The organism is Bacillus sp. K2I17 (genome assembly GCF_002209985.1).
In the GTDB taxonomy this organism is placed as follows: domain Bacteria; phylum Bacillota; class Bacilli; order Bacillales; family Bacillaceae_G; genus Bacillus_A; species Bacillus_A wiedmannii.
This window is the reverse complement of the sequence record NZ_NJGF01000012.1, coordinates 1-57,671: the sequence shown is the minus strand read 5'-3', so window position 1 is coordinate 57,671 and position 57,671 is coordinate 1. Positions and strand designations below refer to the sequence as shown.

At 35.0% G+C, this 57,671-nt stretch carries 64 protein-coding genes, 3 pseudogenes and 1 other annotated feature (1 of these 68 running past the window's edge); of the genes and pseudogenes, 9 read left to right on the top strand and 58 right to left on the bottom strand.

Annotation, left to right across the window (positions count from 1 at the left end; all coding sequences use genetic code 11):
• The 7 genes from CER22_RS15820 to CER22_RS15790 form a co-directional block, all read right to left on the bottom strand.
• A protein-coding gene (locus CER22_RS15820; RefSeq protein WP_088609110.1) for a bacteriocin-processing peptidase family protein crosses the window boundary here: on the bottom strand, nt 1-3,663 show its 5' portion. The gene continues 540 nt to the left of window position 1, outside the view; only the first 3,663 of its 4,203 coding nucleotides appear in the window; its start codon is at nt 3,661-3,663; the stop codon falls past the left edge of the window.
• A gap of 338 nt (nt 3,664-4,001) precedes the next feature.
• On the bottom strand, nt 4,002-4,919 hold the full coding sequence (locus CER22_RS15815) for a class I SAM-dependent methyltransferase (RefSeq protein ID WP_088609109.1): 918 nt from the start codon (nt 4,917-4,919) through the stop codon (nt 4,002-4,004).
• 133 nt (nt 4,920-5,052) lie between these two features.
• Complete coding sequence (gene argS / locus CER22_RS15810) at nt 5,053-6,741, bottom strand: arginine--tRNA ligase (protein WP_088609108.1); 1,689 nt, start codon at nt 6,739-6,741, stop codon at nt 5,053-5,055.
• Between the two features lie 46 nt (nt 6,742-6,787).
• Nucleotides 6,788-7,002 (bottom strand) — a binding site (T-box leader).
• A 40-nt stretch (nt 7,003-7,042) separates the two neighbouring features.
• Entirely contained in the window at nt 7,043-7,819 is a 777-nt protein-coding gene (locus CER22_RS15805; protein ID WP_088609107.1) for a class I SAM-dependent methyltransferase, read from the bottom strand.
• Nucleotides 7,820-7,868: 49 nt separating this feature from the next.
• A complete protein-coding gene (locus tag CER22_RS15800; RefSeq protein ID WP_088609106.1) occupies nt 7,869-8,303 on the bottom strand; it encodes a BrxA/BrxB family bacilliredoxin in 435 nt (144 codons plus the stop codon).
• An 83-nt stretch (nt 8,304-8,386) separates the two neighbouring features.
• Complete coding sequence (locus tag CER22_RS15795; RefSeq protein ID WP_088063223.1) at nt 8,387-8,770, bottom strand: thiol-disulfide oxidoreductase DCC family protein; 384 nt, start codon at nt 8,768-8,770, stop codon at nt 8,387-8,389.
• Between the two features lie 3 nt (nt 8,771-8,773).
• A complete protein-coding gene (locus CER22_RS15790; protein ID WP_087982610.1) occupies nt 8,774-9,901 on the bottom strand; it encodes a conserved virulence factor C family protein in 1,128 nt (375 codons plus the stop codon).
• Nucleotides 9,902-10,159: 258 nt separating this feature from the next.
• On the opposite strand from CER22_RS15790, the pseudogene CER22_RS33665 reads away from it, so the two are divergent.
• Both CER22_RS33665 and CER22_RS15780 read left to right on the top strand, forming a co-directional pair.
• Nucleotides 10,160-11,287 (top strand): annotated as a pseudogene (locus CER22_RS33665) (FAD-dependent monooxygenase).
• A 122-nt stretch (nt 11,288-11,409) separates the two neighbouring features.
• A complete protein-coding gene (locus tag CER22_RS15780; protein ID WP_088609105.1) occupies nt 11,410-12,000 on the top strand; it encodes a TetR/AcrR family transcriptional regulator in 591 nt (196 codons plus the stop codon).
• 25 nt (nt 12,001-12,025) lie between these two features.
• Here CER22_RS15780 and CER22_RS15775 read toward each other — a convergent pair whose 3' ends face one another.
• The 5 genes from CER22_RS15775 to CER22_RS15755 all read right to left on the bottom strand — a co-directional run bounded on the left by CER22_RS15775 (nt 12,026) and on the right by CER22_RS15755 (nt 16,277).
• Nucleotides 12,026-12,364 carry a single-stranded DNA-binding protein gene (locus CER22_RS15775; RefSeq protein ID WP_048540931.1) on the bottom strand — a complete coding sequence of 113 codons (339 nt, stop codon included), beginning with the start codon at nt 12,362-12,364 and terminating at the stop codon, nt 12,026-12,028.
• 158 nt (nt 12,365-12,522) lie between these two features.
• On the bottom strand, nt 12,523-12,777 hold the full coding sequence (locus CER22_RS15770; RefSeq protein ID WP_000975142.1) for a DUF4318 domain-containing protein: 255 nt from the start codon (nt 12,775-12,777) through the stop codon (nt 12,523-12,525).
• A gap of 153 nt (nt 12,778-12,930) precedes the next feature.
• Nucleotides 12,931-13,662: a Bax inhibitor-1/YccA family protein gene (locus CER22_RS15765; RefSeq protein ID WP_001260655.1), complete on the bottom strand. Its 732-nt coding sequence runs from the start codon at nt 13,660-13,662 to the stop codon at nt 12,931-12,933.
• A gap of 75 nt (nt 13,663-13,737) precedes the next feature.
• Nucleotides 13,738-15,633 (bottom strand): ABC-F family ATP-binding cassette domain-containing protein, encoded by a 1,896-nt coding sequence (locus tag CER22_RS15760; RefSeq protein ID WP_087982620.1) that lies wholly within the window; start codon nt 15,631-15,633, stop codon nt 13,738-13,740.
• Nucleotides 15,630-16,277, bottom strand: a complete 648-nt coding sequence (locus CER22_RS15755; RefSeq protein WP_087982623.1) for an HD domain-containing protein — start codon at nt 16,275-16,277, stop codon at nt 15,630-15,632. Before CER22_RS15755 ends, CER22_RS15760 begins: the two co-directional genes overlap by 4 nt.
• Before the next feature lie 109 nt (nt 16,278-16,386).
• Between CER22_RS15755 and CER22_RS15750 the strand changes: the two genes are divergently transcribed.
• Nucleotides 16,387-17,157, top strand: coding sequence for a hypothetical protein (locus CER22_RS15750; RefSeq protein WP_088609104.1), 771 nt, complete (start codon nt 16,387-16,389; stop codon nt 17,155-17,157).
• Between the two features lie 422 nt (nt 17,158-17,579).
• Here CER22_RS15750 and CER22_RS15745 read toward each other — a convergent pair whose 3' ends face one another.
• Both CER22_RS15745 and CER22_RS15740 read right to left on the bottom strand, forming a co-directional pair.
• Nucleotides 17,580-17,795, bottom strand: a complete 216-nt coding sequence (locus tag CER22_RS15745; protein ID WP_000756629.1) for a hypothetical protein — start codon at nt 17,793-17,795, stop codon at nt 17,580-17,582.
• Complete coding sequence (locus CER22_RS15740) at nt 17,792-18,892, bottom strand: response regulator aspartate phosphatase (RefSeq protein WP_179211918.1); 1,101 nt, start codon at nt 18,890-18,892, stop codon at nt 17,792-17,794. Before CER22_RS15740 ends, CER22_RS15745 begins: the two co-directional genes overlap by 4 nt.
• Before the next feature lie 346 nt (nt 18,893-19,238).
• Here CER22_RS15740 and CER22_RS15735 point away from each other — a divergent pair, with 346 nt between their 5' ends.
• On the top strand, nt 19,239-19,847 hold the full coding sequence (locus tag CER22_RS15735; RefSeq protein ID WP_088609102.1) for a hypothetical protein: 609 nt from the start codon (nt 19,239-19,241) through the stop codon (nt 19,845-19,847).
• Nucleotides 19,848-19,866: 19 nt separating this feature from the next.
• On the opposite strand, the gene CER22_RS15730 is transcribed toward CER22_RS15735, so the two are convergent.
• The 35 genes and pseudogenes from CER22_RS15730 to CER22_RS15560 all read right to left on the bottom strand — a co-directional run bounded on the left by CER22_RS15730 (nt 19,867) and on the right by CER22_RS15560 (nt 49,685).
• Nucleotides 19,867-20,061: a hypothetical protein gene (locus CER22_RS15730; RefSeq protein ID WP_088609101.1), complete on the bottom strand. Its 195-nt coding sequence runs from the start codon at nt 20,059-20,061 to the stop codon at nt 19,867-19,869.
• 414 nt (nt 20,062-20,475) lie between these two features.
• Nucleotides 20,476-20,688: a DNA-binding protein gene (locus tag CER22_RS15725; RefSeq protein WP_088609100.1), complete on the bottom strand. Its 213-nt coding sequence runs from the start codon at nt 20,686-20,688 to the stop codon at nt 20,476-20,478.
• Nucleotides 20,689-20,925: 237 nt separating this feature from the next.
• Nucleotides 20,926-21,078 carry a hypothetical protein gene (locus CER22_RS33085; RefSeq protein ID WP_179211917.1) on the bottom strand — a complete coding sequence of 51 codons (153 nt, stop codon included), beginning with the start codon at nt 21,076-21,078 and terminating at the stop codon, nt 20,926-20,928.
• Nucleotides 21,079-21,227: 149 nt separating this feature from the next.
• A pseudogene (locus tag CER22_RS34205) lies at nt 21,228-21,305 on the bottom strand (N-acetylmuramoyl-L-alanine amidase); the annotation flags it as partial.
• 28 nt (nt 21,306-21,333) lie between these two features.
• Nucleotides 21,334-21,930 (bottom strand): hypothetical protein, encoded by a 597-nt coding sequence (locus tag CER22_RS15715; protein WP_088609098.1) that lies wholly within the window; start codon nt 21,928-21,930, stop codon nt 21,334-21,336.
• 367 nt (nt 21,931-22,297) lie between these two features.
• On the bottom strand, nt 22,298-23,356 hold the full coding sequence (locus CER22_RS15710; RefSeq protein WP_088609097.1) for an N-acetylmuramoyl-L-alanine amidase: 1,059 nt from the start codon (nt 23,354-23,356) through the stop codon (nt 22,298-22,300).
• A gap of 81 nt (nt 23,357-23,437) precedes the next feature.
• Nucleotides 23,438-23,935: a phage holin family protein gene (locus CER22_RS15705; protein ID WP_088609096.1), complete on the bottom strand. Its 498-nt coding sequence runs from the start codon at nt 23,933-23,935 to the stop codon at nt 23,438-23,440.
• A gap of 249 nt (nt 23,936-24,184) precedes the next feature.
• Complete coding sequence (locus CER22_RS15695; protein WP_088609095.1) at nt 24,185-25,129, bottom strand: hypothetical protein; 945 nt, start codon at nt 25,127-25,129, stop codon at nt 24,185-24,187.
• Between the two features lie 13 nt (nt 25,130-25,142).
• Nucleotides 25,143-25,523 carry a hypothetical protein gene (locus CER22_RS15690; protein ID WP_088063213.1) on the bottom strand — a complete coding sequence of 127 codons (381 nt, stop codon included), beginning with the start codon at nt 25,521-25,523 and terminating at the stop codon, nt 25,143-25,145.
• An 11-nt stretch (nt 25,524-25,534) separates the two neighbouring features.
• Nucleotides 25,535-27,061, bottom strand: coding sequence for a cell adhesion protein (locus CER22_RS15685; RefSeq protein ID WP_088609094.1), 1,527 nt, complete (start codon nt 27,059-27,061; stop codon nt 25,535-25,537).
• A 10-nt stretch (nt 27,062-27,071) separates the two neighbouring features.
• Nucleotides 27,072-29,306 carry a hypothetical protein gene (locus CER22_RS15680; RefSeq protein ID WP_088609093.1) on the bottom strand — a complete coding sequence of 745 codons (2,235 nt, stop codon included), beginning with the start codon at nt 29,304-29,306 and terminating at the stop codon, nt 27,072-27,074.
• Nucleotides 29,307-29,329: 23 nt separating this feature from the next.
• Nucleotides 29,330-31,057 (bottom strand): hypothetical protein, encoded by a 1,728-nt coding sequence (locus CER22_RS15675; RefSeq protein ID WP_088609092.1) that lies wholly within the window; start codon nt 31,055-31,057, stop codon nt 29,330-29,332.
• A gap of 16 nt (nt 31,058-31,073) precedes the next feature.
• Nucleotides 31,074-32,432: a hypothetical protein gene (locus tag CER22_RS15670; protein WP_088609091.1), complete on the bottom strand. Its 1,359-nt coding sequence runs from the start codon at nt 32,430-32,432 to the stop codon at nt 31,074-31,076.
• A 13-nt stretch (nt 32,433-32,445) separates the two neighbouring features.
• Nucleotides 32,446-32,823 (bottom strand): Low copy number virion structural protein, encoded by a 378-nt coding sequence (locus CER22_RS15665; RefSeq protein WP_088609090.1) that lies wholly within the window; start codon nt 32,821-32,823, stop codon nt 32,446-32,448.
• 12 nt (nt 32,824-32,835) lie between these two features.
• Entirely contained in the window at nt 32,836-33,210 is a 375-nt protein-coding gene (locus tag CER22_RS15660; RefSeq protein WP_088609089.1) for a Low copy number virion structural protein, read from the bottom strand.
• Between the two features lie 44 nt (nt 33,211-33,254).
• Nucleotides 33,255-33,638, bottom strand: coding sequence for a hypothetical protein (locus CER22_RS15655; RefSeq protein ID WP_088609088.1), 384 nt, complete (start codon nt 33,636-33,638; stop codon nt 33,255-33,257).
• Between the two features lie 10 nt (nt 33,639-33,648).
• Nucleotides 33,649-35,193: a hypothetical protein gene (locus tag CER22_RS15650; RefSeq protein WP_088609087.1), complete on the bottom strand. Its 1,545-nt coding sequence runs from the start codon at nt 35,191-35,193 to the stop codon at nt 33,649-33,651.
• A complete protein-coding gene (locus CER22_RS15645; protein ID WP_088609086.1) occupies nt 35,190-35,873 on the bottom strand; it encodes a hypothetical protein in 684 nt (227 codons plus the stop codon). Before CER22_RS15645 ends, CER22_RS15650 begins: the two co-directional genes overlap by 4 nt.
• Nucleotides 35,870-37,876: a hypothetical protein gene (locus tag CER22_RS15640; protein ID WP_088609085.1), complete on the bottom strand. Its 2,007-nt coding sequence runs from the start codon at nt 37,874-37,876 to the stop codon at nt 35,870-35,872. Before CER22_RS15640 ends, CER22_RS15645 begins: the two co-directional genes overlap by 4 nt.
• 225 nt (nt 37,877-38,101) lie before the next feature.
• Nucleotides 38,102-39,034: pseudogene (locus CER22_RS15635) on the bottom strand (phage tail tape measure protein); the annotation flags it as partial.
• Nucleotides 39,035-39,066: 32 nt separating this feature from the next.
• Nucleotides 39,067-39,501, bottom strand: coding sequence for a hypothetical protein (locus CER22_RS15630; protein WP_088609083.1), 435 nt, complete (start codon nt 39,499-39,501; stop codon nt 39,067-39,069).
• A complete protein-coding gene (locus CER22_RS15625; protein WP_088609082.1) occupies nt 39,453-39,983 on the bottom strand; it encodes a hypothetical protein in 531 nt (176 codons plus the stop codon). The genes CER22_RS15630 and CER22_RS15625 overlap by 49 nt, the downstream gene beginning before the upstream one ends.
• A gap of 57 nt (nt 39,984-40,040) precedes the next feature.
• Nucleotides 40,041-40,643, bottom strand: a complete 603-nt coding sequence (locus tag CER22_RS15620; protein ID WP_088609081.1) for a hypothetical protein — start codon at nt 40,641-40,643, stop codon at nt 40,041-40,043.
• Nucleotides 40,644-40,655: 12 nt separating this feature from the next.
• The gene (locus tag CER22_RS15615; protein ID WP_088609080.1) at nt 40,656-41,078 is read right to left on the bottom strand and encodes a hypothetical protein; all 423 of its coding nucleotides are present in this window, start codon (nt 41,076-41,078) and stop codon (nt 40,656-40,658) included.
• A gap of 4 nt (nt 41,079-41,082) precedes the next feature.
• Nucleotides 41,083-41,493, bottom strand: a complete 411-nt coding sequence (locus CER22_RS15610) for a hypothetical protein (protein WP_088119542.1) — start codon at nt 41,491-41,493, stop codon at nt 41,083-41,085.
• Between the two features lie 6 nt (nt 41,494-41,499).
• Nucleotides 41,500-41,868, bottom strand: a complete 369-nt coding sequence (locus tag CER22_RS15605) for a hypothetical protein (RefSeq protein WP_088609079.1) — start codon at nt 41,866-41,868, stop codon at nt 41,500-41,502.
• Entirely contained in the window at nt 41,865-42,401 is a 537-nt protein-coding gene (locus CER22_RS15600; RefSeq protein ID WP_088609078.1) for a hypothetical protein, read from the bottom strand. Before CER22_RS15600 ends, CER22_RS15605 begins: the two co-directional genes overlap by 4 nt.
• A complete protein-coding gene (locus CER22_RS15595) occupies nt 42,401-42,565 on the bottom strand; it encodes a YqbF domain-containing protein (protein ID WP_000869888.1) in 165 nt (54 codons plus the stop codon). Before CER22_RS15595 ends, CER22_RS15600 begins: the two co-directional genes overlap by 1 nt.
• A 170-nt stretch (nt 42,566-42,735) precedes the next feature.
• Nucleotides 42,736-43,725 carry a major capsid protein gene (locus tag CER22_RS15590; protein WP_088609077.1) on the bottom strand — a complete coding sequence of 330 codons (990 nt, stop codon included), beginning with the start codon at nt 43,723-43,725 and terminating at the stop codon, nt 42,736-42,738.
• A gap of 20 nt (nt 43,726-43,745) precedes the next feature.
• Nucleotides 43,746-44,942: an XkdF-like putative serine protease domain-containing protein gene (locus CER22_RS15585; protein ID WP_088609076.1), complete on the bottom strand. Its 1,197-nt coding sequence runs from the start codon at nt 44,940-44,942 to the stop codon at nt 43,746-43,748.
• Nucleotides 44,943-45,056: 114 nt separating this feature from the next.
• Nucleotides 45,057-45,575 carry a phage head morphogenesis protein gene (locus CER22_RS15580; protein ID WP_088609150.1) on the bottom strand — a complete coding sequence of 173 codons (519 nt, stop codon included), beginning with the start codon at nt 45,573-45,575 and terminating at the stop codon, nt 45,057-45,059.
• Nucleotides 45,576-45,688: 113 nt separating this feature from the next.
• Complete coding sequence (locus tag CER22_RS15575; protein ID WP_088609075.1) at nt 45,689-47,167, bottom strand: phage portal protein; 1,479 nt, start codon at nt 47,165-47,167, stop codon at nt 45,689-45,691.
• A gap of 69 nt (nt 47,168-47,236) precedes the next feature.
• Nucleotides 47,237-48,643, bottom strand: coding sequence for a DEAD/DEAH box helicase family protein (locus CER22_RS15570; protein ID WP_088609074.1), 1,407 nt, complete (start codon nt 48,641-48,643; stop codon nt 47,237-47,239).
• A complete protein-coding gene (gene terS / locus CER22_RS15565; RefSeq protein WP_088609073.1) occupies nt 48,636-49,484 on the bottom strand; it encodes a phage terminase small subunit in 849 nt (282 codons plus the stop codon). Before terS ends, CER22_RS15570 begins: the two co-directional genes overlap by 8 nt.
• Before the next feature lie 21 nt (nt 49,485-49,505).
• The gene (locus tag CER22_RS15560) at nt 49,506-49,685 is read right to left on the bottom strand and encodes a hypothetical protein (RefSeq protein WP_088609072.1); all 180 of its coding nucleotides are present in this window, start codon (nt 49,683-49,685) and stop codon (nt 49,506-49,508) included.
• A gap of 105 nt (nt 49,686-49,790) precedes the next feature.
• Here CER22_RS15560 and CER22_RS33660 point away from each other — a divergent pair, with 105 nt between their 5' ends.
• Complete coding sequence (locus CER22_RS33660; protein ID WP_088609071.1) at nt 49,791-49,994, top strand: hypothetical protein; 204 nt, start codon at nt 49,791-49,793, stop codon at nt 49,992-49,994.
• Between the two features lie 12 nt (nt 49,995-50,006).
• Nucleotides 50,007-50,222, top strand: a complete 216-nt coding sequence (locus tag CER22_RS15550) for a hypothetical protein (protein ID WP_002166956.1) — start codon at nt 50,007-50,009, stop codon at nt 50,220-50,222.
• A 71-nt stretch (nt 50,223-50,293) separates the two neighbouring features.
• Here the strand turns inward: CER22_RS15550 and CER22_RS15545 are convergent, their stop codons facing one another.
• The 5 genes from CER22_RS15545 to CER22_RS15530 form a co-directional block, all read right to left on the bottom strand.
• The gene (locus CER22_RS15545) at nt 50,294-50,836 is read right to left on the bottom strand and encodes a site-specific integrase (RefSeq protein WP_088609070.1); all 543 of its coding nucleotides are present in this window, start codon (nt 50,834-50,836) and stop codon (nt 50,294-50,296) included.
• Between the two features lie 569 nt (nt 50,837-51,405).
• Nucleotides 51,406-51,600, bottom strand: a complete 195-nt coding sequence (locus CER22_RS15540; protein ID WP_088609069.1) for a hypothetical protein — start codon at nt 51,598-51,600, stop codon at nt 51,406-51,408.
• A gap of 219 nt (nt 51,601-51,819) precedes the next feature.
• The gene (locus CER22_RS33080) at nt 51,820-51,972 is read right to left on the bottom strand and encodes a hypothetical protein (protein ID WP_165915417.1); all 153 of its coding nucleotides are present in this window, start codon (nt 51,970-51,972) and stop codon (nt 51,820-51,822) included.
• Nucleotides 51,973-52,343: 371 nt separating this feature from the next.
• Nucleotides 52,344-52,562: a hypothetical protein gene (locus CER22_RS15535; RefSeq protein WP_000930974.1), complete on the bottom strand. Its 219-nt coding sequence runs from the start codon at nt 52,560-52,562 to the stop codon at nt 52,344-52,346.
• A 305-nt stretch (nt 52,563-52,867) separates the two neighbouring features.
• Nucleotides 52,868-53,320, bottom strand: coding sequence for a hypothetical protein (locus tag CER22_RS15530; protein WP_088609068.1), 453 nt, complete (start codon nt 53,318-53,320; stop codon nt 52,868-52,870).
• A gap of 202 nt (nt 53,321-53,522) precedes the next feature.
• Here CER22_RS15530 and CER22_RS15525 point away from each other — a divergent pair, with 202 nt between their 5' ends.
• Nucleotides 53,523-53,693, top strand: a complete 171-nt coding sequence (locus CER22_RS15525; RefSeq protein WP_243707048.1) for a gamma-type small acid-soluble spore protein — start codon at nt 53,523-53,525, stop codon at nt 53,691-53,693.
• A 375-nt stretch (nt 53,694-54,068) separates the two neighbouring features.
• Here CER22_RS15525 and CER22_RS15520 read toward each other — a convergent pair whose 3' ends face one another.
• The 4 genes from CER22_RS15520 to CER22_RS15505 form a co-directional block, all read right to left on the bottom strand.
• Nucleotides 54,069-54,611, bottom strand: a complete 543-nt coding sequence (locus tag CER22_RS15520; protein WP_088609066.1) for a site-specific integrase — start codon at nt 54,609-54,611, stop codon at nt 54,069-54,071.
• A complete protein-coding gene (locus tag CER22_RS15515) occupies nt 54,611-55,093 on the bottom strand; it encodes an ArpU family phage packaging/lysis transcriptional regulator (protein ID WP_088609065.1) in 483 nt (160 codons plus the stop codon). The genes CER22_RS15520 and CER22_RS15515 overlap by 1 nt, the downstream gene beginning before the upstream one ends.
• A gap of 27 nt (nt 55,094-55,120) precedes the next feature.
• On the bottom strand, nt 55,121-55,291 hold the full coding sequence (locus CER22_RS33075; RefSeq protein ID WP_088609064.1) for a hypothetical protein: 171 nt from the start codon (nt 55,289-55,291) through the stop codon (nt 55,121-55,123).
• A 115-nt stretch (nt 55,292-55,406) separates the two neighbouring features.
• Entirely contained in the window at nt 55,407-55,529 is a 123-nt protein-coding gene (locus tag CER22_RS15505) for a DUF3983 domain-containing protein (protein WP_088609063.1), read from the bottom strand.
• A gap of 139 nt (nt 55,530-55,668) precedes the next feature.
• Between CER22_RS15505 and CER22_RS15500 the strand changes: the two genes are divergently transcribed.
• The gene (locus CER22_RS15500; RefSeq protein WP_088609062.1) at nt 55,669-55,884 is read left to right on the top strand and encodes a spore germination protein; all 216 of its coding nucleotides are present in this window, start codon (nt 55,669-55,671) and stop codon (nt 55,882-55,884) included.
• 958 nt (nt 55,885-56,842) lie between these two features.
• Nucleotides 56,843-57,307 (top strand): exosporium protein D, encoded by a 465-nt coding sequence (locus tag CER22_RS15495; RefSeq protein WP_088609061.1) that lies wholly within the window; start codon nt 56,843-56,845, stop codon nt 57,305-57,307.
• Nucleotides 57,308-57,671 lie beyond the last annotated feature (364 nt).

Here is a 57,671-nt window from a genome sequence, read left to right as displayed (position 1 = left end):
ACACGCCATGAAAAGATTTACAAGTTGCTTCGCTATATCGTAATCCCATTTATTTTCTAACGATGTTTGCAATACATCTATCGCCTCTTTATACATCGCCACATTCTCGTAAAATAGTGAAAATCGCTGCGCTGCCATACTATTTTTTTGATTTAACTTTAACGAAATTTCATACAAATCAATGATTGTAGTAATAATCGAAATTTCTTTCGCACGGTTTTTCATACGATAAAAAGCTCTCGTAATTATGGATTTTTTCGGCTGTTCATTTTGTTGACGTTCTATCCATCTTTCCGTCACCGCAGATGCAGCATACATAAATGCCATACTTCTTTCTGCCTTCTTCACCTTTAATGTATGAAGAAACTCTCGTATGTTAGACAATTTCTTATGTTGTTCTATCGCTTTTACATACACATCAAATATTCGTTCATTATTTGCATCTTTTTGTATAACTTTCATTGCAATTTCAATTGCTTTTGCATTTCTTTTTTTCACTAACACTTTGGCATAATGATATAGAACTTCTATATGCTCACTATCTAATTGAAGTGCCTCTTCAATCTGTGCTTGTTCTTTATCTATTTCATCCATCGCTCCATACACATATGCAATCGCATCTAATCGCCATATTTCAGGTGCTTCGTCCGCTAATTGTTCTAGTTCTGTCAGTAACTCTTCCTGAAGACTCATTTCTACTGAAAGCTGTGCCAAATATTCCATATTAATATGCATCGGCTCTTCTTTCATAGCCTGAACCATATGACTTTGTTCTTTAGAACGATTTTCTTCTTTTTCATATATTTCTGCAAGCTGTAAATGCACACCTACGAAATTCTCATCAAGCTCTAAACATGTTTCATACGCTTGTTTTGCTTCCGTCAATTGCCCTAATGCCATAAGTATTTCACCAATTCGGTAATACGGTAATGCCGTTTCCTTTTGTTCTATCGCCTTATTATACCTTTTCATCGCTTGGCCGTACTGCCCAATAGATTCATATAAAATACCTGTATAACAACCGTATTCGCTTATTTCTTTTCTTTCTTTGTGTAACGTTCTTAAGAATGCTATACCTCTTTGTACAAATACCGTTCCTTTAATTCGATTCACATATTCATCTAACGCACTTGCCACATTATATTCACTCTGCTTTATACCACTCTCTAACTTAGACAAAGCTACTTTAAACCCTTCTTCATTTCCACCAAGTTCAACCTCAGCATCCCATAGAACCATTCCCGCATTCATAAGAAAATCTTGGCTCTTTTCAATTTGTTTTTCAATACCGAGAATATATTGTTTCGCTTCCTTGTATTGTTCTTTCGCCATATAAACTTGCGTAAGTCCAAAGTGAGAATAAACATCATCATGATTTTCTTCTAAAGCACGATTATACAATGTTTCTGCTTCTTCCAGACTATCATTTTGAAAATGATAGTCACCGAGTTTTACGTATAGAGGTGCCTTATCGTCACAATTCTCAATACCTTTTAATAAAATTTCTTTCGTACTTTCCTCATCCTTCAAATCAGACTCGTATATTTCCGAAAGTTTCGTATAGATGTAAGGTGCATTACTATCCAAATAAATCGCTACTTTAAGCCCTTTTATCGCTAAATGTAATTTCCCTAAATGATGCGCACATCTCGCGCGCTCATACCATACATGTGCCTCATTTTTATTCTCTCTTAATAGGTCATTAAAAATTTCATACGCTTCTTCATATCTTTCTAAATCTATTAATATTAATCCGTGATTCGTTAAAGTGAATCTTTCTGGACTACGTTCTAAAGCAACTTGAGAAAACTGCAACGCCTTTTCAGATTGATCGATATACATGTATGATAGAGCGAGAAAACTCCAAGCAATCGGCTGATCTGCGTCTAATTGTAATGATGAACGAAAACTTGAAATCGCTTCTATATAACTTTCCTGTTCAAAAGCATATCTTCCGTTTATTAAATGATATAAAGCACGATTATTTTTCTTCTCAACACTTGTCAGCATTTGCCCGGCTTTTTCTAATTCTTGAAGGCGAATAAAGCACTGCGCACCATGCAATTTAACAAAATCTGAGTTCGGAAACTTCTCCATTAACTTTTCAATACAACATATAATAAACTCATTATCTACTTCAACATCTAAATGCTTAACTGTATATAACCACGTATTCGGATTATCACTCGTCTCTTTTAAAAATTGTACTAAGTTATGAATCCCCTCTTTATCATGTTCATCTAAATGATCCGTAAGAGAAAAAATAGATTTAAAATAATGATTTTCTTCTTCATTTAAAAATGCTAACTGCTCCTTCTTTTCTTTCGGAACAAACGTAATCGCTAAACAACCTGTGTAACGATATTTTTCTTGTAACTTACTATATTCCACAATAACTGGTTCTATAAAGTTCGGATCTTGAACATAAAAAGCTTGTAACGTATCATCATATCCAGATAGCACTTGTACATGTGAAGCATGCTCAATATCTATACTTAATAAAACAGGAATCCCTTCATCCAGCAGCCTCTTATAATTTTCCTCATTCCCTTTAAAATAACGATATTCATAACCTAATTCTTCTAAATAAGAAACAGTATCTGAAAACTTTGACCCTGTCATATCAAAAATAAACTCTGCTATTTCATCTTGTGTACGTTTTTCTCCCCATAACTGCAACATCATTTCTAAACTTGTCGGAACACAATAATTATCCTTTTGTACAATAGGAACTATCGGTAAATGCACCTTTTTTCCATCTGGATTTTTTTCTAAATTATGATATAAAGACTCTTTTAAACTTTTTTCTTCTTTTAATAACTGTTGTAAATCTACAAGTTTATTCATTTTGTAAAGCGCTTCTGCACGTAAATGTACAAAGTAAGCTTTATACGCATGATAAGGAAGCTGATTATTTATGTTATCTATTACCGCTAACATTTCTTCATACTTCCTTAAATCTAATAAATATTTTACCTTTTCAAAATGAAAATATGGTACTTGCGGGAACTTTACAATCGCATCATCAATTAGCTGTAATGCACGTTTTTGTTCTCCTTGATTCGCATATAATTGTGATAATAAATAGGTAGATAGCTCTTCACAATCTTTATGCTGCATGCCGGCTATAAATTGTTCTTCTGCTTTCTCCCATTCACCTGTATGCATATAGACGTAGCCCCATTTATCAAATACGGCACGTGAACTGTACTCCTCTGCCTTTTGCATATAGATTAGGGCTTCTTCATTTCGTTTCATTTCCAACAAACATCGTACTAATGTAAAATATGTTTTCGCTAAAAGATCAGCTTCTATTTCTTCTTTACTTACCTCTTCTAATGAGTCTTTTAACAACTGTTCTACTTCAAGTATTTTCCGCTCATCAATTAACTCATCACAATATAAAGAGAGCGTTCTCATATTTGGGAATTTTTTGTAGGCGTAGCGAATGAGGAATGAACTGTATTGGTGCATAAGCCCTTCATCAGTAAGACGTATTAATATGTCAAACTCCTTATGTGAAGGAACACTAGCAAGCCAACTCTTCAAATAAGATAAAGTATTCTTTTCTTTTATATATGAAATTTCATTATTTATTTCCTGTAATCCATCTATAAATCTCTTGTCTTTCAAACAAGCATCTAACTGCTTAAAATCTAGCATGTATTCACCTCGAATATTTATTTGTACTGCTACTTGCTTAGATTTTACACATCATATTGTAGGTATTCAACTAAAATCTCTTATAATGGATGGTATTAATTAATATTATTCAAATTTATAACAAAATATAGTAAAAATGATTGTTTTTCTCCATATTTTGTTTAATTAAATGGAATAACGTAACATGAGGATTTTATCTTTTGGAAGCTGAAATCCGTACATGAAATTATATCGGCGATAATTTAAATATATCGACGATTTTCAAAATATATCAGCGATTATACGGTGGATATCGACTTACCGACAAAAAATGACAATCCTCAATAAATCGCTATCTTTCAACATACTATTTCACCAAATGTAATTTTCATATTCGGGGCATATACTAAAGAAGAATGTAGATGAAATGCCTTAAAAAATCGGAGTTCAGCTTCATATTGAGCTAGCGCATCATCATATGTTAATCCTCTAGCCATTAAACGTTCTATAAAATGCTGTTTATCACCCGGATCCCCTGCAATCCCCTCTTCTTTTAATGAATGATACAACCTTTGTTTATCATTATAGTGCATATTAGAATCTAAAAAGTTCACTTTATCACTTACTCTACATTCAATATTTTTTACGCCTAGTTCACTTAAACACATCGGTATTTTCATACCAATATTTCCATCTTTTCCGCTTCTCTGCATGTCATTTTCAAATAACTTCTGCAAAGCACCTAGCCTAATAATTTCCGATTGATTCTCTCCATCTAAAGAGTATGAAGACATATTTGATATCCAATGTGGTTCAAAACAGATTATTTTTCCGCCCTTTTTAATTGAATGTATCATTTTTTTTAGCATCATTTTTGGCGAACTCATATGTAATAAGAAAGCATGACAAATTGCTATATCGTATGTATCTTTCAATTCAATTTCTGTAGCATCTCCCTCAAGAAATTCTGTCTCATACGGAAGTAAACGAAACAACTCTCTCGCTTCAGATAATAATGTTTCTCCACTATCAATGCCTGTATACTTTGATCCTTCTGGAAGTAAAGGCATTAATACTAAGCCTAAATAACCATATCCACAACCATAATCAACAATATGTGGCTTAGTAATCTTCCAAACCATATTTACTAAAAAGCTTACATAATCGTCGTTGTAATATAAATCTCTTGTGTTTTTTAAATATGCTAGTTTACTGTTCCAATCGTATGTTTCCAAGTTTAACGCCTCCTTTTTATATATGACATTACAATTCTCCATTTAATAAGGACATTCCTACACTTGAAACAATTCTAGAAAAATTTAGATTTAATAAAATAAAACTTCTGCTTTCACATTTTCTATAAAAATAAATAGGCATACATATCTACTATGATACGTATACCTATTTGTTTCACATCTCCTCAGGTGCCTCCACCCCAAGTAAACGTAATCCCTCTTTTAATACAACCGTCACAGCATATACTAATGCGAGTCTGCTGTCTTTCTCTTCGCTCTCTTCTAATATACGAACATTACCGTAATATTTATTAAACGATTGTGCTACATCCAATACATATTTTGAAATGATTGATGGCTCATTTTTGTTGAAAGCTGCTTCAATTATTTGAGGGAATTTATTCAGTAATTTTACAACGCTCCAGCTATGATCATCTTTTAATGCAAACGTACACGTTTCAAATTCTACACTTTCTTTTCTTAAAATAGAGCACGCACGTGCATGTGTGTACTGTACATACGGTCCTGTTTCACCTTCAAATTTCAGCATGTTTTCTAATGAGAATTCGATATTATGCATACGCTCGTTTTTTAAATCGTGAAAGATAACTGCGCCAACACCGACTTGCTTCGCTACTTCTTCTTTCTGTTTTAAGTTTGGATTTTTCTCTTCAATATTTTGTTTTGCAAGGTCAATTGCTTCTTCAAGTACTTCTTCAAGTAAAATAACTCTTCCTTTACGTGTCGACATTTTCTTACCATCTTTTAAAATGAACCCAAACGGTACATGTTCCATGCCGTCAACCCAATTGTATCCAAGCTTTTTTAATACAGTGAAAAATTGATTAAAATGTAAACTTTGTTCTGGGCCAACTACATATAACGCTTTATCAAATGCATATGTGTTTTGACGGTATAACGCTGCTGTTAAGTCACGTGTTGCGTAAATCGTTGCACCATCGGATTTTCTAATTAAGCAAGGCGGCATTCTCTCTTCTTCTAAATTAACGACTAACGCACCTTCTGACTCTTCAAGCAAATCATGTTCTTCTAAAATCCCTATAAAATCTTCCATTAAGTTATTATAAAAGGCTTCTCCTTGAAAATTAGTAAACTCAACACCGAGAAGTTCATAAATACGAGAAAATTCTTTTAAGGATTCGTGACGGAACCAATTCCAAAGCTCAACAGCTTCTTCATCACCTTCTTCTAATTTCTTAAACCAAGCGCGTCCATCTTCTTCTAATTCTTCATCGTCTTTTACCTCTTCATGAAATTGAACATATAACTTAAATAGTTCACGTATTGGATCCTCTTTAACTACTGCTTCATTTCCCCATTTTTTATAAGCGGTAATTAACTTTCCAAACTGTGTGCCCCAGTCTCCAATATAATTAATTCCTACAACTTCATAACCACATTTTTCAGCAATATGTTTCAGTGAATTTCCAATCATTGTAGAACGTAAATGCCCCATTGAAAAAGGTTTCGCGATATTAGGAGAGGAATAATCGATAACTACCGTTTTTTCACAACCAAAGTGATTTTGACCGTACTCTTCTTTCTCCGCTAAAACCGTTTTTAATACATCATCACTTACCGTCTCACGATTAAAAAAGACATTTACATAAGGACCAACAGCCTCTACTTTCGTAAAAAATGGATCACTTAATTTTCCTGCCACTTCCTTTGCGATAATAGCTGGTGATTTTTTATATTGCTTCGCAAGTGAAAAACATGGAAATGCCGCATCTCCGAATTCATCTTGTTTCGGCGTTTCGATTAAATCTAAAATTTGATTTTGCGTTAATTCATTCGTAAAAATATCGGATAAACTTTCCGCAAACTGTGTTTTATAATCCATACTATATAACCTCCTTATTTTTTTAAACACAAAAAACTCGTCTCTAAAAAGAGACGAGTTTAAACCCGTGGTACCACCCTTGTTGTTCATTACGAACCACTTTCCCGTTTATAACGAGGACAGGGGGCCTCGGCTTACTCTACTATTCGTTCAAGAAGCATCTCCGAAGTGCGCTTCATCTTTTCCTTCCGCACTAGGCTCACACCATCCCTAGCTCGCTTTCCTTCTAAAAAAGACTACTCTCTTCATCACCGACAGTATATTTAATTAATTATTGCTTATTATACATCTTTTCAAACAATTAGCAAGGGTCAATTACACCAAAGTGAAACTTAGCACTTCTTCTTTTGTATACATGAAAATTATGTTTTTCAAATCTAGAACTACGGAAATGATCTTTCAGAACGACACGCTTTCTCGCCACACGCTTCGCTTCTGCAATTGTTTCGTTAGTAATATCATGATACAAAGCGAAGTATTTTAATCCTTTTATTCCATCTGATTCTATAACAGTTTCTTCAAACATCGGATCAAGGTACACAACATCATAACTATTGTCTTCACATTGTGTTAAAAATGCGTAATGCTCCGTTTGCTTCACATCGATTCGTTGCATTGCCTCATCAATTTCAGAAACAGTTGAAGACCATGTTTTTAAACCATTTTCCATAATATAAGCCATATACTCATTGCCTTCAAGTCCCGTTACTTTTCCGCTTTCACCAACAATATAACTAGCTACAATACTATCTGATGCCATACCGAGCGTACAATCTAATACTGTCATTCCGCTCTCTAATTGCGCGGCTTGTACAAACGGATCGTGTTCTCCGCGCATTAACCTTTTCACACGAAACATCGCTGAGTTTGGATGAAAGAAAAATGACTCTTCCGTTCCTCTCGGATAAATAGCTAATCGGTTTTTCCCTACAACAAGTACATCTTGTTCATACTGCTCATGCAGTTTATGTACTGGTACGTCATTACGTTTAACGAAAGAACGATTTAATTCTGCTGCTACCTTGTTTGCATAATCTGTCATTTCTTTGTTTGTTCTTCCTGCTGTTGTTACGATCATTGTTTCACCTCTATATAAAGAAAAGAGGGAGATTTACTCTCCCCCTTCTTTAGCAATTCTTTTCGAAAGCATGTTCTAAATTCGTAATAATTTCGTCCATAGTTGCACCTTCAATTTCATGACGGTGAATGAAGTGAACAACTTCTTTTCCTTTTAATAATGCCATAGATGGTGAAGATGGAGGAATTTCTCCGAAGTATTCACGCATTTTTGCAGTAGCATCTTTATCTTGACCTGCGAATACAGTTACAAGATGATCTGGTTGTTTTTCAGCACGAACAACTGCTTGACCTGCTGATGGACGTGCTAAACCAGCTGCACAACCACAAACTGAGTTTACAACTACTAAAGTTGTACCTGCCGTGTTTTCCATAAATTCTGTTACAGCTTCTTCTGTAGTTAACTCTTCAAACCCAGAACGCACTAATTCTTGACGCATTGGGATTACCATTTGGCGCATGTATTCTTCATAAGCATTTGACATCGTGTAATCTCTCCTTCAACTTTCATTCCAAATTCATCATATCACGCTCTATTACTAGGTGCAAAAGAAAGATAACGATGATTTCATTTTTTTGTAGGGATTTCACAAACCCCTTCACAGCAATGTCCAACTGGGACAAGTTTTCTATTGTTAGCGATATAATCGTATACTTTACTTCCAAATCCGAGTACGATAGATAGTTTTATAAAAGGAACGGCAAACCAATAAGATGGAACGGCCTTTGCTAATACATGTATGCTATGAATTCCGGCATACCACTTATTATTTTTTAAAATATACAATCTTTGTTCCATCTTACTTTGTAGTTCTTGAGAAAGTTCATACTTCTCAACTACATCTTCATCTCGAAATGAAACAAATTGCATCTTACCCTTTTTATCTAGTTTTTTCGTACGTTCTGCAACCGCCGTACACATCGGACACCAACTATCATAGAAAACAATCATACATTACTCCCCTTTACGAGACTCCGTCATTTGTTTCCATACAGAACCTTTTGCTTCTTCTCCACCTTCAATACGCTCTAATGCTAGACGCGCTTGCATCGCTACTTCAAACTCCGGATCATCTTGCGCTGCTTTTAATGCAGGAATCGCACTTTCATCTCCAAGTTCAAATAAGAACATAGCTGCACGCCAGCGTACTAATTTACTTGAATCTTTCAGAGATTTAATCATAACGAACATCGCTGCTGGATCACCTACGTCTGATAAGCAATCGCCCGCTGTACGGCGAACACTTACTGAACGATCTAATAACGCTTTATATAATAATGGCAATACCCCATCACCTTTTACCATACCTAAATACGCTGTTGCTAAACGGCGGATTGAAACTTTTTCATCATCTAACGCCATCTTCAACACTGGCATATCTTCTTCAGTAGGATCCATTTGCTCTAATGCTGCAAAACGATTTTTCCAGTCAGCATCTTTCATCATCTCTACTGTTACTTTATATGGCTCACGCTTTTGAATCGTTACTTCAACAGCACCTGCCTGGTTTAATAATTCTTTAACTGTTTCATTTACACGTTCTTCTGAATAAGCAGCAACAATCTCTTCTACTACTTCTTTCCCGATTTCTTCAAAATTACCGTAACGTGTACCTTGTTCTACCCATTTGCGCTCTTTCACAACGTTTGGTGCAGACATTTGAACTTTCATAATTGATTCTTTAAAACGATCTGGTAAACCAACACGTTCTTCCGATGTTCCATCTGTTAACTTTACTTGCATTGGAATTGTAAAGAACATTTGAACAAACACTTTCACTTCCCCAAAATGAGCAAGTTGTTGTTCTTCACTTTCTTCTACTACCTGTTCGCCGAAAACAGCACGAACTTGTTGTAATAAAACTTTCCAGTCAAACTTCGCATTTCGCTCCACTGCTAAAAAGTCGGCTACATGATATACACCTTTAATGCCTTCAATTTTCAAAATTTCTTGCACTTGCATTGGTGCTTGTTCTTTATTTTCATTTGTATAATTATTACGCGCTCCTGATGGTAATACTTCATTCAAAATAACTTTCATTGTATTTGGACTTGGCGTCGGTTCAATTGCTTTAATCTTCACGTAAAAAACTCTCCTTTATTGCGTGTTCTTAGCTGTATTGTAACATGTTATCACTCTATACTCCTACTCGGATGCTTAATTTTGCTAATTCCTTTTCTACATTTCTTAGAAGTTTCATTCATTCTATTTTCACCTAATCGTTCGAAAACTAAAGTTAAAAGTATAATTGACAATACCAGAAAAAGGGATTATCCTTAACTCATAAAATGACTACGGTCATTTTATGATCAAAGTCACTCTAAGTTGGAGGGATATCAAATGAATAATGTCATAATTATTGGTGGCGGTATTGCTGGACTTTGCGCAGCAATTTCCTTACAAAAAATAGGATTAGATGTAAAAATATATGACCAAAATACTGAACCTACTGTTGCTGGTGCAGGTATTATCATCGCCCCAAATGCGATGCAAGCACTTGAACCATACGGAATTTCTGAGAGAATAAAAAAATTGGCAACGAAAGTGACGGCTTTAACCTTGTATCCGAAAAAGGAACTATTTTTAATAAATTGACCATTCCAGCATGTTATCCAAAAATGTACTCCATTCATAGAAAAAATTTACATCAATTACTACTTTCTGAACTAAAAGAAGATACTGTCGAATGGGGAAAAGAATGCGCAAAAATAGAACAAAATGAAGAAAACGCCTTAAAAATATTATTCCAAGATGGTAGTGAAGCACTTGGTAATATACTCATTGCTGCTGATGGTATTCATTCTGTCGTTCGAAAACAAGTAACACAAAGCGATAATTATCGTTATGCAGGATATACGTGTTGGCGCGGCGTAACTCCTACTAATAACCTTTCTTTAACAAACGATTTTATTGAAACTTGGGGAACAAACGGTAGATTTGGTATCGTCCCTCTTCCCAATAACGAAGTATACTGGTATGCGCTCATAAACGCTAAAGCTAGAGATCCAAAATACAAAGCTTACACAACAGCAGATTTATATAATCATTTCAAAACTTACCACAATCCCATCTATTTTAAATAATGCATCGGACGTTACTATGATTCATCGTGACATTGTAGACATTACACCAATGAAACAGTTTTTTGAAAAGCGCATCGTATTTATTGGGGATGCAGCTCATGCACTTACTCCTAATTTAGGTCAAGGAGCTTGTCAGGCAATTGAAGATGCAATTATTTTGGCTGAATGTATTAAGAATAATGCCCATTATCGTCAAGCGTTCATAGAATACGAACAAAAAAGACGAGATAGAATTGAAAAAATCTCAAATACTGCTTGGAAAGTTGGAAAAATGGCGCAAATAGAAAGTACACCTTTAACTATAGTGAGAAACGAAGTAATGAAACGTATTCCGAAATGGATTTCTGAAAGACAAGCACATGAACTATACAACTTTCATTTATAACAAAAATGAGAAACAGCATTCTCTACCCTTCTTTCAATTACATTAAACTTAATCATGAAGTAAGATTTTATTTAAGATTATCTATTAAACAGATATAATTGTTTGTGTTAGGAGTAGATAAAATGCTTAGAGAAACGAGAAAAAAAGAATTAAAAGAACTTATATTCCTAAAAGCAGTACAACTCTTCCAAGAACGCGGGTACGAAAATGTAACGGTTCAAGATATTACTACTGCATGCGGGATTGCAAAAGGAACTTTCTTCAACTACTTTCCGAAAAAAGAAAACATATTATTATTTTTAGGTGATTCTCAAATTGAGCTATGGAATGAAAGTTTAAAAGCATATGAAAATGTGGAACATCCAAAAGAAAGAATCAAACTTGTTCTAGGAGACTTACTAGACCGTTTTACTGGACATGGTGATTTAATGCAGCATGCCGTCTTTGAGATTATTAAGTCTAACTACTTAGTAGAAAATGAAGTAAAAAGCATACAACAACTACAAGAAGGTTTATCTTCAATTATTGCAGAAGCAAAAGCGACAGGAAAATTAAACAGTAAATGGGATATACATATTATCACCTCTACAATTATGAGTACTTATTTTTATACATTAATGTCCCATTCACTATTACATGCTAATGAAATAAACGTGAAAAATATACTCAATCAACAATTAGATGTTGTTTGGGAGGGTATCAATCAAAAGTGATAGAGGGCTATACTACTAAGCCCTCTTATTGTGATGCCCCCTCCCGCCTTTTCTCCAAAAATGTAATGCTCTCAATCAGAACTTCCGTTATATATATTCTCTTTCCTTGATCATCTTCGTAATTCCTCGTATGAATACGTCCGGTAATTCCAACAAGTGACCCCTTCTTACAATATTCAGTTACATTCTCAGCCGATTTTCTCCAAACGACACAATTAATAAAATCTACTTGTTGCTCACCTAAACTATTTCGAAAACCTCTATTCACCGCAACACATACTCGTGCATAAGCGACACCTTGCTTTGTGTAGTATAATTCTGGCTCCTTTGTCAATCTACCGATTAATACAACTCGATTCATCATATGTTATACCACCTCACATATTTTTCTTCATTGTAAAGAAAAATGTATGAAGGGTAAAAAGCGTAAAATAATATATTTTAAAGTAAAAAATATTATTTTATATGCTGTAAAAGAAAAAAAGAAACCTTACATATATTAAACATGTAAGGTTTCAAAATTTATACTTCACTACAGGAAATGTAATATCCACCGCGAGCCATCTTTATCTCAACACGATACATTACATTTTCTAAGTAAAAAGTAATCGGTTTAACTTTACTCTCAAAATTCAATTGTTCCTGACATTCAACCGCATACCTTTCAATAGCGGAAATAATAACTTCTGATGATGGATACGTTAAAGCATCTTCTAGTTCTATGAAAAAACTTTTAGAAAATAGTTTTTTCATAATCCCTTTCTTCTCTTTCATCATATTCCATCCCCCTTCAATTTGAATTACCAACAACCATATTATACCATTACCGAAATTACCCTGCATTAACAGGCAGTATAAGCCTCACTGATTAAAATTTCACTCTATCTTTGAAAATAAAAAAATCCTGCATTTTTTATGCAGGATTTTTTATTAGTCATTTTTCGTAAAGTAAGAAACGAAACGAAGAATTTCTAAATATAACCAAACTAATGTAAGCATTAGTCCCATCGCAGTGTACCACTCCATATATTTCGGAGCTTGACTACGTACACCATTTTCGATTAAATCGAAATCTAGTAATAAGTTTAATGCAGCAACTACGATAACAACTGCACTAATAATAATACCAATCGTACCGCCTTGGTGAATGTACGGAACAGTTACACCAAACATGTTTAGTAGAAATACGACTAAATACATAACCATAATTCCAAGTGTTGCTGCCATCACGCCTGTACGGAATTTATCCGTTACCTTTACTACACGCGTTGCATATAACACTAACATTGCAAATAGAATTGAGATTGTTAGTAATACAGCATTTAAAACGATAGAATCGCCAAATTTCATTGTATAAACTGCTGAAATACTACCTAATACAACCCCTTCTACCGCCGCATAGATTGGTGCACCAAAAGGTGAAATACGCGGAAAGAACATAGACGCAAATGCGATGATTGCCGCAACGATTAAAGCACCAATTAATACCGGCATCTTCATCGTCCCCTGCATCATCTGTATGTATGAATAGACAGACGTTGCAAGTAGCAAGATAAGCATAATAAACGTTTTGCCTACTGTTCCGCCAATCGTCATCGCAGAAGCGCTTGCTCCCTCTTTACGGAATGCCTCTTTTTTCAACATTGGATTAGATGTTCTCATTTTTTCCCTCCTAAAATAGGTTCTACCAATAGTGTAAAGTTTTTCTCTTTACTTTTCAATATATGCAGCTTGTTTTTATTTTAATCCTTCAACGATGTCTGATAGTTCACTCCATCTTTCCATCGTTTTTTCTAGCTCTTCTTCTGTTTTCTGCTGTGCTTCAGATAATTCTTGTGCCTTTGTGAAGTCAGATCCAACTTTCGCAAGTTCTTCTCCAATTGACTCAATTTTCTCTTCTAGTTCGGCAATTGTATCTTCAATTGTTTCCCATTCACGCTGCTCTTTGTATGAAAGTTTACGTTTACGTTGTTGTTTCGGAGCTTCTTCTACTACTTTTTTCTCTTTTTGAACTTCCGCCTTCTCAATAAGTTCTTTCGTCTTTTCCATTTCTAAAAAGTCCGTATAACTACCTAGGAATTCACGCACTTCGCCTCCGCCACTAAAGATGAACAATTCATCTACTACTTTATCTAAGAAGTAACGGTCATGCGATACAGTTAAAACGACACCTGGGAAATCTTCTAAATAATCTTCCAGTACTGTTAATGTTTGTGTATCTAGATCATTCGTAGGTTCATCAAGTAATAGTACGTTTGGTTCTCCCATTAAAATACGTAATAAATATAAACGTCTTCTTTCACCACCAGATAGTTTACCAAGCGGTGTACCATGTGAGTGCGTCGGGAATAAGAAACGTTCTAGCATTTGAGATGCACCAATTACTTTTCCGTCTGTCGTATGAATAACTTCTGCAATCTCTTTAATGTATTCAATCATACGCTGATTTAAATTCATCTCTTCATTTTCTTGCGTATAATAAGCAACTTTTACAGTTTGTCCTACTTCAACTTCACCACTATCAGGAGCTAACTTGCCTGCAAGCATATTTAATAGAGAAGATTTTCCGCTTCCATTCGCTCCAATGATTCCGATACGATCTCCTGGTTTCACAATATGATTAAAGTTGTGTAATACCGTTTTATCACCGAATTTTTTCGTTACATCTTTTAACTCAAGTACTTTTTTGCCAAGGCGACTCCCGCTAAGCGCAATATCAACTGACTGTTTTGCAGCTGGTCCTTCTTGACCTTTTAACTCATCAAATCGTTGAATACGTGCTTTTTGCTTTGTCGAACGAGCTTTTGCACCGCGGCGGATCCATGCTAGTTCGCGGCGATATAAGTTTTGACGTTTTGATTCTTGCGCAATTTCTTGTTCTTCACGAAGTGCTTTCGCTTCTAAAAATGTACTATAGTTTCCTTCGTAACTATATAGTTTACCATTGTCTAATTCAAAAATGCGGTTTGTCACACGATCTAAGAAATAACGATCATGGGTTACAAGTAATACCGCACCAGTATATCTTGCTAAATATTCTTCCAACCATTCAACTGTCTCATGGTCAAGATGGTTCGTAGGCTCATCCAAAATTAATAAATCAGGTGTTTCAATAAAACATTGCGCCATTGCAATACGCTTTTTTTGTCCACCAGATAGGTTTCCAACAGTTGCTGTAAAATCAGTAATTCCTAATTTCGTTAATAACGATTTTGCATTCGCATTTGCTTCCCATGCACTCATCGCATCCATACGTTGCTGCACTGCAAATAATTGTTCCTGTACTTTTTCATTACTTGGATCTTTTTCGATATTTAATAACGATTGTTCATAATCACGAAGAAGACGAATTAAAGGTGTATCACCATGGAACACTTGTTCTAATACTGTTAGTTTTTCATCAAACTCTGGTTGCTGTGATAAATAACTAATTGTATAACCACGTGAATGCGTCATATCACCTGTATCAGGAGTTTCTAACCCTGCAATAATTTTTAATAATGTCGATTTACCAGTACCGTTTACACCAATGATTCCGACACGTTGTCCTTCTGTAATACTACATGATAATCCATCAAATAACGGTTTTTCTCCGTATGATTTCGATAAGTTTTCCACAGTTAACATTTTCATATTTGTGCATTCCACTCTTTCATAAATTGTTCAATAAACTGTTCCATATAACGATGACGAACTTCAGCCTCTTGTTTTGCTGCGTTCGTGTTCATTAAGTCTTTTAGTTTTAAAAGTTTTTCATAGAAATGATTTAAAGATGGATCGTTATTTTTTCTATATTCATCTTTCGTCATCACTTCACGCGGAGGAATAGTTGGATCATACATTAATCTCCCTTTCGCTCCACCATACGCAAATGTGCGAGCTATTCCAATTGCTCCAAGAGCGTCTAAGCGATCCGCATCTTGAACAAGCTTCCCTTCAAGTGAATCCACTTTACCGCCATGACCACCTTTATAAGACATATTGGCGATGATATGAAGAACATGTTTACTTTCCTCTTCTTCAACATGTAACTCTTCTAACCAATCAGAAACTTTTTTCATTCCTGCTTCTTCACTTTCATTTAACTTCTCATCTGCCACATCGTGAAGTAATGCTGCCATTTCAATTATAAAACGATTTCCCCCTTCTTGCTCGGATAAAGAAATCGCCAGTTTATGTACGCGTTCAATATGATACCAATCATGCCCACTCGCATCTTTTTCTAAAATATGTTTTACAAAAGTAATTGTTTTTTGAATCTTTTCTTGTTTTGTCATTTTATCTTCACCCAGTTACTTATTGTAACACGCCCGCATTTTTTCATCACATATTTTCTTGTCCGCCCATACACTGAGTGGTAAGCATCATCATGGAGGAGGAATAAATATGTTCTATAATAATCAACCGCCTTATCCACAACAACCATTTTACCCTCAGCAACAGGACCAAAGATACACAGAACAATATGAAGAACAAGAGCAACAATATGAACAAAACCCATACGAAACACCGCAAAACCAAGAAGCTAATTATCAACAAAGCTCATACGACACACGTCCTAATTATGAATATCCTCAAAACCCATATGCAGCACCGCAAAATCAAGAACAACAATATCAGCAAAATCCATATGCAACAACGCAAAATCAAGAAACTGAATATCAACAAAATCCATACGACTCACGTCCAAATTATGAATACCCTCAAAATCCATATGTAGCACCACAAAATCAAGAGCAACAATTTCAACCAAATCCATACGCAACTCAGCCGCAACAACAAATGTACCAACCAAACTACAACGCGCGTGTCTCACCGCCTAAACCACCAACAATTGATCCAACACAACCACAAATTTTACCACCAGGACCAACACTCGATATTACACAACCGCAAATCTTACCGCCTGGACCAATTACAGAACCAACACAACAACAAATTCAACAAGTTGTCGGTACACAGTTTTTACCTTTAAAGAAACCTGTACTAGATTTCGTAAAACCTTGGGTAGATTACGGTTTAAATGAAGCAAAACATACATCACACAAACACGCTTTAACAGAAGTTGCTGCGATTATGTTTTTAGTTGGGAAAGGGTTCAACCCGACGATTGCACATTATATTGTGGAATCTTGGGAGAAGAATGAACAATTTTAGGATTGTTTATTTGATAAAATATAAAAAACAAAAAAGTGTCAAACCCCTTATAACAAAAGGGTTTTGGCACTTTTTAATATCTAGAACAAATTTTATTGAAATAATTATTTTTATAGATTTTCATATTTTTTTATATAGTACGTGAACAAAATGTGAGCAAAATGTGTGCAAATATATGAATCGCATTTCGCTGTTGTTGCACCGGTTATTTAAACCAATTCTCAATTATGAGATTTATATGAGAAACTAACACTTTTTCCTGTTGACACTTGGACAGTTTCTTGATAGCAAGCCACACGCAGACATTATTATTGATGGAATTGATATACTAGAACATTATCCTTTATATTATTTCAAATATAATTCGGTCGTAATTAAAATAAAACAAAAAGAGGACGTATATATCACGTCCTCTTTTTGTTTTAGATATGCTCACCATGATCAATATAAGTATCGCCGTATTCGTATGCCGGCGCAGGTGGTCTACCGTGATCAAAATCGGCCACATTAGAAATATAATCTGGTCTTTGTGGTGCAGGTGGTCTACCATGATCAGCTTGTGATGTAAAAGATTCTGTAAAACTTCCAATAGTTAAAACAGCAGCAAAACTAAAAAATCCTATTAGTACTTTTTTCATTTTAACGCACTTCCCTTCTGAAGTAATTCTTTAGCATCATAAGATATATTAAAATATTGGCTAGCTTTCTCATGATTACCTTCTTGATAAAGTTTTTTCGCTAAAATTCCAGAGTACTCTTCAATAAATCCATAAAGTTTTTGGGATTCGAAGTAATCTAGTCCATCTGCAATCGTTGTTTCTAGATTCTGCTTATAATTTTCATCGTATTGTGCTCGAAGTATTCGTAAATGATGTGTATATTCAACGTCGGCTAATTCAAAGCCTTGAGTCAAAAATTCTTGCGCTTGTTCAATTTTATTTATTTTGAAATGTTCTCGAGCCAGTAAGAATACAGTTTTATGATATGGTTTTTCAGATTTATATACATCCATTAAATGTCGAATTGCAGTTGCGGATATACCTTGTTTTGCATAAAGGAAACCCAAGTTGTACTGAATTAAGGTAATTAGTCGAGTGCAGTTATGTTTTTTAGCCATATCCAAACACTTAACAAAAAGTTCTTCTCCTTGTTCAAACTGACTTAAAGTGACACTTGCTAATCCCAGGATTGTATCACATTCAATTTGATTTATTACATAATCTTCATACTTTTTGTATATGTCTTTTGCTTTCATTACATGCTTAATTGTTAATAAAGGTTGTTGAAGATGGTAATATAGTTCACCAAGTTTATAATTAAATTCAGCTTTTTCAATGTCATTAGGAATATACTCTAAAAGTCGTTCAGCTTCTTCAAATTGCTCCATAGCTTCCATATAGTTAGCGATCATGGTGTTATGCACAGCTTTATAGAAATGGTAGTAGTATTTTAAATACTCATCAATAGTTTTTGTTGTAAGTTTTTCAACTGCATCAAAATCACTACGAGTTACATATGATTTATTTATTAACACTTTATAACTATAATCCAATAGAGAATAATACAATAAGAGATTTTGATCTTGTAGATCTCGTTTTTGTTCGACCATTAAGACACTAATCTTTTCATCAACTTCTTCTTTCATTCTTGTCGCTTTTGTTATTTGCTTAGATAAAATAACCTTATACCATTCATTTAATAGTTTAGTAACTTTTTCATTATTCAGAATTATCATATCGCAATCTCCTTTATTCAGTTTATATAAAAACAATCATAACAAAGTTTAATTGTAATAAGTTGTAAAAAACAATTTTATAAATAATATTCAGAATATTTAATTTTATATTTATCAATTGACGTAAAAACATCGGTAAATCGTTAGATTGTAAAGATAAAATTATTTATATAAAAATCATTATAACTCCAGTAATGACATAGTCTTAAGAAGGTTTGTCGAATTGTTTTGTGAAAATTTTAAACTGAATATTGTTTATTTTTTGAATTTTATAGGCTAGTATCGGGATTGTGCTAGTAAATACCGGTAAATTAGCATAAATTTTTAAAAGGATGGAGATGTTATTATGGGTTATAAAAACTTATTAAAGAAAAAGGCAATCCCAATGTTACTAGTTGGTGGTATGTTAGCGAGTACTGGATGGGGCGCAGGTAATGTATATGCAGATTCGCCTACAGCACCTGAAGCTGCTAATTCATCAGCAAAATTTGCAGGTGTAACATCACCTTTGGATACTTCAAGTGCAGACTTTGAAGTGTTATACAGCGAAACAGTAAAATTTGATGAAAACGAAAACATTATCAATAGAGAGGTTTCAGGTACTGAAACTCGTACAAGTAATGTACAGGGAGTAATTATCGCTGATGGTAGTTTCAACTGGAAACACGCTAGTAGTAAAGATTCAAGCAACAGGATTAATAAAGATAGTTATAATGTAGGACTTATGTTAGTAAATGGATTATCTGTTTATATTCCTTGGAAACCAGTACAGGCTACAGCACAAGTAGTTGCAAGCGGATTAATGTATTTTAATCAACCTTCTGTTACGTATTATCATACTGAAGCATACAGAGATATCGATGCCGTTAACCATTATGTAAAAACAGTAACGGATACAATTAAAAACGGTAAGAAAGTATACACTGATACAAAAGTTATGAAATATACAAAATAAAAAAGAAAACCGAACTAGACTATTTATCTAGTTCGGTTTTCTTTTTATATAAACGATTTATTAAGTCAATGATCCATGAATTAATAATAACTACTGTGAAAATTACAAACAAAGCTACAATATTTTCATTAGAAGCTATATATGGTATAAACGTACCGCGTACTAAAAAGAATATAATTAGAGCGAATGCAATTGCCCAAATAAATTTAAACATCAATTCACCTCCTCTAAAAAATACAAAAGTAATTTTAAAATATAACTATTCTGTTTTGAAAATAAGATTCCTTTTAGTATGTACTAAGAATTATAGAAAATGGGTCCAGAAAACTGATGTTTTTTGTTCCGCATATCCATAATGAATACATTGTTGTTTTAGATATTGTTGTGGTTTTGGGGACAGGTTTCCATAGTTGAAATTTGTTAGGGAAAAAGTGTCATGCCGACCTAACAAATTTAAAGTATCAAGAACCCTTGCGATACAAGGTATCTTTGTGTAGGTAACGTATAAGTTTGCATCCAAACTCCAGCGTACAAGTTTAACTATCCATATCTCATCTAATTCATATCTTGATTTTTGTTAGTCCGTCCTAACAAAAATCTATAAAAAAAGTAACCCTTCGATCTAGGGTTACTTTCTCATGTGCTCTTTACTTTTTAAAATATCTTCTTTGAAATACAATCGATCTCGTGGCAATTCCTTAATAGGTTTCACTTTTTCTGTTTGAACCATGTAATTTAGGTTTTGGCGTGAACAACCTAAAATTTCTAGCGCTTCTGAAGTATTTACGATTTCATCCTGAATAAAACGAATTAAATCGTCTTTAGTTTTAAAATTATACATTCTTTTTCTCCTTGATATAGGTAGTGACTAAATTAAACACCATCATTACAAAGGCAATTATACATAGTACGATGTAGATGTAATCTAATGTTTGTAAATCAGTGTAATCAATTTGATACAAAATGTACCCTAGAATTACAATAATTGGTATGCTGCTGAAAATGACTTTTTTCATAAAGTATAGTGTCATGTGATATAATCTTAGGTACAAGAGAGGTTTCCCTCTCTTGCGGTGTCTTACTCAGAGTCGTTTTCTTGGCGGGAGCGACTCTTTGCTTTTTCTTCCTTGATTTTGTAGTAAATATCAATTGTGTTTTTAACACCGGAAGAAAGTTGAGAGTAAATTGTTATGAACGCTGTTATCGTTCCTAAGATTATCATCCAATCCACTTTGTTCACCTCCTTTTCTTTATACTCTTATTATAGCATTTTATTTGACTCACGTCAAATAAAAATAGGCTAAATTATAGAAAAACATCCACTTTTTACGTAAAAATAAACAAAAAAGGGTATACCCAAGTTTGGGCATACCCTTTTTTCTACTTCACATACACATAGGCTTCATTTGCAGTTACATAGTATGTTGTTCCCCTATTGTTATGTACTTTATATTGCGGTTATCCAAATGGTCAGTCTTTTTGTTTTTTAGCTACAATTTGCAATTACGTTAGTTAAATTAAAGAAATCTAGTAATGAACTCTGTAAATCTTTAGCTAGCCCACTAGAAGCGCTGTTTAATGCTTTCTTTAGTGAATCATTCCGAGAAAAACCATTAAAACGATACTTATCATAATATTTTTTTATTTTTTTAACTGCGTTTGCTGTACCACCAAGGGCATTTAAAGCTGATTTTACTTTTGTAATTTTTGTAAGAGGAATACCATTAGTAACTAAAGCAATTCCTATAGCTGCAATACATCCAGATGTATTGAATCCTCTCATTTGTGTTGCTGAAATACTATTAAACTTTAATATATCGTTCTCTATTGAAACATTAAGTCCAGTTTCTGTTTCGAACCATTGAACTATCGCTTCGTTTCCTTGACTTAAAACTTCATTTGGTATGTTTTCAATAGCTGATAAAGCTGTTTCGATTTCTGTAAAGTTAATTTCTTCGGTAGATGGAGCCTTAGTTGGAGATTCTATAGATGTTGAGACTTCTGCAGCTTGAGCAATTGGAGCAGAGATTGAACCAAATAGTAAAAATGCAGCAGTAATAGTTAATGTCTTTTGTTTGAACATAATATCTTTCTCCTTTATAATCAATTTTATAAGACAGGTTAATAGTAACATATATTCTATATATTTACAAAAATGTTTTTTTATAGAAAGGTAGGGTGTTATGTTAAAAAGGATTAGAAATAGTTTACCTATAATTGGAGCATTTTGTTTATTGATATTAACTTTAGTTAATTACTTTTTAGAAAGTGCTTTTTGGAAAAATTGTATAAATATAAGCTTATTTTTATTTGTTTTGATTTTATTTTTCATTTCTAGGGATTATAAAAAGGCTAATTAACATTAATGGTATATGCTAATTTAAAGGGGTTTGTAACGATATATCTTATAAAACAAAAGAGTATGCCCAAACTTGGGCATACTCTTTTCTCTACTTCACATACACATAGGCTTCATTTGCAGTTACATAATATGTTGTACCTTTGCTGTTGTGTACCTTGTATTGTGGTAAACCATTCACTGATACCTTAGCATCAATAGTAAATCCTAGTCCCTCATCTACAGTTCCAGCTACATCTTTATCAGACCAAGAAGCAGAATCATAGAAGCGAAGGTTGTCCACTTTAGAAACAACACGCTTTCCTACAACTGAACTTGTTGCAGTAGTTTGTTCCCCTTGATATTTAATGTAGGATGGGTTGTTATAAATCCATTGATTACCACCAAGATTTAACCAGTCACCTTGTTTTCCCCATACTTGATAGGATTCATCTTTACTTAATTGACGGATAACACCGTAATTGGTTGATGGCCCACTTCTAAGGTTTACATTATATCCATCGATATAAGCTACTCCTGTTGTTCCTACAATGCTTTGAATAGGTTCTTGTGGTTTTGGTTTAACTGTAACTGTTGCGCCCTCATATGCCTTTTGTACGTCTGCTCTGAATTGTGATTCTGATACGCCATGACTACGTAGATAATCAAGCGGATCTTCGTGGTCGGTGCCACCTAATTTATAAGTAATATCTTTATGTGTCCATAATCCTTTGCTTGGGTGAATTCCTCTATCTTTTAAAATCTTAGCTAATAGTTTTACATAACGTTCATAAGAAGATTTAAATTTAGCTGGATTACTAGTTTCAGAAAGTTCTACGTGAACAAATCGTTTGTTAGCAGCTGGTCCAGCGCCATAAGCAATATATTTTGTATCGGCAATTTGGATTGTTTCATCCCAATCTACCGCATAATGAACGAATGCAGAGCGCCATGTACGAGACTCATACTTTTGAATATTAATTGCTGGTGCTTCTGGTGTTGCAGTACTATGTGCTACAACGCCCTCATAAGCGCCCACACCGTAGCGATATGCTTGTTTCGGTAAGTCTTGGATAATTAGTACTCTATCAGCAAAAGAAGCCGTAGCGAACGAAAATAAGAGCAATAGAGTCATGAATAATGAACTAAATAGTTTCAATGGTTTTTTCATTGTGTATTTTCCCCTTTTTGGCCATACAAAAAAGAGCACCGTCCTATGACAATGCTCTTTCCTTATGTAAGGCGTATATTTTTATTTGGTATTATGTTTTTCTTTTCGTGCATCACTTCTTTGGATTTTTGCTTGAATTTCGGATGCTACACTTTCTAATAACCATGCGGGAATCCATCTTTCCCAGCCAATTCTTGCACAGTTTGCAGCAAAACTATTAAAAATGTGATAACTCAACCCACCAACTACCATAAAGAAAAAGAAATCGGGTAGTTTAAGAGCGATATCAAATAAATGTGCAAGAGCCGGCAATGATAAAAGCACCACGGTTCTCGTGATGCCCTCAATTCCATATTGTGATGAGTATGTGCCATCTAGTTTTGAAGCTTTACTACCAGTAATCCAGTCCAACATAATAATCCAGCAGTAGATTCCAATCCAAATTACATTCGCCTTACCATATAGCAAATTAATTAATGTTCCTAGTCCTCCGCTTATAATGCCACCCACTTTAAATTGAGTACTTGTAATTACATCAGATATATTCAATGCCTTGATAAGTTCTTGAATTCGTTCCAAGTTCTCACCTCCTTTCAAATTTTGGCCAAAATAAAAAGCCTGCTGCTGCACGCTTGGATTTTCTTGTTTACGTATTTAATTTTTTCCATGAATGTTCTAATGGTTCTTGTCGTGGTCGTCTCATGTCATGGTTTTGTGGATTGTTAGGTATTTCTAGCTTAGGTAAAAATGCTCCCTTCCGTGTTTGTACGTTCCTATTGGCTACAGTTAGATAATTACGTAATATCATTCCTTTAAAAGTAGCCATAATCAAGAAACCCTTATTACAATATCTGATGGTAGTGAATAGGTGTTCATAGTATTACTAACACAAGCTAAATATCTATATTTTTGTATCCCTTCATCGGTTGGAATTTCAATGAAGTCTCCTTGTGATAAATTCGTTGTTCCGCTTAAATAAAATATTCCATCTAATCGTCCTCGGACACCTTCCTCCTTAGTCTCTACAAAAATAGGAGACAAAATATATGATTTATCAATTGTCGGGTTCTTCAAAGGCGTAAAATAACTTGTGGTGGATCTATATGGTTTAGTTGAAGAAGGAAATGATTCAGGGCCCGCAAACATCCAACCTTGATTTTGCTGCGTCGAAGAATTAGAAGTTACTCCGGAGAAAGCTGTTGATGCTGCATATATCGCCCTTGTAAATGGTTCATGTGATTCTTTTAAATACAGGTCATCCGGAACGCCTATATATGAAACAACGTTGTAACCAGATAGATATTCTGGTGCAATTGTAGCAACAATGACACGTTCTTTATCTGCAAAAACGTATAATTCAAAAATTGCATCCTTATCATAAGTTGGTCCTTTTCCCTTTGTAAAACCAGTGTTATATCTTCTACCAAAAAACCAGCCTAAAGGATTGGAGTCAGTTATATTTATCCGTCTACTTGTGTGCTCGTCGTATCCTTCAGAAAAACGAAAGAATGGATCTGCGTAGTCTGATTTTCTAATATCATAACTAGAGTTTGTTGACGGGGAAGATTCAGAATTTCTTCCATCAAACGGGATAAGTTCAATGAATATATTCTTCTTATTATCATTACCATCTGAATACATAACGAAAAAGTTATTTTCAGAAGAGTCTCCTTTATTTTTTTGTACCCATCCCACCCTAAGCATCTCATCAATAACTGTTTGGAAGATGTCTTTTCGTGCAACTTCAAAGCGATTGAAAATTTTATTAGTCATATAGCTTTCTCCTTTAAGATAAACTTACTGCTTTTATATTTAAAGAAAATAAAGCAGCCGAATCTCCTTTATTTTCAACAAAAACATGAGCGGCTGCAGTATTATCTTTATCTTCAATTGGTATTGCTAATATATCGTATATTTTCTTCTCTTGGAGACTCTTGTATATTTGATCTCCATCTTCTTTTTTATCAAAAATTGTAACGACTGTTTCGGAATCTTTATCATTTATGACTTTAATTGTTCGGATATCATATTTGTTGAATCCAATATTAATCGGTATATATTCTACCTGCCCTTTTTCTATAAAAATTTGTTCTTTTCTTTCAACAAATGTTGGATTTGAATTTGCTGTTTCCCCTTTGAATCTATTAATTTTCATTTTAGTTCCCATATCATCACAACCTAATCATGTGCTAGTTTAATGTTGAAATAAATTGGTTCAAGGCCCATGTAATTATAGTCTTTAACAACTTTAACCCAGAATTCTTTAGAGTTTTGAGGGTCTAACGTACCGATAGAAATTTCTTTTGAAAAATTAATACCATCTAGTGAAACATCTGCCCAGGAAACTCCGACCTTATCCATGTATTGTTGGACAGATATTTTTAAATTGGCCACAGCGGATATATTTTCATTTTGCACAGACATTCGAATAACTTTTTGGCCCTCTACCATATTCCCTAAATGGGTTGGATCTGTATCGTTTAATTCTTTGTCATGCATTAAAATCTTTAAAGGAGAACCCATATTATATATGTCGCCACCATAAAAGATTGTTTTCTTTGTAGCGATTAGCATGTTTTTTTCGTCAAATATTTCTACTTGTCCCTTAAATTCCAGTGATGGTAAAACAATATCTATACCTGTATTGTTTTGTACTACTACACTTTTAAAAACGATGGTTCCACTATCATCTTTTAATACAACTATGCTCCCAGGAAAGAGTTGTCGTAATTTTAATTTATTACCTGCAGTAACAATAATACGATCAACATTTAATGGCTTGTATTGGTTTTCTATGCCTTTTTTTAAGATTATTCCAATCTTATTAGCTTCTAATTTGTCGCTATCAGCATAATCAAAATTAGAATCTGTTTTACTGTAAAAATCCCACTGATTACCTTGTGATACAGCTAACCATTCTATATGATCCTTTGAACTAGTTTTTGAATAAGATTCAAGGAATTCAATTTTGTTATCAGTATTCTGGTATATGAGTAGTCCACCATTATCATTTTCTACAGTTGGCTGATAATCTGCAGTTACTTGTATTGCAATGTCACCTGCAGGTTTATCGACTAATAGTAAAACATCTTTGCTGGCATCATGGTTTATTCGTAAAAAACTCTTTTCAGCAGAAATATCAAATGCACTTGCCGGAGACATGATCCACCGTGGGTGTATTGAATCGAAATCATCTGTAAATATTTTCCCGCTTTCTTTCTCATACAAAGAAACTAACGGTTTTTTTGCAGTTTCTAAATCTAAGTAATCAATAGCATATAAGAAAGTAAAACTCCCTTTACCGCTGCTAATAGCTGTTCTTAATGTTACCTTATGTTCTTTGTTTTCTAACTGTAGGTTTTCATAAACAACTGTAAATTGTGGTGTTTTAGAAAAAAGCTGCACAAATTTCTCCTCACCACCATCAATACTAAGGGCAAAATATTCACTAATTGGAACCTCATCATGCCCAGCCATAATTCGAAGACCTGTACCGAAGAATGTAAAAGATAATTCGTTAGAAGGTACCTTGGAAGTCGCATAGAATGCATTTCCACTTTCTGCTTGCTCATCCGTTCCTACAGTAAACCAATCGGATTGATTAGTTCGACTTACACCATTAAAGAAACTTCCTGCATTAGCAGGTTGACAATATTTTCTTATCCATCCGCTTTCCGGATTTTTCATATTTGTTCCTACGCTCATTTTTTCCTCCTTATCTTGTTTTCTTCCAATTTGAGTTCGTCCACCAAGATTGACGACTATGCCGCAACCATAGCTTTGGATCTTCTTTTACAACTTCTTTCTTTTCATCGCCTTCAATGATTTCAGCGTTATATATATTATCAACTATGAAATGTTCAAATTTTATACAAGTGGCATCAAATAACATGTCCACTTTAAAACTATCATTCTCTATAATTGAGCTTTCGAAAATTATTTGTCTATTAAACTGTTCAGATTCGCTCACAACAGTTTCTACAGTGCTCTCTCTATCAAATGTATCACCTGTTATTTCATCTGCTTCAAACTGACGAGAAGTATCAAATAAATCCTGTTCGTGAATTAAAGCTTTCTTTGCAGGTGTATCCGCTGCATCATAATCATAATCAATTTGTGAATCTAGTTCTAAAAGCGGTCTTTCAAATTCTATTGCTCCGGACACATCCGTCATAATTTCTTGTATAGGGCGCACCATATCAACAGTATCAACAATTTTTGATGAGATATTTATTTCTGGTCGGTTCATTATTTCGGAAAAAGCCGTTTCTGTTATGAATTCTCTTTTAATACGTGAAAACATGTCGAAGTCAGGTAAATAGACTGGAATCCCCAAACCTTCGAACAAATCCATTTCTTCTCTCGTTGCATCAATCTGTAGGATATTTCTATCCGCTAATGAAAAAGTCTCTTCAAAAACAATAGTTTTTGTATCAAAGCGATTGCTTAACTCGTTTTCTGTAATGATGGTGACGATATCTTTCGTAATTTTATTAACTGGATCCGTTACTATGTAATCTGTAGAAACTGCTGTAATTACTTTATCTGCAGCTGCAGTGTTATTAATTACACTGTAAACGTCTTTGATATTTCTATCTCCATTATCAATTTCAATAATATTACCTGTATTAAATTCACGATTAACATTTAAACTATCTGATATATCAGCCCTGTTTACACCGTACTCACGACCTTTGGGGATTGTTAACTCCATATGTGCAACATCATTTGTGATAAATTCATTAGAAACCCTATTGGCTCCTGATTCATTCACTTTTTCGGATTCGTGATATTTGGTTTTTCTTTCAGCATATTCATGAAAAGCCTCTCCTGCTTTTATCTCGTTAGTCACCCTATCAGATTGATTAAAATCTATTTCAATTAAATCCATTTCTATTTTTTTTCGTAGTAGAGTTTCTGAATCTACAAGTGAACTTCCTATTTCTGATATAGAACGATCCGCTAATTCAAATGAAACATCCCTCCCATTAACCTGTAAGGCATCTCTATCTCCTGTAGATAATTCAGCGTAGTTTGCTGACAACTCTCTTTGGATGCGCGCGAACAAATCATAATCGGGTAAATAAACTGGTATACCTTGACCGTTAAATATGTCATATTCTTCATATGAACCAATCATTTCTCTAATAGATCTATCTGCTAATTCCGCGTCACTGACATTAATCGCTTCTAGTTCTTTTATTGTGATATTGCTTGTATCGACGGATATTGTTGTAGCGCATATTTCCTTTTCTTGTCGTGCTGCTACGATACTTTCATAAAAATTTTCCCCATACAGAACGCGTGCTACGTTGACCCATTCTGGTAATTCATCTACATCTACAGCAAATTCGCGCACTTTTTTATGAAGAACTTCTTCTTTTATTACTGGGTTCATTTCGTGCTCGTTTGTAGCACGGTGCAGCACCTCTTCGTTAGCAATAAGAATTTCATGTGTATTAACAGGTTGATTAACATGCTCATCCACGATATGATCCATTTTAAAAATCCGCTCATGTTGCAATGCTTCCTCATCAATGTTTATACCAATGGGAAAACATCTGAATTGTTTGGAATCTTGTATATCAGAAACTTCCATATCAAATTCTATCAAACGTTTTGAAATGGAACTGTCTAGAGAAGTCGTACTTGCTTCAATTTCTCTAACTTGCCGAATAGCTTGTTCCACAATATCAGAGAAAACGCCTTTAATTTTAGTTGTTCTTTTTGTAGCAAATATCCCTGCATCATCTTCTGTAACAGCCTTGACTCTTGAACTTGCTGGCATACTCACTGGAAACTCGTGTTCATTTTTTCCAAAAGGGTTTGTAACTGAAAGTGCTACACAATAGCTCTTTTCAAAATTGGATTCTGAAGTAATAGAAACAGTATAGTTTTTTTCTTTTATAAATAAAGAAGGGGTAGCAAGCGAATAAACCTTTTCTTTCATTCTTTGCTTTCCCCCTTTCGTTTTTAAATGTCCTCTTTATAAATCGCTAATCCAATAGGATTAAACGGAGAATTTTTACTTGTGAATGGTGATACCGCAGTTGTGGGCAATGTATAACGATATAATTGCGCCATTTTATAACTTGCTGTAATTTCTCCAAGCGGAAATTCTTTAAATATCACTGTTTTGTCATCTGGATTATAGACATAATCTGTTTTCGGTATTTCTTTGCAATTCATAAAAATGTTTAATGTATCACCTTGTGGTTTGTGTTCTAAATGAAATATAGTTGTGGCGCCATCACCGTTACCAAGTACTTCATTCACTACTGTTTTTTCAATTTCTAATTCATCAGCTTGTTGAATGTTCTTAGGATGTACCGCATAAACATCATCTAACTTCCCTACATATCCATCGTTTGGATGAACAATATAAAATTGAGATAAATGGTATTTATTACTGTACATTGAAGGATTAAAACGACCTTGACCACTATCAATCTCAGCATTATGAGTAATGAACGATAGGTAATGTTGTTGATACATAGCCCCTGTTAAAGATTGGGCCAACATTGGCGATAAATTACCACCAGAAGTATTTTGGCCATAGTCCATGTTAGTTTCGCCAATTTTCTTCGTGGAATTATTAAATTGTTCTCCTTCGCGGCAACCGCCCATGATAATTAAATTTTTTTGTGGTTTATTATCAAAGGTGTGCATTTTTCCAATATAAAGCGGAACAAATAAAGCTCGGACAGGACTTGGCGTCGGATCTATTCGCATAAACATAACGATACAATCTTTATTTGCGTTTCCATACATGTAAACAACTGAATCTCTCTTCCAATCTTTTGTGAATCGTTGTTCTGGCGTGAAGCTTAACGATGTATAAGGTGACGCATTAATAAAATTGATAGATTTAAAAATTTCCGTCATAACACTTATTGTATTTTGAACATCAAATCTGGTTTTTGCTGTAATAACATCTTCTAATACCCCATCTTTATTTGGTTCAAGTAATCTTATTCCGGAAACTTTAATGTTGTCAGAACTTGCAGGCGCGGATTTGAAAATAATACTACCACCAGTGAATGAGTACTCATTTCCGGTTACAACAGTGTCATTTTTATAAACTGTAAAACGACTTTCATCGAAATCAGCAAATGGTAATGTGAATGTTGTTTTCGTTCCATTTCCATTCCCTAAATTTGCTGCTTCTTCTGTAGACTTAATTTCTTTTTCGATGAAATATCGCGTATACGTGAAGAAAATCATATCATTAGATGGTTCATATGCATCGTTGGCAAGACGATATTCTGCAGTTACCTTTCCACCCTTTGCAACAGGAGTTTTAAACTTGATGTCCCCTGTTTTACTATCGACTGTATAAGAACTCTTATCTTGCAAAACACTATTTACATAAACTAATAGTGATGTTGAGATAATTGGGAAAGCAGGAATATTAAATTCTGTTTTTGTCCCATCCCCGACTCCTAGATTTCCTAATCTAGATTCAACGGAAACGTAACGTGCATCTGCAAAATCTGAATCCGCAGTATCGTATGCTACCGCAAAACCGAATCTGCGTCTTTCTAAATCACTACCTAACGATTCAAACAATCTCACATCAATATATTTACTAGAATCGCTTCGAATACGGAATAGTAAATCTCGTTTCCATCCATTCGCGATATACATTTTTTCTAAATCATTCGGTAACGTTTGTAAATTAACTACTTGATCGAACCACATTTAGTTTCTCCCCTTATCACATTGATTTTTCGTATATACCTAAACCAGCTGGACGATATGCAGTTGCTGGCATTTTCGTAATTGGTGAAATTGCATCCACTGTAAAGAAACGATAAATATCATGAGAGTCTGGACAAGTATCTATTCGGACTTTTAATTTGTCGCCATCTAATAATCCTAATGGTGATAGGAGAACGATATAAGGCATATAGCCACGGACACCTTCATCTGGATGAACGATATAAGCACGTGAAGTATGCACTCTACCACTATATAAAGATGGATTAAATTGATATTTATATTCATCATTGTCATGACTCTGCCATGCTGACGGGTATTGTCCACCGTTTTTTCCTTTACGATCTGGTGGCATCATATTACTAGGAACATTCCACGCAATATAGTGGGCTTGATACCTTGCTCCGAATCGGGAACGTTTTATAATTACATTATCAATACCGTTACCAGGGCTTTTCGGATATGTTTTTGTTCTTGGCATATATTTCGATACATCTCTAAAAGGTTTCGGGTTTTCATAATCAAAAGTATGAGAGGAAGATTCGTCGCCTTCATCATAGGCGCTACCAGCCCATAGAGCATCCGCAATTGTATCATCCGCTGCATAACTTTCTAACCTGCCCATATATACCGGTATTACAGGAACGACGTTATTTTCAAATGCTGGTGTTCTGTCTGCTTGAATTAATAATACCGCTCTATCTTTATCAACTTGACCTGTAATACGAACTAGTGAATCTGGCCACCAATTTGTATCTACATTTACATTTTGTAATCTTGGATTTCTAAAAGTACACTTTACCCAAGGTGACATCATGAGTTGCGGAGAATCAGAATACTCATAAGAATAAGTGTAATAAATATCACCAGTAGTCGGATTTCTGTTTTCATTTTTTACTTCTGTAACCTCAGCTAATTCAACATCCATTATGGATTTAGTTTCATATCCGTCTTGAGCGCCCATAGTGATTAAACTGTTATCTTTATAATTTGGGAGTTGTTCGATCATATATAGATACATACAAGAGCGATCTTTATATCCTGGGTTATTTTCTAGATAAGATTGAAGTTCTGTTTTTCCTTTATCTGTAGATAAATCTATATCCAATTTTATTTTATTCTCCCAAGCCCAGGTCTGAACAATTCCGTACATGCCACCATCCGAATTTTGTAAAACAACATGTTTTGCACACCAATATTTATACAATTTAGTAATGTTATTTTTGCTTCCTTGCTCTTTTTCTTTATGAATATATTTATAAAAGGTTTTAACTTTTTTCCAACCATTTTCAGTCATTAAATTTATAAGCTCATTTTGAAATTCTGCTTCTGTAACGATTTTTTCAATATATGCCATAGATTTCACGCTCCTAATCCTTTAAAAGTTGATAATTAAGCCATACAGTTTTTTTCTCTGCAGATACATTATGGTATTCGAACTTTAACTCTGCATTGGCAGATATAGGCTTAACGATGGAGAAATTAAATCCCTCCGGCACATCTTTTACATAAACTTCTTTAAATACTTGTTGGCCATTAATATATAAGTTCCAATAGTCCTTATCACTGTAATGTGAAGCAGCAACAGAAAAAGCAATCATTTCTGTTTCAAATGGTAATGAAAACTTATCTACATGCATTCCATCATAAATACCAACTCTTCGCCCTTGTATAAATGGTTCTGTTTTAGTTGGGAAGTAAGGTGCGTCAAATCTTCCACCAGCCATATAATTAACTGAAAAACTCATGAGTACGCCCCCTTATCTTAAAAAGTGCAATTCAAACCACACTGTTTTATCAAGAATCCCTTGGTTATGGAATCGGAATGTTATTGCGCTTCCTGCTTTTACGGATTTGTAAACCATGAAGTGCATACCTTCGGGAATACGCTTCGTATAAATATCCTGACAAACAGTCTGGCCGTTCACGATTAAATTCCATTTATCATCTAATTCATAAATGGAGGAACTAACACTAATTGCGTAAATCTCCATATCGGCAGGTAATGTATACGTCACTTCATCTGTTTTAAATGATGTAGAATCCATAATGAAACCAGGTATAAATGGTTCCGTTTTTGTTGGATGGAAAGGTGGATCTAATCGCCCACCGGCTAAATAGGTTGTTTCAAACAAGAGTAATCACCCTTTTCCATGTATTAAAAAATTCCCGTGCATCATTACGACACATCGGGAATTGCTAAATCAGATAGCATACCGTTACCTTTATTAAGAAGTCGCGGCTGCACACGCTCTAATTGTTTCTTTCCGTTATATATTAATTGTGTTTCCATTGTCTTTCCTGTTATCTTGTGGGATAAAATAACCTTATCTAGCATACCGTTGTCGTTAAAAACTAAATCGTAATAAAGATATTTATCTCCATCAACAGCAGATAAACGAGCGCCATCACGAATGAGGGTATAGCCCTCTGTCATACCTTCTTTAAATACGTTATTTGGGTCATCCCCAGGCATTGGTTTTCCACCGCTGTAAAATTCTCTATCAATTAATCCTTTCATCAAATACATAATCGGATCATATAAGTTCTTTTGCATTATCATCATATCACCCCTAATTTACCCTTGTGACAGACCATGTTTTTGCAGGACGTTGAATATAATATCCATCTGGACCTATGTTTTTTCTATCAAACGTTAAATCTGGAATATCACCATAATCAAATAGAATATTATTCTGTGTATCTAACACTTGCATTCGTCCTGTAAGCCACCTTAAAGGATTTCGTACAGCTTCAAATACAACTACATTTACCCCGTATTCGAGCGGGATATCAACATATGTAGGGTTGTTTCGGATAAGGTAATTTTCTTCTATTAACCTATCATTGGCGTAAATATTTATTACGTCACCATCTTCATAATCATAATCCCAAAGTTTTAACCGTAAGGTATCTACGTTTACTGTGATTCCGCTTATGTCTGTATAAGGAGTAGGTTCGTATCCATAGTTAACTGTTAAATCTAAAGTTTGATAGAAACCATCATCTGCTGAAATCATAGTATTAATACCTTTCACGAAATAATTCCATTGTTGGCCAGAATCTCGGTTGTAAACAGAAATTACATCAAACAATTGAATCCTTGGATCACCAACTACCGCTACCGTTAGTGTCCTAAACTTCTGGATTGCTTTTAAATGATAAGCTGCAGCTACTGCTCTTCTTGCAAAGAACGTTGTCGCCCAAGGAACTTCTATCATTTCCTCACGTAAATCACCTTGTGATACATTTTTTAATAAAAACGAATTAAGAAATCCGTTTGCGTAATCTCCACATTTAACAACAATGCTATTACTGATATCCTGATCTGTTAGCTGCATATCTAATGAAATGAGGTTCTCACCTTCATTAAAGTTAAATTTTGCAGGCTCGTTAATCGCATAGTCCGGCATTTTCATAAACATACAACTTCCATCCGGTTCATGTTTAATATAGTGGAATGTTGTATCTATAATATCGCGAACAATTTCATCCCATTTTTGAAACCTCTTACCAGTAGCACCTTCAACAAGCCAACTTTGATTGGTACCAGGTATGTTTACGGGACTACCATGTAAGACAACCCCTGCTTTTTGGAAGAAGAATTTCACAACATCATAAACATTTCCAGTTGGTGCGACAATTTCATCCGATCCAGGTGTTGGGATTACTGATTTATGTAGAAGTTTCTTATAAGATGTTGTACAAGTGACTGAAATAGTACCACTTTCGGCATTTACCTTCACATCAGATACTAAACCATGTATATAAGGTAAAACCTCTTCACCGTAGCCAATAGACACCTTAAATTCTGTCTGTGGATACAGTTGATTTGTATTTGTTACTTCACTGTTATAAAACCATTCTTGAATAGAAGAAAACTTACCGTACCAATTATCAGGAGCCATTTGACCGTATTCATTTGCAAAGGTAATAGTAAATGTACTTGCGAATTGGTCTGCGTTCTCCTGGACTTCTAAACCCGTTACACGGTGTTGAATTTGGACGTAAGAAGAAGAGTCCCTTTTTTTCATAAAAACAATTAAATTAGGGGAGTTATTCCCTAATTGGAAATGACTCCCCAACATTCTAATTAAAGATACAGAACCTTCCCTCATATGCCATCAACTCCAACGCCTGCTTGTGCTGTAGATATTAATTTACATTTTGCTATTACTAATGTGCCTTTTCGTATTGTATCCACTTCAGTAGGCGGTATAATACCCCCGTAAGTACCGTAATCACCAGTGATAATATGAGTACGATAAATTTCCTTCATGAAATCACGCCAATATTTTATATCTCTAAATAGAAGAGTAAATTCTACTTCGCATCCTTTATTACCAGCACTTTGAAAACGCGGATATCCATGCATAACATTGTGAGTTTTTAAGCCGTCTAGTGACTTTGGCATCTTTGTTTGCTCAATCATTGCAATGTTAGGAACATACCCAAATGCATGATAAGAAGCTTGGCTTACATAGGCTACATCAGAAGCACCATAGCCTATTGTTGTAAATTCAATTGTTTGCGGCCCTGCACCAACAAATATTTCTCGTGCTTCCCAAGCGTAAGGCCCTCTCGCTCTAAACCGTTCAATACCATTTACCCGAACAATAAAGTATTTATTCGGCAGCATGCCATCAGAACCAATAGGAACTTGGGACATAAAATGAAAGTTATATGTCCCTGGCCATCCAAAAGTAATGGTATATTGTATTGTGTTTTTTAATTCTACTATCTCTTCAAAGAGGTAATACGAACCTGCTTTTCTATGCAATGTTTTTAATACACTCATACATTTCGCACCGCCATTCCCATTAGATCATCAGCAACTACGTTTTGTAGCAGCTTTCTCATTTTTACAAAGTCATCCGCAGATTGTAATTTTTCAACAGAGACTTTAAATGTAGCATTTTGAATTGTTACACCCTTATCGGTTTTCTTCTCAACGTGGGTTTGTCCAGCATATGGATGTGCTGTTTTGCCAATTAAATCAGCAGAGCGCGCTCCCATTTGCCCGATTTGAGTAGATACATCGGTTACTAGTTTCATTGGTTTAGGTGGAACAACAGCTTTATTTAGTAGTTCAGAAGCTCTATCTACTGCAGGGATCATGTTTTCCATCCCTACACCTAGACCTTCTGTAATAAATCCACCGAATTCCATCATTAGGCGTGAAGGACTTCGAATACCAAAGAACTTTTTAACTGCTTTTGGAATTCCGCTAACTACGCCTTTTGCTTTATCAGCTATCCAGCCACCCATTGCAGCCATACCTTCACCAATACCAGCAATGATATCTTTTCCCCAGCTAACTGCTTCTTTTGCTACATTTTTTACAATAGATCCGACTTTGCTAAATACATCTTTTACGATATCTACAATACCTGTAAAAGCTCCTGTAATAGCTTTCTTAATTGCAGAAAAGCTACTTACTATGAAATCTTTAATAGCTCCAACAACACTAAAAATAGTATTTTTAAGTCTATTAAAATTATCAACTACGAAATTAACAAAGGCTCGAACTGCTGCAATGATTGTATCTTTAATAAAATTCCAGGCTGCTTGAATGAAATTTTTCAAAAAGTTCATTACATTAATAATTATATTTTTAATAAAATTGAATGCAGATTGAACAGTATTTTTAATGAAATTTAATACCGTGACAAATACCGTTTTTATAAAATTCCAGGCGGCAGAAATTATAGTTTTTATAACATTCATCGCTGTTGAAATCACATTTTTTATAAATTCGAATGCAGCACGAATAAACGATTTCAAAAAGTTAAGGACAGTCGTGAATATCGTTTTTATGATATTCCACCCAACTCTAAAAATCGTTTGGTATGCTTTTATATAAAATGAGATTACATTTTTAATAACTTCTAAGGCGAATTTAACAACGCTTTTTAAAATATTTAAAGCAGCATTAAAAATGAATTTTATAGCAATCCACCCAAGTTCGAATGCTTTTTTCCAGAAATTAATGTAAAACTTTATAACTGCAGCTATACCACGCCAGGCTGCTTCGAGCATTTTTCCTATAAATGATACAGAGGCATGGAAGACTTTTTTCGTTCCTTCCCAAAATCCAGAAAAGAACTTAGATAAACCAGACCAAGCTGATTTCGCACCTTTTACGGTTGCGTCCCACCCCTTAGAACATGCGTCACCTATCCATTTAACGGCTTGTTTCGTATATTTAACAACTGAATCCCAATTTTTGTAAATTAAATAAACTAATCCAACAATAGCAAGTATGGCAATTGTCCAGGGATTCATGAGTAATGTCATCGCAGATCTTCCGAGTATAGCGAGCGCTTTACCTATTGCGCCAAACATACCAATAAGTTTAGGCCCAACTTTAAGGATGCCTGTAAATAATAGTGGCACCTTAGTAAGTATCGGTACTAGGAATCTTAATGATCCGACAAATGCACCTACTCCACTTGTCATAAAGCCCATCATGGCGACTAACGGCCCTAATACTGCAACCATACCTAGAATTGCTACAATCCCAATTTGGATTGGCTTAGGAATAGCACTAAATGCCTTTGCAGCAACCTCAACCGCTTTAATAATTGGGGGAAGCGCCACTTCTGCAATATCTAAGATGGCTTGTCCTAACGGTTCTAATGATGCCATCGTAGTACGCATTAACTTTTGCCAGCGAACACCAAAGGATTCTTGCTGCGTCTTCTGCATTTTGCCCATCGTGCCTTCAACATCGCCTAACGCACCATTTGCATTATTAAGCCCTAATACAGCTTGAGCACCCATGTCTTCCCATTTTGTCATTTTGTTATCGTAAAGGCTTTTTATCCCTTACTTCTTACACTTCATATTAGTGTAAGCTCGGCATACGTTTTCACTATTAAAGTGTCGCGGTCTCGTGGAGGGATTATATCTTTTCACCCTCTATGCTCTGCCCCTGACTACACTCTGCGTAGCCTTCGGTTCAAATTAGGATTCGCACCCTCTTTGCTTCATACCGCGATTTTAATTCGGCACAACTTATCATCTACCGAATACTGCAACGCCAAGCTGGTTTGCTTTCACTTTATCGTCCATCTTACCTAAATCACCTAAGACGGCATTAAATACATCTGCAGAAGTTCCTTTCCCTTTGTTGAAGTTATCCCAGACCTTTTGTGTTTGGGGAGACATTTCAGCAAAGGCATCTGATACACCTTTAGAACCATCCTGTACCCTAATACCGAACTCTTTTACAAGGTCGTTAATGTAATCGAGATTATAACTGCCATCACGAGTCCCGTTTGCCATAATGGTAAACATCTCGTTAGCAGAGAAGCCGGCTTGTTTGTACAGCGGCGCATATTCGGCCACATTATCAAACATTTCATTTGAATAGTTCAAACCTTCTTGTCCACCAGCAGCAAATAAATCGAATGCCTCTTTTGAAGAAATACCGAAATTAGTCATTAATTGCCCTGCACCACGGGTTACTTCATTGATATCAGAATCAAATGTTTTACCCAGTGTCATAGCGCTCTTTGTAGCTTCCTCTAATTCTTCATGAGGAACTTCTTTCATATTTTGATACACTTTTATAAGGGATTGATCTACTTCTTCAATACTTTGGCCAAATCCATCTTTCCAAGTTTCTTTTGCGATTTTACCAAGGTTTTCAGCACCTTTTTCAGTAAGACCTAAAGAAGATTGGATGTTTCTTTGTGAAGTATCGAAATCAGAAGCTACTTTGACAGCTGCTGCACCAATACCAGCTAGAGGTAATGAGACGCCAGCAGTCATGTTAGTACCAACATCTTTCATTTTGTTACCTACATGACTAATGGATTCCCCTGCCTTTTGGAACTTATCATGCATTCCGTTTGCAGTTTTTTGTACTCGATCTTCAAATTGTTTTAAATCTTTATAAGCGCCGTCTGCTTTAATACCAATCGTTCCGAACAGTTGGAACATTTCAGCTAACATTTACGCACCCCCTTCTGGGGCCGATAACCATTTTATTCTTCATCGTCGTCTTCCTGGAATTGAGCCATTATTTGCTCAACATGTGCTTCGCATTCTTCTTTGCTCCATACTTCACCCATTTTATAAGATGATTCCTTATCATCCTGGGTATCAGTTAGTCCAAAGGCTTTTAGATAATCATCAAAAGTAGTACCCTCTTCAAGTTGACGAGTTTGAAAACCAATGAACGCCATCTTCTTCCACTCATTTAATTCTTCTTGCTGCTCTTCTCGTGCTATTAAAGAAAATAGGTCCATTAAACGCGAATACGGTATAGATAAGACGTATTCATCTGTCCATCCATACCGCTTTTGGATCTTGTCGAAAGCACGTAACATGTTTTGTTCGGCTTCCTCTAAATATTCATCTGAATTTTCGTTTACGCTTGAATCGGAGCCGCTGCTGGAATTACTGCTGATTTGCTCCACTTCTCGCTCTGAACTTTCACTAGTCCCTTGACCTGGTTGAAAAAAGTCATTAGGTCTTCACTTTCCAATAAGCCCTGTATAACAGCAACCATTGCTTCTGGAGGGAATTGACGAAACTCATCTGCTTTTACTTTCAATAAACTAGCAAAGAACTCTGTAAAATCATCCTCACAAGCAGGAATCATTGTTAAAACACGGAAAGCGAATTCTAATCCTTTTTGCTGCTGCTTCTCTTTAAGTGCAGCTAATTGTGCTTGTTTTTCTTCTTCCGGAAGAGATTCAGCTTCTTTAGTTAGTTCATCCATTTGTTGCTTATCCTTACCGAAATCAGCAAAATTAGCCATTGCGCTGCGTCCAACCTTCGAAATAATTTTAGCGAATCGCCAAACATCCGTTACATTTAATCGTCGCATCGTCACTTTTACACCTGAAATTGTAATTTCTGTACCTGTATTCATCATTTTTTCTAAAATAGATGTCATTCCGTTCTCTCCTTTTAGCTTTTAGCTCGTTTTATGTAATAGAAAACCGACTACCATTTATGCGGTAGCCGGCGCTTTAAGTGCTGCTGTTTTCTTTTTCTTTGGTAAATAGATTTCATAAGGCGGTGTATTTGGTGCAGATTCACTGTAATGACCAATGAACTTGCATTTCAATCCAACCGTTCCTTTTCCATCTTTCAAATCAACTTCAATACTTGAAACTACCAATGCATTTCGAATAACGAAAATAATTGGCAAGTTGCTTCCTGAAACCATCCCAATCAAAGCAATATCATGATAACTAGAGTCAGGAATTTCATTTGAAGGTTTCATAATATCGTAATCTGGTTCGGTCGTACTATCTACCGTCATCCCAGGTAAAGCTAACTGCAGGTTTTCTTTTGTAAACTCTACTAATGTAAGTTCTACATGCGGTTCATCTTTTAATAGCCACTTACCGCGCACCATCTTACCTAATACACCATCAATATCTGCATCATAGTACTCACGATCAAAACCTACTTTGGTTCCACCTGTAGTTGCTCCGACCATTTCTCCTAAATCTTTTATGCTTTTAAAGTCCTTATACATGACACCAGGGCCGATTACAAAATTATCAGTTGTTCCTTCGCGGACACCGTTAATTAATTTCCAGCTCATTTGTTCTACCCCCTAATACAAGTCCGTTCGAATCGTTCGGACAAGAAATTTTGCATTTATATGAATGATAGATGGGTCTTCATCCGGTATCGGCAGCTTACCTGCACGATGTATAGAAAGTATCCCATCATCTTTTAAGCCAACTTCTCTATCTAGTAACTTCTCAATACGTGTAGCAATTAACTTCGCCTTATCATAATCCCCGTTGTCACAATACACATCGAAATTCAGAATCATACGATCTATAATTTCAACATCATCCGGATTATCTGCTTCAATTCTCATAATTGCATAAGGCATTTCCATATCATCCTGTGCAGTTTGGAATGTAAGAGCAGGGCCTTTGTCTTCACCTTCACCATATTCCGATAGATTAGCCTTTATTATTTCATCGCTCTCTACAAGCGTTCTAATAGCTGCAATAGCATTAGTCATACAATTACCCTCCCATTTGCCTTTTCAGTTCTCTACGCTCTTTCTCAAACGTTTTTACCAGGAATGGACGGGCTTCTATATTACTCGTACCAGTTTCAAGCCATATTGCTTTTTTTAAGTCACTTCCTACTGCGCCCAATACCTCTGATTGCGACCTTTTAATGTTGTACTTAATAGAGTTTAATAAGTCACCAGTACGAACAGCAGGAGCTTCACCTGGTTTGGATGCGGTATATTTACGGCTTGTATGTGGTATTTTGTATTGTTTACCACTACGACTACCTGTGAGAGTTTTTTTGACTTGATTTTGCAAATGGATTGTAGCACCAGTTACTTTTTCAACACACATATTATTGATTTGTGTTTTTACTTGCTCCATATTGCTTGAGAACTCAACTTCTACTGAACTAGACATATAGAATCACACCTTTTCACAATAAATCTCAATGTGATGATTCATAAACGCAGGATTACGTGGTTCTCCTTTTACTTCAAATGTATAATCAACGCCTATTTCTTCATTTTTGAAATGAATACGGTCGTTAGGCTTAATTTTGTATGAAGCAGGTGCATATATCTTAAAGGTTGTATCGAAATTTTGTTTGTCACGCTTAAATCTCTCATTATCAGCAGCAGAATTAGTAGTTACACGGCAAATCATATTCTCGTAAATTTCCTCTTCTGTTTCTGCATAATTACCAGAGGATTGTTTCTTTCTCTCTTTTCGTTTTACAACTACTTCATGAATATATAAATCATCCATATCACCATCGTCAAAGTACATACTCATGTGGCCATCACTGGCTTAACTCTTGCTCTAAACGCTTTTAAACCATTAAGTATCTTATTATTTGTAGCAGGTTCGTCTAGCGCTTCTGGGCTAATCTGGTACGAATAATCCCCTATACTTTCGGATGTCTTCATACCTTTCCGTTGTAATTTAGCACGACCTATTGCAGAAATAACCAAATCAATAATACATTTCCTCATAAGTACCTGCAGATCATCATAATCTTGTATCTTATATTCGAATTCATACAATTGATTTTCGGATAAACCATAAACAATACGCCCATTTACTGTAATAGAATCGGACATATCTTGTTTTGAACTAACATGAGTTACTTTTGCTATAGATTCAGCAGGAAAAGAAAGCCAAGCTAGTTTGCTTGTTTGGATGATTTCTTTCATTGGATTCTCCGGTTTGACTCTTAAATACTTTTTAGTAATAACCGAATAGTAATCTATTAGTTCTTGAATAACTGTATCAGGCATTTTCTGCACATTTACGCGGTCTTTAATGTCCTGCATGGTAATATCCATTATGTTTCTTTCTCCTTCTTATCGACTTCTTTTACAAGTTCAAAATGTCCAGTACTTACAAGGTAATCAGCCTTTTCATTTGCAACTGTTTCCTCTTGGCCATTCTTAAACTTTTGTCCATAAGCGGTGTAAGTGCCACCGTATCGCAGCGTAACTACTTTCATAATTAACACCCCTTTCACGAATGTAAACTATTACATGAAAGTTTACATTCGAATTATTGGTTTTATTGGTTCTATCTCGTTTTCTACTAAAAACAAGCAAACATTAAAAAAGTATACATTCAAAACCCTGATAACAAAGGGTTTATTCCCATAAAAAATACGCCTGGTTATTAAGCTCCAAACGTATCCGGAATATTTGTTAGGATTGCTACTGCATCCATTTCTTGAATAACAGCATCATCATCAAAATGAATTACATAGAATCGTTTATCTTCCATTACTGCAGATTTACCTTCTGTTGTTTTACGAATGCGAGTTTCATATGTGTTAACAGCAATAAAGTTACGTGGATCTGCAAGAATAATAATGTCATCTGATAAAGTAGGAACTGTAACAATTCCGTATCCCATCGGTTTATTAACTTGGTCTCCTGCTCCTAGTAATGCAGCATCACCTGCACCTGTAGGACGGTTTGTTAAATATTCAATCCATTTTTCTCTACGATTTGGTGACATAATCCAACGTAGATTACTATTTTTATATTTATTTGGCATTACACCAGATAGAGCAAAGATTGATCCTTTACCAAATCCATTAGCTTTTGCTTCTTCCCCTGTACCAGTTACTAATTTAGCGTGGTCAATAATATGCGATTCTTTTGATTTTAAAATCTTCTTTAACCAACCATCGTTAATTGATAAAAATGGATCAGATGATTCAGCATCACCATTCCAGTGTAAATCCTCTAAATCAACACCTGTTTGACTTGACATAAGTGCCATTACAGTATCTTCAAAGCCTTCCCCTTCAATATTTTCACGCAGCGTTTCTTCTGTAATTTCCCAAGGTAGACGAAGTGCTTTTGTATTGTATGGAATAGTTGATGTAGTAACACCTGCACGGTAATCCTCATCTTTATTCTCTGTTTTCTTACGTAGAATGCGGCCGCCAATACCAACTTTATCAAGTACACCTTGTTTTGCTTTACGCATTTCTTTTCGATGTAATTGAGAGAATGGTGTTGCGTCAAATGCCATTCTAAAGAATTCTTTACTTTGCTCTGAATTTAATAAACCAGAAGAAACTGAACCTGTAGTAATTGTCTTTTCAATTTTAGATAGACGATTTAATAATTGCTGATTGTTGTATGTTGTTCCCATATTAATATTTCCTCCTTATATTACAGGTTAACGCCTGTCCATATAGATTTTTTAATTGGTTGTTGTCCAGGTACTGGATCACCATCAGGATCTAACGATTTACGAACTGAAGCAGTATTTTCAAGATTACCAAGACGTTCAGCAAATGGCTCTAATGCTTTTTGAATAACCGCTGCAACTTTCTCCTCATCTGTTTGCTCTTCTGGTGTAGGCTCTTCGCCATTCACCTGCTTTTCAATCTTATCTAACTTAGTAGCTAGTGGCGCTACTGCTTGTTTAACAACCTCTGCAATATCCTCTGCTTTCATTTCTTCTTCCTCCTCTGGTGAAGCAGCTTCTTTTATTTCACTAATTAAAGCTAATGCTTCATCTAATTTTGCATGATTCTTTTGGGATAAAACTTTCCCAGCTTTTTTAATACTTTCTAATACAATGTTTTCTGCTTGTACACTGTCTTCAGATTTCGCAATGGTATAACCGCCTTTAATAGAAGAAAGGATTTCCTTCATATCATCAAGAGCAGCTGTCATCCGATCGATATCGGGATTGTTCTCCCAAATTTCCCAATAGAACACATCTTCGAACAAATTAAAAACAGCACGTAAATCACGATTCTGTCTTTCATCTACAAACCGATCTTTTACTTCTCCCTTTTTAATCTCGTGTTTCTCACCTTTGAAGAAACCGACCATTTTACGAATAATGCCTTTCTCTTCATGAGTAAGATCATCTGCTTTTGCGATTTCTACACGTTCGCCAAATCCCCCCATTGAAAAGCCAGTAACTTCACCTTTTTTAATTTCTTCCCAGGTGTCTGTATCATCAACACGAACAGTCATAAGCCATGTTCCTGCTTTTACTTCTTGTTCGCCTACTGTCATATCACTTTTAGCAATCCAGTTTTCAACTACTGTCCCTTTACCAGCGATTTCATCGTGTTGTTTATCGATGTGTTGGTAATTATCCATAAAGGTATATGCAGCCTTTTCAATTTCTTCTGCGGTCATTGTATCCCCATGTGTATCTTCTACATATGGTTCATATACCACACCTGTAACAAGCTGCTTATCTTCCTCTGTTTTAAGGATTGGAACCTGTTTTGATATATTTGGTTGTTTAGCAGATTCGCTTTTCATAATGGCAAATTGACGACCGTTTGCGCCCTTTGTAACTAATGAAACATAACTGATATTGGCGTTTTTTAGTTCGTATCCCATCGTTTTTACCTCCTTCCCTATAAATATTGGGGTTCCACTGTCAAAACGCATAGCAGCCAATTTAAAGCCGTATACGTTTTGACGATGAAACCCCAATCAAATAGGTGTGTTATATTACTCTTCTGAGATCATAGTGCAGCGACAATGAGGATGAGCTGGCGGACACATCTTTCCATTACTAAATAAATCATCAATATCTACCGTTTCCCCATGTAAACCACCACATTCTTTACAAACACGCTCATCGTTGCCTGTAAGCCATGTTTTCTTGCTTCTATTTGCACCCTTATAAGCGATTAAATTGCCGTAATTCATTGCATATGTTGTTTCTGTACGTGCAATCATCATTGCTCTATAGTTACTTGCTTCTGACATCACATCTGCAATAGAAACACTTAATGCATCGACACCCATTCCCTCACTAAGATTCTTTAACATTGTCTCTCTTAATCTATCTTTAGTGGTTTCATGGATTCCTTTTGCTAATTCAAATGCATAAGCAGCAACCCATTTTGCAGCAACGTCACCAATTGGATCTAATACCATCCAGGTTAAACCATTTGATGCAATGGTACTTTGTACAAATTCTGTTACATCATCCTGTAGCGTAGCAGTGACTTCATCGACAAACATTTGTCGTTCCTCATCCCAATCAACATTATCCATAAATTCATCAACTTCTGCTTCTGCAATTACAAGATCAATCTCTTCATCTGCTTTATTAATACGAATTACGGGAAGCAGGTTTAAGAGCCGTTTTCCCTGCTCGGAAAAAAATCAGCTACCTTCTTTTGCATAGCTTTCTCTATTTCTTCATGCTTTTCCCTAAACGCATTAATAGCAATTAAGTTATCTTGTTCATCATCTGCAGCCTTTGCAATTGGTTCTGGTGGAGAAGATTCAGTTGTACCATCAAAGAATTTTTCTCCTCCTGGTACAGGTTCATAACCTACTACCTTACGAGACTCATTTAGTTTTAATATTCCACCTTCATAACTATCTTTTGCATACTTCAAATCTGCTTCACGATCATCAGTATCGATTTCATTTAATTTGAAATGCCAATCTAAACCGCCTAGTATTTTAGCGAATACACGGAACAATTGATTGTTTAATCGGTGTTCTAATATTTCTTGTCCAGGTTCAATAATAGAACGCTTGTACATCTCATTCATTTCTTTAGCAGTTGTTTGTCCTAATGAACCTGTCATAGCCCAACCAATACGATAAGGCGGTACGCGATGGGCCACACATATCTCCATTGCGCTATCCTGCTTATACAAACGGAAACTACCTTCTTTTACATCAGGGCTGACTTTTTCCAATCTAGCTTTTGCTCCTGATGGAACAGGAACTACGGCCAACTTATGATGTTCACCCTTTGTTTCTGCAGAGAAGAACGCTTTTAATTCATTTTCCGTTCCCTCATCTATTTCATCGACGCCCTCAAGAAATAACAAAGCATCTGGAATAGTCTTACCCGTGAAAAAGTTAATATTGTAATCTCTTACTGCTTGAGAGCCAACTATTGAGCCAATAGAACTAACGTAATTAGGTATCCCATAATAAGAAGAACGAGAACCGAATTTGCGAATAACAATTACTTCTCCGGCTTTTTCTGTTCCATCTTCTGCAATATCTTCTGCATTTAATTCCTTACCATCCGCAAGACGAAACTCATCAGGATAACCGAACTTTTTGAACCATCGTTCTTTGTTACTTACGATTTGAGCAAAGCGAATTTTATCTTTATGGGCACGAACTGTATGAGCTGGAATGTGGTATAATTCTGACGGTTCACCTTTGTTATTACGAACAACTTCAATAATTCCCCAGCCAACTGTCTCATAATCATCCCATACGGCTCTTATGATTTCTGAACTTGTCATTTCTGGATTACAATTACGCATGAATTCTTTTAATCTTTTATACTGCTCCTGGCTCGCTGCTTCTTTTACTTCTTCAAAAGGGGCAAAGTCAAAACCAACACCAGCAATATCATCGACTTTTGCGCTAATACAAGCAGAATGAATAGGATTACTTTCCTTTATATCCAGTAGAGTTGCCATATCATAAGGAGGTTTAATTAATCCTTTATCACTATATGATTGAGCGAATGGATCAACTGCCATTTGCTTGCTGTTATCTTCCTTATTCTTTGGGTCGTCTGCAGCTTTATTAATACCAAATACTTTTACATTCTTTATGGTTTTCTTATCGCTCATATCGTTTGTATGTCCTCCTTTCTTCTATTAATAAAGAGCAAAAGAAATAGCCGAACAATTAATGTCCGACTACACTCTTTTAACCTTTCCACCCATAACTACTTTTGGTTTATAGAAGGCTAGAACTATAGCATCTGCTCTATCAGGTGATTGCAATCCGCGTTTCTTCATTTCTTCTTTTCGCTCTAATGCAATCTTACCTCTACTTGTTAGTCTGTATTTACGGCTAGAAAATTGAGAAATCATTTTTTCATCATTTGGAATCTCCATTGTAGGTTCTTCACCCTGTATAAATGCTTTCATATTCTCTTCAAGTATATCCCTAACTACGGCCCAACCTTCTGCACCTGCATTATCATAATGCTCATCATCAAGCGGCTTCCCGTTATTCACAACCGGATATACTTTGAATGGTAATCGTTCAGATTTAATAACTTCTTTCAATCTGTCCGTAACACCACCACCAACACCACTATCATCGACTTTTATATCAACTCTTTTTAACTGCTTGTACTTTGCCATGTATTCCTTAGCTAATTTCAATACTTGACCAGCAGTTTCCATAGTATCTTGTTTATAGTGGTTTAATAATTTAAACACTTTATTTCCTATCCTTGGAGCAATTACAGTTTCATCATCACCAAATCGTGCAACGTCAACACCTAAGTCAAGTGTTTCACCAGTTGGCTCCACTTTACAAGATGCTGCTTGCTCTACAATTTCTAGTGGAATAAAAGCGTCTGCTTCTGCTTTAGGAAATTCACCAAGTACACGTACACGCCAAACGTCTGAACCCTCGCCATATTTCTTTTTCAATACTTCTATATTGTCTTTACTGGTTCGAGGGCTATCTAAGCTAGATACTTTATGTATTTTATATAAATCTCTGTCACGATTATGAGAATCATAAAATACACCGCTTGTTCTTGTTGGGTTTCCACATAAAAACAATTTATTTTCTGCACCAGATAAAGTACCAAGTATAGCTTCCATAATAGGATCTGCTATACCAGAAGCTTCATCACATACAAATAACATATAGTCTTCGTGAAAGCCTTGCATATTCTCCGGCTTTGTTGCGGTTCTAGCAGTAGCAAACCAACGTTCCTCACTGCCAATCATGTATACTCGTGTTTTAGTCCATTTAAGTAGATTTTTAACCGCACTGCCTTCTAACCATTTCGCTATTTCAGCCCAAAGTACAGTAAATAGCTGTTCCTTTGTAGGAGCTGTACAAATAACTTTTGGATTCGGTCTACAGCAGAGGAACCAAATAACAACAACTGACTCAAGACCTGTTTTACCAACACCTTGGCCAGATCGTACTGAAACCTTTGGACTTTGTGCCAAATCCATAAGAACTTTTCTCTGCCATTCATCTGGATAAAAACCAAGCATATCCTCGGCAAACGCAACTGGATCATCCCAATAAACATCGATAATCTCCATAAATTCACTAAAAGCCGTATTACTCATTAGCTTCAGCTTCCTTTTGTTTACGTCTGCGCTCTGCTATCTTCATAAGTGACTCTTTCCAGTCTTCTGTATTCTGATTAGTGTCACCATCAACTTTAATAGAAGCAATTTCTTTCTTAAGTTTCTCAATTCGTAGTTTTTGTTCCTCGGTATTAGCTAACCTATCGTATTTTTCAATAAGGGTTACTAGCGTTGACATTGCTTTCGATTGAGCATTTAAAAAACTAGCTTGCTTATCCCAGGCGAATTGAATTTCCCATTCTTCCTCAAATCCGCTTTCGGTGAGCTTTTTCTTTCGAAGTTCCTTTGTCATGTCCTCTTTATCTCTAATAAACATGATACGTTGAGCATGAATGATTTGAGTGTACTGCAGCATAATACTTTCCCATATGATTGCTAAAGGGTCATTATTAATTGCTTCTATTAATTCTTCTTTTAAATCAAATATTTCTTGCGGTAAGTACTTTCTATATAAACCATGAGTAGCTGCATTACCATTACGTAGTGGAGCAGCACCACCGGAATTACCGACAGCATTTTTATTACCTTTTTTAGCTCCACCACGATTATTTACAGCATTCTTATTACCTTTGGGTGCTCCTGGTTTCTTTTTGGAGTACTCCGTATCTTCCATTGGAGTACTCCGTTCATTTTTATGGAGTACTCCATTTAATTTGTCTATCCATCCATCTTTCGATTTCCATCCGCCAACTGTTTTTTCACTTACAGTTTTTTCGGATGTAGACAACAATTCGGCGATTTTACGATTCGTAATATCACCATTATGATCTTTAAATATTTCATACGCTTTGTTACGGTCTGGACTTCGTTGTCTGGCCATAATTACATAACACCTGCCCCCTTATCCAATTGTTTGCACTTCCTTCTCTAAACACTCAATGCATATATGAGCATTATCCGTATTTGCTTCACGGATATATGTTTTATCAAAATGAGTAATAGTTAATGGCATTTTTAATGCCCACATGCAAGGCTCATTACAAACAGAGCATGTAGGAACGTTTATAGTTTCTTCTTCCATTTACACCACCTCACGGTAATTCCTTTAAATCCTATTATTGCAAATCTGTTTATCTAAATGTAAAATTATAGATAATCTCTAACATTTTGAATCGAGGTGAAAATCATGAGAAATTTTAGTTCATTATTGATTTCTACTATCTGTTCAACCATCCTTTTAGTTTGGAATTCCCTTTCTTTTTATACTGAATTCACAACAGGACATACATACTACTGGATTTACGGTATCATAGCCTTGGTTTTTCTTCTATTCTTTATCCTAAACATGCGAGATATCATCAAGAAAAACTACAGAACATCAGGACAATAGGAGTTGATACATATGTGGGAAAGATTTAAAAACTATAAGTATTCCTCAAAAGAATTAAAGTTCATGCTTTGGTTATTTGGTATTACTTGTTTTGTACACTCAGTCGCTTTCTTTGGCGGACTATTTTCTTCTGAATTCCTTTGGTTTAAAGGCCTTTGTGCTATAGCAGCATTGCTAGCTTTTATGGATGTTAAGCGGAAAATCAATAAGTATAAGATAGCATTGTGAAAAGGAGCCTATAACGGTTCCTTTTTTTATGTAAAATAAAAAAGCAGCAAACGCTACTTTTTTCCTCTTATTTATAAACTGAAATCTTCTAATGATTTATCAATTTCATCTTGTTGAATTCCTATATAACGCAACGTGATCGACGGAGCGGAATGATTAAAGATCGTTTGCAACATTACTACATCTTTTGTCTTTTGGTAATAATGATAGCCAAAAGTTTTTCTAAGAGTATGCGTTCCAATTTCATCAAGTCCTACTTTTTCAGCCGCAGCATTCATAATTCGATAAGCTTGAATTCTCGTGATCGGTTTTCCTGTCTTTTTAGAAGCAAATAAGCAATCTGTTTCATTCATTCCACTTACATACTCATTTATTTTTTCTCTTAACGCTGTATTGATAATGAAACGTTTCTCTTTTCCGGTCTTCTGTTCTTTAATTACAATGTGAGTTCTTTCTTTCACATCATTTACATGTAACTTTAATAAGTCACTAATTCTTAGACCTGTATTGATTCCCATTTCAAATAAAAATAAATCACGATAAGATTGGCGACGTAAAACCTCTTTCACTTCTTCCAACTTTCCTTTATCTCGAATCGGTTGCACAAACTTCATTCCTTACCCCTCCGTACATTATGTTACATTAGATGTATCTTTATTATACAATATGTTACATAAAATATGGTAGTTATTTTTATAAAACAATAGAAACCTTGATATAACAGCATTTCTCTTTAAAATTCTAATGTAACAAAATATATGATGTGTTACATTAAATAGCATTTTCAATATTTTTCCATTATATGGGTTGAGTTGAGTTTGTTTTGTTAACTACCATTATTTTTATCCATTTGTGGAGAATGCTTCTTCAACTCGTATATAGAATTGTAAGGCAAAAAACGAGAGGGGGAAAAATTATGAAACTAAAAATCAAAACACCAAACGGATTTAAATTAAAACTTTGCATCTTCCCAGAATTAATTAGCACTATTGGATTATTAGTTCTATATCTCCACCTAGCAGGGCTCATTTGAGCCTTGTTTATTCTCGTTCGTTGTGTTTGTTTATTTTGTTAGACCTTAAATCGAATTACAACTACATTCTTCGTATTTAATAAGTATAAATTTAGAAAACCCATAAACAAAAAAAGAGTGCTGTGAAGAAACGCACTCATTCAAAGGACTTTACCAATCTCGACGATTATCGCTATCACAGTCACGATCATGATTACGTCTGCGACGGCATTCATCACAATCGCAGTCACGGTCACGTCTACAACGACGGTCATCACAATCTCTATGTCTGCGTCTACAAAACATTAAATCATCCCAAAATCTATTACAATCTCTGCAATGTCTGAAATTACAATTACATCCCATAAATATGATTACCTCCTCTCAACTCTAGGATTCATCATATTCTATGCTAAAAAACAAAAACAGCTTGTTTACTAGTCTATATTTTGCATTTTAGAATAATAATATTCATATTTAATCTTCAAATTGCAAGTCTATTTCACCACTTATCACCCCTTAACAACAAACAAGACGCCACCCAGATCACGGCAGCGCCTACGATAATTGCTATTGGTTTAATCATTATTCCGCTAATAATCCTAACTCATGTTGAATCCCTGAGAACGAATAGCCATATACAAATCCAACAATACGAATACCTGGAGCTACATACTCTGCACCTTCATTTACAGCTTCATTAAAACACCGCTCTAATCCATCTAATGTTAAATCCATTATTCATCCTCCTCCAAAATAAAAAGCACCCGAATGGATGCTTTTTTCATTAAGTATTAATTTGCACTTTAACTACGGTAAATGAAGTTTTATCCTTCTTCCAGCTACCTAATGATGCTGCACTAATCTGCACCAACATTATTAAGTAGCCGGAAGAAGAGCAAAAGCTCTCCCTAATAACGGTATCATTCAATCACTACCATCTGCTGGTTTCGGATTTTATGTGCCATCATTACGAACCGTTTAGAATTTTAAAAACAACATAATGAGTTGTGTTTCCCGCCACTTCCCACAATACAAATATAACACGTTAATTCCAAAATAACCGGCACATTTCCTGCCAAAAAGCGGTCACGACTCTGCCAACTTTTTCATAGTTCAAATTTTTCCACTGCATCTGTTAATTCCACTGATACACCGAATATACTTTTTTTCATTTCTGTCATTTTCTTTTTTATAATCCACTGTGGATAATTCAATTCTTCTAGAATATTTCTAAAATAAGTTGGATTCAGCTTTAACACATCAGGATTTCTTCCAGTATTCCTTTTGTATCTAATTATTACTTCTAATAGTTCTTCATTTAACATGAATCACAATTACCTCCCCCTTACATTTTATATTTATGTATATACACCATTTGATACCTTGATACTGCCACTTACCCATATCTTATATTGTGTGTAACTGAGTCTATCACTGAATCCCTTGCTATCAGTGATTTCATTTAACTTTCTCTTTTGAGTTACACAGTACGAAATTTATGAGTAACTGTATAGGGATACGACCAGCATTTTTCAAAATAACCTACGCTATGCGGAAAAATAAAATGAACTGCCCATGTAGACAGCTTATTTACATAATTATCGTTATTAGAAGTTGTATGGATTTCTCTTCATTTACAGGATTTGATACTGTTTGTTAAAACAGGTAATCCTAATTTCTCGGTCTTAGAATTAGATGGGCGTACTTGAATCTGTACCCCTTTCATTTCTGCTGTAATAATGTCAATTCTCCCCACCCAAGTAGGACCACCATCTTCTTCAGAAGGATAGAGTTTGAATCGCCAACTAATTTTCTCTGGAATGAAGGCAAAACCTTCGTATGTATCATAATTACCCAGAGTGTTTGGGTCAGGTAGGTGTACACCTAGAATGCTTATGTTTGTTCGTGGAAAACTCTCTGTTAATTTCACCTTATAGACCAAAGCAACCCCTTTGGCATTTTTGTCTGCTTTATTGAGTGGATTTAGTATAACACTACATGGTAGAGATGCAGATGCATGTGCTTGATAAGGGCTTAAAACAATGGTCATACACATTACTAATATCACGATAAATTGTCTCATAAGTTCCTCCAAAGGCTTTTTAGGTTATTTTGCCTTTACAGAATTTTAATTATGACTAAATCATTCATGACAAGTAGGCTGTATATCATATTTATGTAAAGTTGACATAACGTCCTACTATTAGCAATCGTATATTCGTTAAAAGCTTTTTTGGATAATTACGATCTTATTGGGAACATTAATTTTTATGGAGGTGATTGTAATGAATAATAACAAACAACCAAACAAAACTTCTGTAGGAACAAACGCTGCATCTGCATCTGCATCTAACAAATTTGGAACGGAATTTGCTAGTGAAACAGATGTACAAGCAGTAAAACAACAAAACGCTCAAGCAGAAGCTAAAAAGAACCAACAATCTAGCCAACAATAAAGTTAACAAACAAAGGATATTTTCCATAATCGTGGGAAATGTCCTTTGAGCAAACTATCCAAGATGCAATAAGGCATCATTTTTGGAACCCAATTACGTAATAGAAAAAGACTACTTCTTTTAACTGGAAAAAGGTAGTCTTTTTCTGTTTTTAAGATGTATATGGTATACAATTTTAGTTAACATCTCACCAAGGGATCTTCTTTTTTTGTTCTATGGATCTGTGCATTTTTTTATACATTCCTATCTTGGCGCGGTTTTAGGGTTCTTGTTTGTTATTGGATTAGCCGAAAAACTGTATAAAATTTCACATGCTCGTAGCGTAGGGTTTTTCAAAAATGCTGCGATACCCCTTTAAAAAGAAATAAGCAATGATTAGATTTTAAACCTAGTCATTGCTTTATCCATTGCATCTTGGTTTACACCTATATAACGTAACGTGACCTTCTCTGACGAATGATTGAATATCTCCATGAGTAATGCTATGTTTTTCGTTTGCATGTACATATGATACCCGTACGTCTTTCTTAATGTATGTGTGCCTATCTCATCCAATCCGAACTCTGCTGCGGCTATACTTAATATCTTATATGCCATGCTGCGACCGATAGGACGATTCTTCCCTTGTCTACTTTGTAACAAATACTCATTATCTTCTCTTTCTTCAATAAACCATTTAAGCTCTCTTTTAAGAGATGTGGTAATTTGTATTCGTTTCTGCTTCCCTGTTTTCTTTTCTCTCATAGATATATGACTACCCTTGACATCTCCTACCTTCAGTTTCAAAATATCTGAGATTCTAAGACCTGTATTGATGCCCATAATGAAGAGAATGTAGTTACGTAAGCTCTTTTCCTTAAAGTACTCTTTAAGCTGCTGTATTTGCTCTGGATCACGTATTGGTTGAACGAAATTCATTATTCATTACCTCCCGTTTCTTCTGTCTCGCAAACTTCTAATCCTAGCGCAAAAGCAAGTTTATAAAACGCTTTAGACTTCCAACGGCGGTAAGTACGCTCTGACATTCCTATTTCGTTATAAACCATGTAATCACATACGTCCTCTTCTTCTAAATAACGTTTATAAATAATATCCCTTTGAATACTTCCAGCACGTCCGTTTCCTAATCGAGTTAGAAACTGATCAATACGTAATGACATTCTCTCAAGCCACTCTTCTCGTTTGCTTTGTTGAATATTCGCTATAGCAACATCTTCTAACGGTTTTCCGACTGCATGTGTAGGACCGTGCTCACGTATTTCATAAGAAGGAGTGACTTTCATTTCTTTACGCATCATCCCAAACTGTCTATGTATACGTACGCTTTCCAACACACCTTCTAATTCCTCTTGTGTTGCTGTTCTATCAATTTTTGGTAAGAAAGATAATTGTTTAGTCATGTAAGACCACTCCTTTTTATTTTTAAATTACTTTTGTCTTAAAGCTCCACGTCTACGTTCATAACGTGGGCCATGAATTCCCATTAAACCTTCAATGTCCCGAGTGCTTAACTTCTCTTTTCGCTTTTTCTTAGTTTTCTTTTTCGTTTGATTTGATTGTTTTTTCCACTCACGTAGCTGATCCTTTAACGGCTTCATTTCCCCATCTCCCTTTTCAAAATAAAAAGGACACCTATTCCTAAAACAGCTTTAATTGCTGCTTTAATGAATTGGTGTCCTCTAGTTTTCTAGCCGGACTGTATTCTGTTTGAGTTCACTTTAAAATACCAGCTTGTACAAAAATGTTTCTCCAAGCTTTATTGACTTGATACTTTTCAACTGATTTTGCACGGCGAGCAATTGCTTTTCTAATTTTTCTTTTCTTCAAAGCTTTCATTCTCCCAACCTCACTTTAAAAGGATTATTTTATTAAGTTTTTCACCAGCTATATCTTCGAATTTTTAAACTCAGATGAACCTCTAGACACATACACCATATACTAATTTAAATACTCCCTAAGAAAGCAGGTGAAAGCTATGCCATCTATTCTTGGAAACCTTGTCGTACAAACCAGTAACGGTTCTTTCAACTTAGGTGATTTTTATAACGTTTCTCCAAAAGGAAATACAAAATCTTATAATGGTTCAGGTTCATCAAATAATGCTTTTATTACCAATAACTTTAGCGGTGTTAGTGCAACAAACACATTCGATGCTGATGTTGCAGACCAAGATCAAGTAGTAGCAAACTAAAATTATTCATTTCCCTCAACCTCCCTGAATAAAACTCAATATTCCGTCCATACTATAGATAACCCATCTTTAATGTACTGTAACCAGTTAGATTTTCTTTAAGACTGAGCAGTTAGCTTTTGCTAGCTGCTCTTTTAGTTATTAGGAATTTATAAGTAATTCAAATTTCCATTTCCTCGAATAAAATCCAATATTCCGTTAACACTAAGTACAAGCTGCTTTTTCCCCAAAGTAGTCCATTGTTGCAGGGTTTGTGAGAGCAGTTAGCTATGATAACTGCTCTTTTTTAGTTTGTCCGAATAAAATTCTAAATTCTGTCCAATACTATAAATGGGCTGATACAGCTTGAATTCACAGTGACCTCTGTAATTTTCTTTTTCCCTTTCTCTGAGGGCTGAGCAGTTAGCTTTTGCTAGCTGCTCTTTTATATTGAGTTAATAATAAAATTTAGGTCTTATTTCTTTTTTTACACCATATACTTCTAACCTAGACCCAGCTCAAAGTGTTACCTCCTATCTTAAAGAGCACTTATGCATGGTGCTCTTTTTTAGTTTCCTTATTTCTACAAAATGAAGTTTTTGTTTAGTTTTCTTTCATTTCCGAATAATATTTTCAACCCTGTTCATACTATTCTTGTACCTTTAAGTTACGAACTATTTCTGTAAGCGCAGCGTTTCTTTTGTACAACGAGCAGTTAGTTTTATTAACTAGCTGCTTTGTTGTACAAAAGAAATACTTTTTTAAAACTGCACATTTATTAAGAACATACATAAAATATCATGTGGTATTCTTTTTCAATATTAGTTTTGGTCAGAGAGCGCCCTGGATGGCGCTCTTTAATTTTCAAATAACATTTCCAAGTAATTACGAGAGCGGATTTTAATATATTGTACAAGCACTATTTCGCTTTATTAAATAAACTATATAAACATCTAAAAGAAGGGAGCTTTAAATTCATATGGCTGATTACTTTTATAAAGATGGTAAAAAGTATTATAAAAACCAATCACATTCGGACCATCAAAAAAATAACTGTTTTGTTGAGACTCATACAATTGGTGGTTCAGGAGAAAATTTAAATGGAAATATACCTACATCTATTGACCTCCTAGATACCACTCCACAAATAGTATTTGAAGATTTCACCAACAATCACAATAAAACATTAATTCAGTTATTCGTTGTCGGTATGAGTGCACCCGTTCAAGTAACTATTCTAACAAGAAGATCTAGCATACCAATTACTACTACATTACAACCCGTTCAAACAAAAATATTTCAAGTTGAAGATTTTCAAAGTCTTACTCTTACAAAGCAGGAAGGTCCTACTAGTCTAGTTAGTTTATTTATTCAAAAAACATTTTGTATCTGCTGTAACGATAATAACGATTCATGTGATGAATATTACCACGAGTGCAAGTAATAGATTAAATCTCCAAAAGGACCCTTTATATAAAGTTTTTTTCCTTTCACTCCCCTCATTTTCCCGTTTTTTATTAAAAATTCTAAAACATGTTAATACTATAGATACACCAAGGTTGAATACGAATGACCATTGTGTTCTTCTTATTCACGGAGCAGTTAGCTTTTGCTAGCTGCTCTTTTATTTGTAACAGGCACTCATATAATATTCTGTGTTCCTTTCTCTATAAAAAAGTCGTTACAAAATGAGTCTCGTCACGAGAGCACTTTATTAAGTGCTCTTTTCTTGTTTCAAATACATACAAAATGAAATTTTTACCACATAGCTAATTGTTAAATATTTTACGCTTATACATTATAATGGA

What these genes read in the sequence shown, in the direction of transcription:
- CER22_RS33080 (WP_165915417.1), bottom strand. Translation starts at nt 51,972, where the DNA reads ATGGATTTAACATTAGATGGATTAGAGCGGTGTTTTAATGAAGCTGTA.
- CER22_RS15650 (WP_088609087.1), bottom strand. Translation starts at nt 35,193, where the DNA reads ATGAGGGAAGGTTCTGTATCTTTAATTAGAATGTTGGGGAGTCATTTC.
- CER22_RS15670 (WP_088609091.1), bottom strand. Translation starts at nt 32,432, where the DNA reads ATGGCATATATTGAAAAAATCGTTACAGAAGCAGAATTTCAAAATGAG.
- CER22_RS15800 (WP_088609106.1), bottom strand. Translation starts at nt 8,303, where the DNA reads ATGTCAAATGCTTATGAAGAATACATGCGCCAAATGGTAATCCCAATG.
- CER22_RS15540 (WP_088609069.1), bottom strand. Translation starts at nt 51,600, where the DNA reads ATGGGATGTAATTGTAATTTCAGACATTGCAGAGATTGTAATAGATTT.
- CER22_RS15585 (WP_088609076.1), bottom strand. Translation starts at nt 44,942, where the DNA reads ATGGGATACGAACTAAAAAACGCCAATATCAGTTATGTTTCATTAGTT.
- CER22_RS15530 (WP_088609068.1), bottom strand. Translation starts at nt 53,320, where the DNA reads ATGAGACAATTTATCGTGATATTAGTAATGTGTATGACCATTGTTTTA.
- CER22_RS15550 (WP_002166956.1), top strand. Translation starts at nt 50,007, where the DNA reads ATGTGGGAAAGATTTAAAAACTATAAGTATTCCTCAAAAGAATTAAAG.
- CER22_RS15750 (WP_088609104.1), top strand. Translation starts at nt 16,387, where the DNA reads ATGTTCTATAATAATCAACCGCCTTATCCACAACAACCATTTTACCCT.
- CER22_RS15740 (WP_179211918.1), bottom strand. Translation starts at nt 18,892, where the DNA reads ATGATAATTCTGAATAATGAAAAAGTTACTAAACTATTAAATGAATGG.
- CER22_RS15685 (WP_088609094.1), bottom strand. Translation starts at nt 27,061, where the DNA reads ATGAGCGTAGGAACAAATATGAAAAATCCGGAAAGCGGATGGATAAGA.
- CER22_RS15725 (WP_088609100.1), bottom strand. Translation starts at nt 20,688, where the DNA reads ATGTATAATTTTAAAACTAAAGACGATTTAATTCGTTTTATTCAGGAT.
- CER22_RS15570 (WP_088609074.1), bottom strand. Translation starts at nt 48,643, where the DNA reads ATGAGTAATACGGCTTTTAGTGAATTTATGGAGATTATCGATGTTTAT.
- CER22_RS15770 (WP_000975142.1), bottom strand. Translation starts at nt 12,777, where the DNA reads ATGATGAAAGAGAAGAAAGGGATTATGAAAAAACTATTTTCTAAAAGT.
- CER22_RS15625 (WP_088609082.1), bottom strand. Translation starts at nt 39,983, where the DNA reads ATGACATCTATTTTAGAAAAAATGATGAATACAGGTACAGAAATTACA.
- CER22_RS15600 (WP_088609078.1), bottom strand. Translation starts at nt 42,401, where the DNA reads ATGGATATTACCATGCAGGACATTAAAGACCGCGTAAATGTGCAGAAA.
- argS (WP_088609108.1), bottom strand. Translation starts at nt 6,741, where the DNA reads ATGGATTATAAAACACAGTTTGCGGAAAGTTTATCCGATATTTTTACG.
- CER22_RS15615 (WP_088609080.1), bottom strand. Translation starts at nt 41,078, where the DNA reads ATGACTAATGCTATTGCAGCTATTAGAACGCTTGTAGAGAGCGATGAA.
- CER22_RS15495 (WP_088609061.1), top strand. Translation starts at nt 56,843, where the DNA reads ATGGCTGATTACTTTTATAAAGATGGTAAAAAGTATTATAAAAACCAA.
- CER22_RS15715 (WP_088609098.1), bottom strand. Translation starts at nt 21,930, where the DNA reads ATGTTCAAACAAAAGACATTAACTATTACTGCTGCATTTTTACTATTT.
- CER22_RS15580 (WP_088609150.1), bottom strand. Translation starts at nt 45,575, where the DNA reads ATGTTTGTCGATGAAGTCACTGCTACGCTACAGGATGATGTAACAGAA.
- CER22_RS15610 (WP_088119542.1), bottom strand. Translation starts at nt 41,493, where the DNA reads ATGTCTAGTTCAGTAGAAGTTGAGTTCTCAAGCAATATGGAGCAAGTA.
- CER22_RS15560 (WP_088609072.1), bottom strand. Translation starts at nt 49,685, where the DNA reads ATGGAAGAAGAAACTATAAACGTTCCTACATGCTCTGTTTGTAATGAG.
- CER22_RS15545 (WP_088609070.1), bottom strand. Translation starts at nt 50,836, where the DNA reads ATGAAGTTTGTGCAACCGATTCGAGATAAAGGAAAGTTGGAAGAAGTG.
- CER22_RS15795 (WP_088063223.1), bottom strand. Translation starts at nt 8,770, where the DNA reads ATGATTGTTTTCTATGATAGTTGGTGTCCGATGTGTACGGCGGTTGCA.
- CER22_RS33660 (WP_088609071.1), top strand. Translation starts at nt 49,791, where the DNA reads ATGAGAAATTTTAGTTCATTATTGATTTCTACTATCTGTTCAACCATC.
- CER22_RS15735 (WP_088609102.1), top strand. Translation starts at nt 19,239, where the DNA reads ATGGGTTATAAAAACTTATTAAAGAAAAAGGCAATCCCAATGTTACTA.
- CER22_RS15505 (WP_088609063.1), bottom strand. Translation starts at nt 55,529, where the DNA reads ATGAAAGCTTTGAAGAAAAGAAAAATTAGAAAAGCAATTGCTCGCCGT.
- CER22_RS15815 (WP_088609109.1), bottom strand. Translation starts at nt 4,919, where the DNA reads ATGGAGAATTGTAATGTCATATATAAAAAGGAGGCGTTAAACTTGGAA.
- CER22_RS15765 (WP_001260655.1), bottom strand. Translation starts at nt 13,662, where the DNA reads ATGAGAACATCTAATCCAATGTTGAAAAAAGAGGCATTCCGTAAAGAG.
- CER22_RS15645 (WP_088609086.1), bottom strand. Translation starts at nt 35,873, where the DNA reads ATGAGTGTATTAAAAACATTGCATAGAAAAGCAGGTTCGTATTACCTC.
- CER22_RS15515 (WP_088609065.1), bottom strand. Translation starts at nt 55,093, where the DNA reads ATGACTAAACAATTATCTTTCTTACCAAAAATTGATAGAACAGCAACA.
- CER22_RS15665 (WP_088609090.1), bottom strand. Translation starts at nt 32,823, where the DNA reads ATGAGTTTTTCAGTTAATTATATGGCTGGTGGAAGATTTGACGCACCT.
- terS (WP_088609073.1), bottom strand. Translation starts at nt 49,484, where the DNA reads ATGGCCAGACAACGAAGTCCAGACCGTAACAAAGCGTATGAAATATTT.
- CER22_RS15595 (WP_000869888.1), bottom strand. Translation starts at nt 42,565, where the DNA reads ATGAAAGTAGTTACGCTGCGATACGGTGGCACTTACACCGCTTATGGA.
- CER22_RS15780 (WP_088609105.1), top strand. Translation starts at nt 11,410, where the DNA reads ATGCTTAGAGAAACGAGAAAAAAAGAATTAAAAGAACTTATATTCCTA.
- CER22_RS15605 (WP_088609079.1), bottom strand. Translation starts at nt 41,868, where the DNA reads ATGAGTATGTACTTTGACGATGGTGATATGGATGATTTATATATTCAT.
- CER22_RS15535 (WP_000930974.1), bottom strand. Translation starts at nt 52,562, where the DNA reads ATGTTAAATGAAGAACTATTAGAAGTAATAATTAGATACAAAAGGAAT.
- CER22_RS15680 (WP_088609093.1), bottom strand. Translation starts at nt 29,306, where the DNA reads ATGAAAGAAAAGGTTTATTCGCTTGCTACCCCTTCTTTATTTATAAAA.
- CER22_RS33075 (WP_088609064.1), bottom strand. Translation starts at nt 55,291, where the DNA reads ATGAAGCCGTTAAAGGATCAGCTACGTGAGTGGAAAAAACAATCAAAT.
- CER22_RS15575 (WP_088609075.1), bottom strand. Translation starts at nt 47,167, where the DNA reads ATGAGCGATAAGAAAACCATAAAGAATGTAAAAGTATTTGGTATTAAT.
- CER22_RS15760 (WP_087982620.1), bottom strand. Translation starts at nt 15,633, where the DNA reads ATGAAAATGTTAACTGTGGAAAACTTATCGAAATCATACGGAGAAAAA.
- CER22_RS15775 (WP_048540931.1), bottom strand. Translation starts at nt 12,364, where the DNA reads ATGATGAATCGAGTTGTATTAATCGGTAGATTGACAAAGGAGCCAGAA.
- CER22_RS15655 (WP_088609088.1), bottom strand. Translation starts at nt 33,638, where the DNA reads ATGATAATGCAAAAGAACTTATATGATCCGATTATGTATTTGATGAAA.
- CER22_RS15730 (WP_088609101.1), bottom strand. Translation starts at nt 20,061, where the DNA reads ATGTTTAAATTTATTTGGGCAATTGCATTCGCTCTAATTATATTCTTT.
- CER22_RS15675 (WP_088609092.1), bottom strand. Translation starts at nt 31,057, where the DNA reads ATGTGGTTCGATCAAGTAGTTAATTTACAAACGTTACCGAATGATTTA.
- CER22_RS15590 (WP_088609077.1), bottom strand. Translation starts at nt 43,725, where the DNA reads ATGGGAACAACATACAACAATCAGCAATTATTAAATCGTCTATCTAAA.
- CER22_RS15500 (WP_088609062.1), top strand. Translation starts at nt 55,669, where the DNA reads ATGCCATCTATTCTTGGAAACCTTGTCGTACAAACCAGTAACGGTTCT.
- CER22_RS15525 (WP_243707048.1), top strand. Translation starts at nt 53,523, where the DNA reads ATGAATAATAACAAACAACCAAACAAAACTTCTGTAGGAACAAACGCT.
- CER22_RS15620 (WP_088609081.1), bottom strand. Translation starts at nt 40,643, where the DNA reads ATGAGCTGGAAATTAATTAACGGTGTCCGCGAAGGAACAACTGATAAT.
- CER22_RS15690 (WP_088063213.1), bottom strand. Translation starts at nt 25,523, where the DNA reads ATGGGAACTAAAATGAAAATTAATAGATTCAAAGGGGAAACAGCAAAT.
- CER22_RS15710 (WP_088609097.1), bottom strand. Translation starts at nt 23,356, where the DNA reads ATGAAAAAACCATTGAAACTATTTAGTTCATTATTCATGACTCTATTG.
- CER22_RS15520 (WP_088609066.1), bottom strand. Translation starts at nt 54,611, where the DNA reads ATGAATTTCGTTCAACCAATACGTGATCCAGAGCAAATACAGCAGCTT.
- CER22_RS15755 (WP_087982623.1), bottom strand. Translation starts at nt 16,277, where the DNA reads ATGACAAAACAAGAAAAGATTCAAAAAACAATTACTTTTGTAAAACAT.
- CER22_RS15640 (WP_088609085.1), bottom strand. Translation starts at nt 37,876, where the DNA reads ATGACAAAATGGGAAGACATGGGTGCTCAAGCTGTATTAGGGCTTAAT.
- CER22_RS15805 (WP_088609107.1), bottom strand. Translation starts at nt 7,819, where the DNA reads ATGATCGTAACAACAGCAGGAAGAACAAACAAAGAAATGACAGATTAT.
- CER22_RS15745 (WP_000756629.1), bottom strand. Translation starts at nt 17,795, where the DNA reads ATGAAAAAAGTACTAATAGGATTTTTTAGTTTTGCTGCTGTTTTAACT.
- CER22_RS15695 (WP_088609095.1), bottom strand. Translation starts at nt 25,129, where the DNA reads ATGACTAATAAAATTTTCAATCGCTTTGAAGTTGCACGAAAAGACATC.